The sequence below is a fragment of the Clostridium pacaense genome (genome assembly GCF_020709765.2).
Lineage (GTDB): Bacteria > Bacillota > Clostridia > Lachnospirales > Lachnospiraceae > Enterocloster > Enterocloster hominis.
On the sequence record NZ_JAJFEB020000010.1, the window covers coordinates 115,344 to 173,014 of the forward strand.

Here is a 57,671-nt window from a genome sequence, read left to right on the forward strand (position 1 = left end):
TCCGTGATCTGTCAATCCCGGCCTTTTCCACCAGGTCCTTTACCGCCTGTACCGTATTCCTGTATATCTCTTCCCCGTCATGCTCCACCCAGCCCTTCTCATTCACTATCTGGCGGTGGGAAATGTCCGTCCTGCAGATCAATTCCCCCTCATTGTCAAACAGCAATGCCTTGGTTCCCTGGGTGCTCTGGTCTATCCCCAATATGTAGTCCATCCTGATATCCCAAATCCTTTCCGTCCATACGTGCCGGGACGCCTTCAGCCATTCTGGCACATCTCCGGCCATTCCGGCCTCCTATCCTCGTCCCAGGGCTTTTTCAGCCATCCCTGCAATCCCTTCTGCATTCAGTCCATAATAAGCAAACACTTCCCCGGATGTCCCGGTAATGACCGGCGCGTCCGGAAGGGACATGTTAATCACTTTCCTTGGGCATTCCCTTGCAACCACCTGGCTTACCATGGAACCCAGGCCTCCGTATGGCGCGTGCTCCTCCACAGTGATGACTGCCTTGGCCCCGGACGCGGCCCGGATCACCGTTTCCTCATCCAAGGGCTTCACACAGTACATATCCACCACGGAGGCGCTGATTCCCTTTTCCTTCAGTATCCCTGCCGCATCCCTGGCAGGCTTTACCATCTCGCCGCAGGCAATGATTGCCACGTCACTTCCCTGGGTAATCATGGTTGCCTTATCCATGGCAAAGGGAACATTTCCCTCCTCATACACATCTTCTACCGGGTTACGTCCCACCCGGATGTAAGCCGGCTTTTCATCCTTTAACAGCGCCTCCATGAGGCATCTTGTCTGGAACCGGTCGCTGGGCAGATACACCCTCATATTGGGAACCGATGCAAATGCAGCGATGTCCTGTGCGGAATGGTGGCTCATGCCCAGGGCGCCGTAGCTGACCCCGCCGCTGATCCCGATTAATTTCACATTGGTATTGGAGTAGGCCACATCCACCTTGGCCTGTTCAAAGCTTCTGGTGGAAATGAAGCTGGCCGGTGAGGCCGCATACGGTTTCTTGCCGCATTTGGCCATGCCTGCGGAAATGCTTACCAGGTTCTGCTCCGCAATCCCGACCTCCACGAACTGTTCAGGAAAGGCGGATGCAAATGGAGCCAGGGACGCGGATCCCCTGGAGTCGCTGCATAACACAACCACATCCCTGTCCTCTTTTGCGTGTTCCATAAGTACCTCACAGATGACCTGACGGTTTGCGATCTTATTCATGAAGCGCTTCCTCCCTTCTCCTGTTAAGCTCCGCTGCGATGGCTTCATACTCTTCCCCGGTGGGGACCTTGTGATGCCACGGGGCCTTGTCCTCCATGGTGGCGCCTCCGCCAAAGCCTTTTACTGTATTGGCAATGACCGCGGTGGGACAGCCCTTTGTATTCCTGGCCTCCTCAAAGGCCCTGTCAAGTTCGTCCATATCGTTGCCGTTTACCTGTATCACATGCCAGCCAAAGCTTTTAATCCTGTCCTCAAGATTCTCATGGTGCATCACAGCCTCGGTGCTGCCCGATATCTGGAGCCGGTTCCTGTCAATGACCGCACACAGGTTATCCAGTTTATAATGACCTCCCGCCATGAAGCCTTCCCAGACCGAACCTTCCGCCAGCTCTCCGTCCCCCATGACCACATACATGCGGTTCTTCCTGCCGTCCATCCTGCAGGCCAGGGCCATGCCGATGCTCACCGGAAGCCCATGTCCAAGGGAGCCGGAATTCATTTCAATTCCAGGAAGCTTATTGTTGGGATGTCCGATGAATTTGGAACCGAAGGTGGAAAACTCATCAATCACCTTTTCTGTTGGGAAAAATCCCTTTGCGGCCAGCACCGCATAGTAGCTTTCCACTGAATGCCCCTTGCTCAGCACAAACATGTCCCGGTCCGGGTCATCCATATTGTCAGGCCCTATATCCATCTGTTTAAAATACAGGTTTACCAGTATATCCATCACACTGAAATCCCCGCCGATATGTCCTGTCCTGGCTTTCATGATCATGTCCAGCACATTGCGGCGCAGTTCAAATGTCTTGACTTTCAAATCGTTCATAATTTCCTCCTCATTACAGACACTTGGCACGGTCCTATCTATAAAAACGCTCCCGGCCGGATCATTCCCCTCTCAGGTATGCTTTCACGTCTTCCTCAATGGGGTCATACAGGTCAGGTTTGATACCGATATATTTGCATGCCTCATATAACACAGGGACCACGTCCTTATGGATTCCCACACAGTGGTGGATATAGGGTCCGGTCACTATCTTCTCTTCCAGGCGTTTGATATTCTCCACCTCAACCCACAGATAGGTTCCCATTCCCTTTGGTCCGTCCACTCCCTTTGCATTGCCAAGGAGCAGCGAGTACTCGCCATTATCCCCGTCAAAGCGGCACAGGGTCACGTTGCCGTGTTTTGCCTCCGCCGTAATGCTGCCCGGATGGTCAAATGCCAGCGGATAGGTGATGGACGGCCTCTCCTTTGCAACCGAGATGGGCCATGGGCCACAGTGCTGGAGCAGTTCGCCGTTTTCAATATCAGGATGGCGGATGGTCCAGTCCGCGAAGAACCCTCTTGTCTCACCCATGCCTGCTGCCTCCACCATAAGGGCGGTGATGGCGCCGTGGATATCCGTCTCACAGACAACCGGGATTCCCTCCTCGTTCATCAGCGCATTGGCAGCACACGGCATGATGCCAAGCTCACACTGCAGCTGGTTCCAGCACTGGATGGCAGCTGCCTGGCAGCCGTACTTTTCCACAAGCCCCTTCATGGCAACCTTGAGGGCCGCCACATTTTCCAGCTCATCGTCCTTTATCCTGATGTCCATGTGTTCCCGGCAGTACTGGATCACGTCCGCGACCTCCCTGCCTTCCTCCTTGGCGGCCTTCACCGCATCGGTCAGCTCCGGCATGGGAATGGGTGACAGCTGGATGTTGAACTTCTCAAGAAGCTCCCCTTCGTTGCACATGGTGGTCCAGAAGTCAAAGGGACGGGTGGAAATCTGAAGGATGCGCATGTTACGGAACTTCTTCACCACATTGCACACCGCCATGAAATCCCTTACCCCCCGTTCGAATACCGGGTCATCCAACCTGCAGTTGGTCATATATGTAAATGAGACCCGGAACCGCCTGAGCACCTTGCCTGTGGCGAACAGCCCGCACTGCGTATCCCTTAAACGGACCCCGTTTTCGTCCGGTCTTTCATCCAAAGGCCCCCATAAAAGCACCGGGACCCCCAGTTCCTTGGCAAGCCTTGCACATTCATACTCCGTGCCGAAGTTGCAGTGGGGCAGGAACAGCCCGTCGATTTTCTCCTGTTTGAACTTCTCCGCAATCTTCTTCATGTCCTCGTCATTGTAGAGAAGGCCCTCTTCATTTATATCCGTGATATCCACATAATCAATCCCCAGCTCCGTCAGCCGGTCAGCCGTAAGCCCTCTGTACTTAATTGCATCCGGCGCACTGAAAATGCTTCTTCTGGTTGGTGCAAATCCAAGTTTAATCTTATCCATCTTTTTCTCCTCCATTGGTTTTATATATCAGCTGCTGCGCATTGCAGCGCCAAACTGCATGTTGTCCGATTTATTTATATCTCCAGCCCATTTATATCTCCGGCCTATTTACATCCCCGGCCTATTTACATCCCCGGCCTATTTACATCCCTAACGCTGTCCCGCTCCACAAACCGGGTGCTGACCAGTGTCTGGGTTTTGGTATCCATCCCCTCTTCCACAATATCCAAAAGCCTCCTGACCGCCATCTGGCCCAATTCCTGCTTGGGAACCCTCAGGCTTGTGAGCCTGGGCGATACGATATCGCAGAAAGGCAGGTCGTCAAATCCGATTAACGATACGTCCTCCGGAATCCTTATACTGCATTCCTGAAGGGCTTTCATGCATCCAAGGGCAATCATGTCGTTATCCGCAAAGTAGGCGTCCGGAAGCCGCGGTCCCTTCTTCAGATATGCCAGCATGTCCCGGTATGCGCCGTCCATGGTGGTGCTTAATGTCACCGTATATCCGGGGTCATAGGGAATCCCCTGTTCCGCCAGGGCCGCCCTGTATCCCGCTTCCCTGAGCCTGAATGCCTTAATCTCAAAATCCCCTTTCAGATGTCCCAGGCGCCTGTGTCCCTTTTCAACCAGATAATTCACAGCAGTCCTGGCTGACTCCGTATTATTGGTGATGATCCCGCTGTACGGCAGGTCCTCGCTCCAGTAATCCAGCGTCACCATCCTGCATCTGGCCCTGGAAAAATAATGCAGGTCCTCATCCATAAGCTCGGCTCCCATCAGGGCCACCAGGGAGTCCCTGTCCTCCAGGAGGATATCAAGCTGGTCCTTAAAATCAGCCGCCCTCCTGTCCAGATAATTGATGACCATGTCATACCCCCTGCGGCGGCATTCGCTCTGGAACCCATCCATCATCATGGTAAAGAAGGGGGTGTCGTCCGTAATCAGGCCATTGGTACGGTACATGACAAAATGAATCTTCCTCTGCTGGACCACCGGCAGATATCCCATCTCGCTGGCTGTCTTAAAGATTTCCTCTGCCGTCCTGGGGTTTACCCCCTTTTTCCTGTTCAGGGCATTGGATATGGTTGCCGCTGAAAAACCTGTTGCCTCGCTGATCCGCCTGATTGTTGTTTTCATATATTCAAGTCCCTTTGTTTTTTGCCTGTCCAATCGTATAAACATTATTATAAACATTTTAAATGATTTTGCAATATTTTTTACAAGATTCCATGTTTCTTTGTATGTTTTAGATGATTTAATTGGTTGTTTTTTATGCAATATGACTATATTCTAATCGTATTTTTGCCACCTTGTCTGTATTTCATGTAAACGTTCATATAAACGTATATGTAAAATTTTATATGAATAATTTATTTCTTAACACTTTATCCGGTATGCGTTGCTTTTTCATTCCTCCTCTTTATGGGTACATGATAAAGGATTCCTGATACAATAAAAAACAGGCACAATAAAAAATGGTATTTTAATCTCTGCCATTGAAACATATTAACCTTCGAAATCCTTTATAAATGCTGACATCTTCTTCCATTAGCATACTTATAACAACAATGATTTTTGCCACTTTGGTGCCCAAATGGTGCCTGGATTTCTTATAGCAGCATAAAACGATATGGACAGATATAAGAAAAACCATAATATGCTAGAGCGTGTTTGAAAATTGCTTTCCGTCGGCTGTGCGTCCCACTTTGTGGGAGATTTGGTCCCGATGATGGAGGCGTAGCGGGCTACGCTGACTGAATCGGGGCCAAATATACCGCGAAGCGGGACGTGCAGACGGCAGGCGAAGCCCGTTCATCCCGACCGTCGGCAAGGGCAGCCGGCTCTGCTATTTCGTACAAATGTGGAGAAATGATAGAGAAATCCATATATGGGCGCTATAATATAAACATACGAAGCGACAAACAAGAAGTTCATGGGGGGTATTATGGTACAATGGATTATTCCTTGTAATATAAGTTTATATGATGTGATAGGCGCATTTAAAAAGTTAAGATGTATTGAATGGAAACAATCAAACCATTCCATATCAGTTGAGGACGAGGTGTTTATTTATGTCGGTAAACCAGTATCGTCTATTTTGTATAAATGTAAAGTTAATAGAGCAAATTTTAGTAATACTGAAATTGACGATTCTGAGTTTGTTTTAGACGGTGAAACATATCAAAACTACGGGAATTATATGGAACTTGAACTGATAGAAGAATATGAACCATCACGGTTTCATGTTGATGTTTTGACAGCGAATGGTATGAGAGGAAGAATTCAGGGACCAAGAAGGGTAAACGAGTTAGAAACATTTTTGAATCAAGAGCAAGAGGATTGGGTTGAATCGGTAGATAATATTATTTCAGAAAGTTTACTCGAAGGAAAAGAAAAAGAGACTATCATAAAGGCAAGAGTTAACCAAAGTGTCTATAGAGAAAGGCTATTACAGAAACATAAAAGGTGTTGTTTGTGTGGTGTATCAGAGAGCAGCGTGCTTATTGCAAGCCATATTAAACCATGGAGTCAATGCAATCCAAAAGAAAAAGTAGACGGATATAATGGACTTCTACTATGTCCAAATCATGATAAAGTTTTTGATATTGGATTGATAACTTTTAATGACAATGGAAATATAATGATTTCGCATAAATTAAGTTACAATGATAGAATTTCTTTAAACTTGAGAGACGATATGAAAATTACACTTCCTGAAAAAAGTGCAAAATACATAGAATTTCATAGAAAGCATATATTTCTTAAATAGCAAGAGAACATAAATTTCCTCTTTGGTGTGGGTTTGGGGTATTCCCAACAAGCAAAAATCCCTCTTTCTGCCGCAGTCGGAAACGAGTGGTTTTTACGGAAAGGGGTGCCCATTTCTTATGCTTGTTACGCAGTTAAAGAACATTTTTGAGTGAAAAGGTATAAATGCATAACATCACGGCGTATGACAAAGGCCTTCTAATTGTCTTTGTTGGTGTGATAACACCGCCCTGTGCTTATCATTTTTGCCTTGTTTATGGTGCTAAAATAATGCTCAACTTTGCAAGGATAGCAGGATACATCAAGTTATTTTTAGCCTTAACCCGAAAAGAACATGATAGGCATGAGAATAGCCCCGGTATGAGACGGGTCCAGTCTCACGCCGGGGCTGTCATACAAAACGGCGGACTCCGCAAAGTCCCATTCTGTCAGGGGATTTCAGGACCGGATGTTCCGGTTGAAAGCCCCTTCCTGCACCGTACCTGTAACCTGCCATTAACCGCTTTCGGGGATTGCTGCGGAAACCTTTACCGCCTTATGACGGCTAGGTTGGCTGCACGGGCAATCACATATCATTGAATCATATCACGGTCTGGGCCAGCCTCTTCACGGTCTGCCGCTCAATGAATTTCGTACATACCTCCGTCTTGGTCACAACCACCTCTCCCGGATTCTGAATCATATCTATCAGCCTTCTGACAGCCAGCCGCCCCATCTCCTTATTTGGCACCCTGAGCGTGGTCAGGGGCGGATAGGAAATCTCGCTGAAGGGCAGGTCATCAAACCCGATGATGGACACGTCATCCGGAATCTTATACCCCCGTTCTTGCATGGCTTTCATGGCCCCCAGGGCAATCATGTCATTGTCCGCAAAAAACGCGGTTGGAAGCCCTGGCTTCTTATCCAGATAGGCAAGCATGTCCTGATACGCCCCGTTTAGCGTGGTGGACAAGGTGATGATGTAATGATTCCTTACCTCCAGCTTATACTTGCGCATGGCGGACTGGTACCCCTGTCCCCTTACCTTGAATCCATTGATGCGGTAAGCCCCCCTGATATAGCCGATTTCCCGGTGTCCCTGTTCAATCAGATACTCCACCGCCTTTTTGGCCGAGTCAAAGTTATTAATCAGGACACCGCTGAAATCCATGCTGTCCTGCCAGTAATCCAGGATGACCACAGGGCTTCTGGCATAGCGGAACGGATTCAGTTCCCCTCCCATCATCTCAGTGCCCAGGATGACCGAGGCAGACTCGCTGTCCTGAACCAGGTTCTTTACCTGGTGTTCATAATCAGAATCCCTCTCGTCCAGGTTGCACAGCACCATCTCATAACCGCATTGGCGGCACTCCTGCTCAAAACCGCTGATCAGGGTAGGGAAAAAGGGGGTGTCGTCAATGATGGAACCATTTTTCTTAAAGGTCACCAATTTAATTTTGGAAATGGAATTCTCGTTAATATATCCCACTTCCTTTGCCACCCTGAATACCTCTGCCGCTGTCTTGGCATTGACGCCCTTTTTATGGTTCAGGGCATTGGACACCGTGGCTGGTGAGAACCCCGTCAATTCACTTATGTATCTGATACTGGCTTTCATACCTGTTTCCTCTCACACATTCATTCTATGCTGCCCGGAACCCCTACAGCCTGCCGCCGCACTTTGGACAGTACTCAAAATCCTCCTCTGTCTCATACCCGCAGCGCACGCATTTCTTCCATACCTTGTAGGCTCCGTTTTCATAGGTGCTTCTCCTGTTCCCTTCCTGAACCAGGGTCAGGTCCGACTGGGTGATGTCCACCTGCTGTCCCCGGGCCAGGGCCTTGCCCTTTTCCGGATTCAGTTCATAGACGGCTTCGCAGCAGGACATTTTCACATAAAACTTCTTATTCCACTTAAACAGCGGTATGAAGAAAAAGCTGAAATACATATAGGTCATCATGACCTGGTACCGGCCGTACGCCCCGCACCTGTCGCAGATGACCGTCTTTACATAATTAAGGATTTTCTGTCCCTGGCTGATTCCTCCTATGAATATCATTGCTGTCCATTCTCCCCTCAACGCAGTCTTCAGGCAAGTTTCCGGCGCATCCGGTCCCAATCTGCCCGTAAACGCCTGAAACAGGACAGAGCCTTGTTTTTACCCGGCCCTGTCCGCTGTGTCATTACCGGTCCTCCACTGCCCACAGGCGCCATGAGAGGCCGGCAATCCATCTATTAAATTATAAATACGCCTTCTTAAGGGCCTTTAACAGGATCTTAGGCTGCCTGTTGTACGGTGTGACCGGGCATATGGTCTTCTTCACATCCAGAAGCCCGTACACTGCCAGCCTTGCCGCACGCACGGAATACTCCTCCGTAAATACCATGTCATCCGGTATCTCCACAAACTGGCTGACCATGGCGAAGTTGGTGGAGCCGGCCGGGATTACCTGGGGCCTGTCGCTGTATTTGCGCGGCTCGAACTGGGCATCCACGTAAGGCATGTAGCATGGAATCACGTTAATAACGGTCTTCATCAGCTCTGCAATCCGGTCCTCCGGGATATGCAGGTGGTGCAGGTATTCATTCAGAAGCTCCTGACCCGTGCATTCCTTCATGGGCTTCTTCACATAGTCGCCCACTGCGTCCGTATACAGTCCATATCCCCAGAAAATGGTGGTATCCATGGGCTGGTTCACAAAGTGAGGCTGAGCAGCAACCACGCTGCTCATGAGCCAGCTGGAATCCTTGAACGTCATCAAGGCGCCGCTGCCCGGGACATTGCCGGTAAAATTCTCAATGGTCTTTAAGATATCGTCGCCCCTGCAGGTTACGGTAAAGCTGAGCCAGTTCGTCTCCTGGGGCTTTGTAAAGAAGGGTTCCGGATTACCCAGTCCCGGCTTCTTGGCCGCAACCTTGGCCCACAGCTCCCCGCTGATCGGCTTCTGCACGGGAACCGGCGCCGGTGTATGGAAATCACCCAGGGTAGCGCTGTCGGTCATACATGCATTGGTCATGATACAGATATCATTCTTCTCTAACTGGACGGTTTCAAATACATAGGAATCCTTCACAGCTTCCCCATTCTCGCCTGTGTCGTCCGTGTCCTCTACCCTGCGCTTCAGGTAAAGGGTCCTGGCCGTAATCCCATGTCCGTCCTCAAAATCAATGTCCGTAACCTCACAGTTCTCCATGAAGCTGACCCCGGCCTTCCTCAGATAGGACTCCAGGGGACGGATGACACTGTCATACTGGTTCAGCGGGGTCCTGGTCACGCCTTCCAGTGTCTCAATCCGGCTGAACTCAAATATCATGCGGTTCATATAACGGCGGAATTCATAAAGGCTGCTCCACTTCTGGAAGGCAAATGTGGTCTGCCACATATACCAGAAGTTTGTCTCAAACATATGGGGCGTTTCCTTGAACCAGTCCTGGATGGTCAGGTTGTCCAGCTTCTTCTCATCTGTCATGAGAAGCTTCAGCAGCGCCATGCGGTCTGCCTGGTTAAAGCCCATGGACTTCACATCCAGGATATTGCCATCCTTGTCCACCAGCCTGGCTTTTGCGCAGGTAGGATGGGCATGGTCAAAGTCCAGGATTTCCTCTGTCACGCTGCGTCCGGGCTGGCGCAGGGACGGGATGGAGCCAAACAGCTCCCAGAAGTTCTCATATGTCTCTTCGTTGAGCATACGGCCGCCGCGGCACACGAATCCCTTTTCCGGCGTACCGATGCCGTCATTGCTTCCGCCCAGGATATGCATTCCTTCATAGATGGTAATCTGCTTGCCGGGGAACTTGCAGTCCCTTACAAGATATGCGGCAGCTGCCATGGAGGCCAGTCCTCCGCCAACCAGGTACGCCTTCCTGTCACCGTATTCACGGTTATTCATCACCGCTTCCTCGATGGCGGATATCCTTGCGTCTTCCTGTTCCTTCCTGCTGTCGCGCATCTTCTTAACCGCCACACCCGCTGCCGCTCCCACAGCCGCTGCTGCAAGGGCTTTCTTCATGTTCTTGTTCATTGCTATCCCTTCCTTTCTGCTTATATATAGATTCTCAGATATCCAAGAATAATATTCCTGTTTTATGCATTTTCTGTAAAATAATTGGACAGCCTGGCAAACTGTTCCAGCGTCAGCGCCTCACCCCGGACGGACGGCGATACCTGAAGGCTCTCTATGGCTTCTACAATCTGCTCCTTGGTGTATGGTATGTCCGGCGAATTGTTAAGGCCGTTCTGCAGCGTCTTCCTCCGCTGGTTAAAGGAAGCCCTTACCAGCTTAAACATCAGCTTCGGGTCCTCCACCTTAACAGGCGGTTCCTTGTATCTTGTGAGGCGGATGACGGCCGAACCCACATTAGGACGGGGGATAAAACAGTTAGGCGGCACATTGGCAACAATGTATGGCTCGGCATAATACTGCACGGCCAGGGACAATGCCCCATAGTCCTTGGACCCCGGCCCCACCTGCATCCGGTCCGCCACCTCCTTCTGCACCATGACCGTTACGTTGTCAATGGGCACGTCACCCTCAAACAGCCCCATGATGATAGGGGTGGTGATATAATAAGGCAGGTTGGCCACCACCTTGATGGGCCTTCCTCCATTATACTCATCCACCAGTTTATTGATATCCAGCTTCAGTATGTCGTTGTTGATTACGGTTACGTTGTCGTATCCCTTCAAAGTCTCGTCCAGGATAGGCAGGAGGTTGGTGTCAATCTCCACCGCCACCACGCGGCCCGCGTGTTCCGCCAGGTACTGGGTCATGGTCCCAATCCCAGGCCCGATTTCCAGCACACAGTCCTCTTTTGTGATTCCCGCGGCGCTTATGATCTTGTCCAGTACGTGGGTGTCTATGAGAAAATTCTGACCGAATTTCTTCTGGAATGCAAATTGATATTTCTGTATGATTTCAATGGTATTTTTTGGGTTGCCCAATTTATTTTCCATATGGAATTTACCTACTTTTTATCTTTTAAAATTATGGTATCCTATTGAGGGTTAAAAGTCAATACAAAACGCGGGTACTGTGTCATCCTGGATATGCTCCTTATTCCTTAATTGCATGGCGGGGGAATTGTTTTCGTGATATACTGTGGTGATTTTTATGTCAACTTGTCCGCCTTGCCCTGAGCTTTGTCTGCACCTGCCATGGTTTGACTTTTCTTATCTTTAGCGGTAAAATATTTCCATAAGCAGAGCCGCCCCATGGGGAAGGGTGGTAAGGCCATGGATTTTGCCGGCTACTTTACGGAAATGATTTATGATTAGACAGCCTATGGCCTTTTAATACAATGGCATAGCCAAAATTAAGGAGGGTTTACTTATGAGAAAGACAAAATTATTCATCGCCACATTTGCAATGTCCATGCTGCTGAGCAGCACTGCCCTGGCCGGAACCTGGCAGGCCCAGGATAATGGGCAATGGAAGTATCAGAATGATGATGGCAGCTTTGCAACCGGGTGGATTGAAGATGGTGGTAAAAGCTACTATCTGGATGCCGGTGGCATAATGCTCGCCAACACCACAACGCCGGATGGTTATTATGTGGGAGCAGACGGCGCATGGATTGCCGGTCAGGAGGCCCCCAAATTCGACTTTTCAATCGCTACCTGTTCCATAAAGTACACCGGTCATAAAGTGTTTTCCTTTGATTACGATGGGTATCCCTGCGTTGCGCTTTACTATGATTACACCAATAAGGATGCAGAGCCTACTGGCGCATATTTAGCAGATTATTATATCACGGTATTCCAAAACGGCATTGAATGTGATTCCGCATTCTTGTCTTACGATGAAAGGGAAGACGCCTTTGACAACTACACAAAGAAGGTCACAAACGGTACAACAATCAATGTTGCTCAAGCTTACAGGATTTCAGATATGAGTGATATTACGATACAGATAAAGGAAATGTGGAATTGGAGTAATCCACGGGTCGATACCGTCACCTTAAGTTTAAGATAGGCTGCAGATTTGAATTAGTCTTTGATTAAAATAGTAAACAGTGCCCCTGCCCTCCCATTCAGGAATCGCAGGGGCACTTCTCCATGAACATGATATACCTAGCTCAGCCCATACAGCCTCAATGCATTCTCCCATGTCACCCGGATCACAGTCTCCCTGTCCACGCCCTTAAGCGCACTGACCGCATCCACCACATAGGGCAGGTTCAGGGATGAATTGCGCTTGCCCCGGTTGGGCACTGGCGCCAGGTACGGACAGTCAGTCTCAAGCACCAGGGACTCAAGGGGCGCATACTCCACCACTTCCTTAAGCTTTTTAGCATTGTTAAAGGTGGACACGCCTCCAATCCCCAGGAAGAACCCCATATCCAGGTACTCCCTTGCAATCTCCCTTCCATAGGAAAAGCAGTGGATCACACCGCCCATGTCACCGGCTTTCTCCGCTTTCATGATATCCAGTGTATCCTTGGCAGCGTCCCTGCTGTGGATGATTACAGGAAGCTTCACCCTTCTTGCCAGGTCCAGCTGGCGCACGAACCAATGTTTCTGTATGGAGTGTTCCGGCTCCTCCCAGTAATAATCCAGTCCAATCTCACCCACGGCCCTGACCTTTTCATGGGAACACTGGAACTCCATCCACTTAAGGCCTGCCTCGTCAAGTCCTGCCGTCTCGCTGGGATGGACTCCCAGGGCAGCGTACATCCAGTCATAATGTCCGGCCAGCAGCAAGGTGGTCCTGCAGCTTTCCAGGCTGGCAGCCACATTCATCACCGCTCCGATACCGCCGGCCTTAAGGCTCCCCAAAAGCGCCTCCCGGTCCTCTTCAAATGCCTCATCATCATAATGGGCATGTGTGTCAAAAATCATATATCCCAAGCTCCTTTAATCCTCTGTCCTGTACCTAGTACTGTATTGCGTAAATTCCTGTGAATATAGCACCCGCTATCTACGCCATGTGCACGCCTGCAAAGCTAGCCGTAGCGCCCACTACGCCGTCGCTTTGCAGACGCACACCTGACGCAGATATCAGATACTCTATCCACAGTTATTTACGCAATGCAGTACTAGCCTTATCCTAAGCCTTCAGCACATACCGTCCAATCCCATATAACACCAGCAGGTGTACCGGATAAAACACATAGAACAGGTACTTTAACTGAAACGCCCCACGTCTGCCATTATACAGCACAACCGGCACAAATGCCAGTGCGGAAACACAATAATAGCTGACGCTCTCCAGGGCGCACAGCACGACCCCCACTGCCAGCTGGGCAATATCATTATGGCGGAACCAGTACATGGCAGTAATCAAAAGCACCCCGATTACATTATAGTCCGCCTGGCACACCCAGGACAGCGCGCATCCGGCCGCAAGGGCCGCCAGCTGAATCCCCAGGTTCCTTGTATATTCCATGACCATGATGACCATGATTCCGATAAACAACGTAAACAGCATGTTCTGGTAATAAGGATAAAACACCTTGTGGTATACAGCCAGATCAAAGGGCACCTCTGAAATCACGGCACAAAGCAGCATGCGGAGCGCATATCTTCCCCGCTCCCTGGTGCGGACAAACTCCTCCGCCACCAGGAACGCAAAAATCGGAAATGCCAGCCGGCCCATATAACGGCAGGCCTGCCCTGCAATCATCCATATATGCCCGGACCGGGTTGCAATCACGGCCTGGTACAGGGTCCGGTCAGCGGCGTGGAGTATGCCTCCCTGTATAAGCACTGCCCCCACATTATCAATCAAAATAGCCACTATGCCCAGGACCTTCAGCTGGTTGCCCGTAAGTCCGCGGCGCCGGTTTCCATATGATCTGCTTGTGTACAGCCTGTAGCTGCCAGTTCCTGTGTCCATTCCTGTTCCTCATCAATCCTGTGTTTATCATGCCCCTGGTCTTTCGTGTCTTTCTATCATACTGCAAAATGGGAAAAAATGCAAGTTTCTCCCACTTTTGGTCTTTTTTTCCACCGAAAATGCAGCTATTCTCCCATTTATTACCTATTTTATCCCGATTCCGCTTCAAATCCGTTTCAAAAAGCAAAAAGAGCAGGACATTTAAAATGTCCCGCTCCCACAGTTGTCCATATTCTATTTAACAGATTTCAGCTCCGGCCGGCATATCCTTCTCCGGCTTCATCAGCGCCAGGTTGCCCTCTGCATCCTCGGCGCACAGGATCATTCCCTCTGACAGCATGCCTGCCAGCTTTGCAGGCTTTAGGTTGGTCACTACCATGACCTTCTTGCCCACCATCTCTTCCGGTGAATAGAAAGCTTTGATACCGCTCAGGATCTGGCGTGTCTGGCTTCCGATCCTTACCTGGGAGCAAAGCAGTTTCTTGGACTTTGGAACCGCCTCGCACTGAATGATTTCCCCTACCTGGAACTGAAGCTTTGCAAAATCATCATAGGTTATCTCCGGCTTGGCCTCAATGTCAATGACATCCTCCCCGGCTGCGCTGCTGCCGTCTGCCCCGGCGCCCGCGCCCTCTGTCCCGGCATCCGCGCCCTTTGCTCCGGCGCCGTCCGCTGCCTGGGCAGCATGCATGGCTTCCACCTTTTCCAGCACCTCCTTCATATCCATACGGGCAAAGAGGATCTCCGGCTTGTCCGTCACCTTGTTGCCGGACGGATACAGTCCGAAGGCATCCATCTGAGACAGTTCCCGCTTAACCGTGTTAAGCTGGGCCAGGATCTTCCCGGCTGTCTCAGGCATGAAGGAATACAGAAGGGATGCGCCGATGGTAATGGATTCCGTCAGGTTGTAAAGCACTGTGGACAGTCTGTCCTTCTGGGCCTCATCCTTGGCAAGGGTCCACGGCGTTGTCTCGTCAATATACTTGTTACATCTTCTGAAAATGTTGAAGATTTCTGTCATGGCATCTGCCACCCGCAGCTGTTCCATCTTGGCGTCCGCCTTCTTAACTTCCTCCAGGACCACCTTCTTAAGGTCTTCATCAACCTCTCCGGCAGCGCCCTTATCAGCGATTACACCGTCAAAATACTTGTTGCTCATGGAAATGGTGCGGTTCACAAGGTTACCCAGGATGTTGGCCAGGTCAGAGTTCATACGCTCCACCATCAGCTCCCAGGAAATCACCCCGTCATTGTCAAACGGCATCTCATGAAGCACAAAATAGCGAACCGCGTCAACGCCAAAGAAGTCCACCAGGGTATCTGCGTAAAGCACATTGCCCTTGGATTTGCTCATTTTGCCATCGCCCTGAAGCAGCCACGGATGTCCGAACACCTGCTTTGGAAGGGGCACATCCAGCGCCATCAGGAAGATAGGCCAGTAGATGGTATGGAAACGGATGATATCCTTACCGATCAGATGCAGGTCGGCAGGCCAGTACTTCTTAAACTGATCCGTGCTGCTGCCGTCGCAGTCATAACCGATACCCGTGATATAGTTGGTAAGCGCATCCAGCCATACATAGGTCACATGCTTTGGATCAAAGTCAACCGGGATTCCCCAGCTGAAGGTGGTCCTGGACACGCACAGGTCCTGAAGGCCCGGAAGCAGGAAGTTATTCATCATCTCGTTCTTCCTGGAAACCGGCTGGATGAACTCAGGATGCTGGTTAATATGTTCAATCAGTCTGGGGGCATACTTGCTCATACGGAAAAAATAAGCTTCCTCCTTGGCCGGCTTCACCTCACGCCCGCAGTCAGGGCACTTGCCGTCCACCAGCTGCGACTCCGTGAAAAAGGACTCGCACGGGGTACAGTAAAGGCCCTCGTAGTAGCCCTTATAGATGTCCCCCTGGTCATAAAGCTTCTTGAAAATCTTCTGCACCTGGGCCTCATGGTCCGCATCCGTGGTACGGATGAATTTATCATAAGAAGTGTTCATCAGGTCCCAAATCCTCCTGATTTCAGCAGCAGCCTTGTCCACGAATTCCTTCGGGGTCACTCCTGCGGCCTGAGCCTTCTCCTCAATCTTCTGACCATGCTCGTCTGTGCCGGTCTGGAAGAATACGTCATATCCCTGTTCCCTTTTATATCTGGCAATGCTGTCAGCCAGAACAATCTCATAGGTATTGCCGATGTGGGGCTTCCCGGAGGCATAGGCAATGGCTGTGGTAATATAATATGGTTTTTTACAATCCTGACACATAATCATTTCCCTCTTTTTCTGTAATAGTTTTAAGTATAAGCTTTTCCCACTTATCCGTCAAGACGTGAGCCCCGTTTTTCCCTTTAATACAGGCATTCTTTGACACATAAGTTGATATTTCCCCACATATACTATATAATGGTCCGAGTGCCACAGGCCAACTAAACGCATGCAGCTTGACGGAGGAATGATTGTAGAATGAAACAGTTAAAGAACATATATTTCCAATTTATCTTATCCCTGATCCTGGTCATCACACTGGTAACCGGGTGTGTGGCCCCGGCACCAGGGACCGGCAAGGACACCCCTGTCCAGGAAGGAACGGCGGCGGAAAGTACGGCTTCCTATGAAAAGTATGAGAAGACCGCGCTGGAAACCCAGGAACATTTTGACCAGATGATGAACGACCTGTTCCTGGACGAAGTGGATAATTCCCTGATTACCCTGCACTACACCCTGGCCAATCCGGCCGCCTTCGGCATCACTGATTATGATAAAACCCTGGGGACCGTTTCCCTGGAGGATACCAAACAGGCTCTGAATGATGCAAAATCCCTGAAAGTACAACTAAATGACATTGACAGCCGTTACCTGCGGGAGGACCAGCTGCTTACATATACCATCCTGTCCTCTTACCTGAACACCTCGCTGGACAGCGAAGGCATGGAGCTGTATGACCAGCCCCTGTCCTCTTCCCTTGGCATCCAGTCCCAGCTTCCCATCCTTCTGTCCGAATATGTTTTCTATACCAGACAGGATGTGGAGGATTACCTGTCCCTGCTGTCCTCCATCGATACTTATTACGGAAGTATCGTGGAATATGAAAAGCAGAAATCAGATGCCGGACTTGGACTGTGCGACACTGCCATTGACCGGATCATCCAGTCCTGCAACGCATATCTCCTGGACGCGGACCACAGCTTCATGGCAGAGACATTTTCCCAGAGGCTCAACCAGGTGGAGGGGCTTACCGACCAGGAAAAGGAAGATTATAATGCCAGGAACCACGCTGCCATCAATGAGCATTTTGTCCCTGCTTACCAGAAGCTCATAGAAGGCCTGACCCCGCTAAAGGGCACAGGAGCCAATGACAAAGGACTGTACTATTTCCCTGAGGGCCAGAAGTATTACCAGTACCTGGTGAACGCATACACAGGCACCTCCTACCAGGATATCCCATCACTGAAAAAAGCCATGAGCAGTCAGATGATGGATGACCTGACAGCCATGGATGAACTGCTTACCGAGAACCCCCTTCTGGCGAAAAAGCTGTACTCCTATTCATTTTCCCTGACAGACCCCAATGAAATCCTGGAAAACCTGCGCACGCAGTGCGCCAGGGACTTTCCTTCCATTGGAGACTATGTCTGCAACATCAAGGATGTACCTGCCGCCCTGGAGTCCACCCTAAGCCCTGCGTTCTATCTGGTCGTGCCCATTGACCGGCCCCAAGACAATTCCATCTACATCAACAACGGAAGCACCAATACTGCCAGGAACCTGTACACCACCCTGGCCCATGAGGGCTATCCCGGCCACATGTACCAGACCCTTTACTTTAACCGCAACAACGACTGCAACATAAGGAAGCTTCTCAGCTTCGGCAGTTATTCGGAAGGATGGGCCACCTATGTGGAATACTATGCCTACACCCTTGACAATGGGCTGGACCCGGAGCTTGGGGAACTGCTCCGCCACAACGCGGCATTTACCCTGGCCCTCTATGCCATCCTGGACGTGAACATCCACTATGAAGGCTGGGACTTAAAGCAGGTGGAGGATTACCTGAACCTATACTTCCGCATCAGCGATTCCTCTGTCATCAGCACCATCTACTATGACATTGCAGAGAATCCGGCCAACTACCTGGAGTATTATGTGGGCTACCTGGAAATCATCAACATGCAGGGCGAGGCTAAGAAGACCCTTGGCAGCCGTTACACGGACATGGAATTCAACCGTTTCCTGCTGGATATCGGCCCTGCGCCCTTCAGCGTGATCAAACCTTATTTTAATGAGTGGCTGGTCCGGCAGAACCAGCAGTGACCCACCCCTATTTCCGGTTCAGCTTTCCCATCACCGACGCCCCTCCCAGGACTCCGGTAACAAGTCCAAGGAACACCGACGCCCTTACAAGTCCCGGAAACACGGCTGCCTCACTGAGCAGTCCCACCTGTCCTGAATATATACCCAATCCAGGGATTGCCAGCCCCGTCCCCCACCGGTAGCATGCCAGCAGCAGGACCAGGGGGATGCAGACGCCTGCCACCGCCATCACGATTCCCTCTGCCAGGAAGGGGATCTTAACAAATCCTTCCCTGGCGCCCATGAGCCGCATCACCCTGGTTTTCTCTTTCTGGGCCTCAATCCCAACAGCCAGGGTGTTATGGATGAGCAGCACGGATATCACCACCAGCACCGCCGCGCTTCCGGCAATGAGCCGGGACGAGGTGGACTTAATCTGCTGCAGGGCCCTTATGGTATCCGCGGAATGTGTCACCTTCCTGATACCGGAAAGCCCGGACACATAATCCACGAAATCCTCCTGCCGGTCCGCCCCGTCTATATACACCTGGTAACTGCCACTGGCCGCCAGGGGATTATCATCCTCAAATATACCGTCCAGGACCTCCCCGTTCCCATAATAATCTTCCTTAAATCCGCTCCAGGCCGCCTCTGCCGACACATATACCGTCCGCAGCACCTCCGGCCTGTCCTGAATCAGCTTCCCCACCTCATCCACACGTTCAGGCAGCACGTCCTCGTCAAAAAACACGGATACGTACACGTCCCTCTCTGTCTTTTGGACCAGTGCGTCCACATTGGCCACCGCAAGATAAAAGATCCCGAACAGGAAAATGCAGGCCGACATGGTAATCACCGAAGCCCCCGAATACACCCTGTTATGCCAGAGGTTTTTCATCCCCAGCCTGCACAGGTACAGCAATGTCCTAACGCGCATATGCCAGTCCCTCCCTTGCAAGGTCCCGGGCCACCTTGCCGTAGCGCAGCACAATCTGGCGCTTGTGCATATATTTCACCAGTTCCTGGTTGTGGGTCACGGCCAGCACCGTGGTCCCCTGACGGTTCACCTTTTCCAGCAGCCGCATGATTTCCTCCGCGTTCTTCTGGTCCAGGTTGCCCGTGGGTTCATCCGCCAGCAGCAGTACGGGCTGGTTCACCACCGCCCTGGCAAGGGCTGTCCTCTGCCGCTCCCCGCCCGAGAGATGGGATGGGTAACAGCGGGCCTTCCCTTCCAGCCCTACCTGGCTTAACACCTCCATGACCCGGCGCTTCATCACCTTTTTATCAGCCTCAACCACCCTCTGGGCAAAGGCAACATTTTCATAAACCGTAAAGTCAGGGAACAGCCTGAAATCCTGGAACACCATCCCGATATAGCGGCGGTAGCGATATACCTGACGTTCCCGCAGACAGCTCAGGTCAATCCCATTGACCCTTATGTTTCCCTCCGACGGCTCCGTATCCTTTAAGATAAGCTCCAGCATCGTAGTCTTGCCTGCCCCGCTGTTGCCCGTCAGGAACACGAATTCCCCCTTATCCACCTGAAAGCTGACCTGGTCCAGGGCTTTTTCTCCCTTTCCGTATATCTTTGTCACCTTGTCAAAAACAATCATGCTGTTATCCACTGTATTCCCCTTTTTATCCCATGTTATCAACAATCAAAGCTTTTTATCATTCAGCTTATACACAAATGCAAGGATTTTGGCAACTGTCTGGTAGTACTCCTCCGGTATCTCCATATCCACCTCCACGCTTGCATACAGCCCCCTTGCAAGGGGTCTGTCCTCCAGGATATAGACGCCGTTTGCCTCCCCCACTTCCACAATCTTCAGCGCCAGATGGTCCGCGCCCTTGGCCAGCACCACCGGCGCCCGGTTCCTGTCCGCGTCATAGCCCAGGGCCACCGCGTAATGGGTGGGGTTACGGACAATCACATCCGCCTTGGGCACGTTCTGCATCATGCGCATGGAAGCCATCTGACGCTGCTTTTCCCTGATTTTTCCTTTAATCTGGGGGTCGCCTTCGGTCTGCTTGTACTCTTCCTTTATCTCCTGCTTGCTCATGCGCAGGTTCTTCTCATACTCCCACCACTGGTACAGGTAATCCATGGAAGCCAGGAAAATGAACGCCACCCCAACCGTGTCCACCAGGGATATGACGGTATTGCCGGTAAAGATAAGGGCGCCCTCCACCGTTCCCTCCATCAGTCTGGACAGTTCCTCCATCCTTCCCTTCAGGAATACATAGACCACCCAGCCAAGGATGGTAATCTTGATAAGCGCCTTAATCAGCTCCACCACGGAGCGGATGGAAAACATCCTCTTAAAGCCCTTAAGGGGGCTGATACGCTCCATCTTGAACTTCAGGACATCCATGGAAAATGCCATCCTGGTCTGGAAAAATGTGACCGCCACAGCCGTGAGGACCCCGATGAACAGAAGGGGAAGGGCTGACTCCAGGAACAGCAGCATGGCCTTCACCAGCATTTCCCTGCCCGCCTCCTGATGGAAGCTGTCAGAATCAGCGGCCATCCCCATGAACATGTACATGGCGTCCCGGAAATTCCGGTACATATGGGGAGCAAGGGCCTTCAGGGAGTGGAACAGGACCAGCATGGAACAGACAGCGGCCACGTCGTTGCTCTGGAACACATTGCCCTTCTTCCGCTCATCCTGACGCCGTTTTGGTGTTGCTTTCTCGGTCTTTTCATCTGCCGGCACGGTTCACCACCTCCCTTCCATGATTTTGTCTTTGGCAGGTTCAATCATACCTTACAAAAGGGATGCCGCGCAAAGCAGCACCCCCTTCCCGTATGAAAGCATTTCCTCAGGGCATGCTTTGCCCTAATGGGGTATCTCTGGCGGATTCCTCAGGACAGATGACGGATAGGAATTTCTAAACACTCCCTGGCATTGCTCCGGGACAGAATTGGATATTCAGGCACGCCCCAGCATCATGATTATATTCTGGGCCTCCCTCATCATGGCATCCGCATACCCGTCCATGAACGCGCCCATGGGATAGGCAAACAGGATTATAAGAAGGATTCCCAGAAGGATCTTACACTGTATGTTAATAACAAAGACATGGATCTGCGGAATCAGTTTCATCAGCACACCCATGGTCATCTCCAGCACAAACTCAGCCGCCACAAACGGCAATGCCAGCTTAATCACCATCAGGAACACGGTTGCGGACATGGTGATGATATACCACAGCACGTTCCTTCCAAAGAACACCCCCGCCCCCACCGGTATCACCTCATACGTGTAGGCGAACAGCCGGACCGTCAGCAAATGGCAGCCAGTGGCAAAAAAGTACAGGAAAAAGAATATATTCACAAACTGCCCCAGAATCGCCGTCTGTACCCCGTTCATGGGGTCCATGACCTTGCCCATGGCCAGGCCGAACGCCGTATCCAAAAGATCCCCGGCCACATACAGCATATAAAAAAATATCTGGAACACGCACCCAATCCCCAGGCCCAGGATTAATTCCCTGGCCAGTGCCTCGGCCATATCAAAGGTGGAGTATAAAACCACTGCCTGTCCCCCGGCCCTGGCCGCAGGCGCAATGAGGAGGCTCAGCGCCAGCGCCAGGCCGGTCCGTACCATAAGCGGCACGCCCTTCCTGGCAAACACGGGATTGATGAAAATCATTCCGCCCATCCTTGCAAACACAAGAAGGAAAATGTCAAAATATTCCAATACGCTGCTGTCCATCACGCACCCCCAGCATTAAAGGGCTGCCATGATTGCAAACAGTTCCACCACAAATTCATTCATGACCTTGCTCATCCATGACCCCAGAGCCAGAAGCACCAGCGCAATGACCAGAAGCTTGGGCACGAATGTAAGGGTCTGCTCATGAATCTGTGTGGCGGCCTGGAAGATGGCCACCAGAAGCCCTACCGCAATACTGACAATCAGGAGCGGGCCTGCCAGCTCAAATGCCACCAGCATGGCTTCCTTCATAATTTCCATAACCTGTTCCGCGTTCAACCTTATCCCTCCTTACCGAAAGCTCTGTACCAGCGTCTTGATGACCAGACTCCACCCGTCCACCAGCACGAACATCATAATCTTAAATGGCAGCGCAATCATCGTAGGCGGCAGCATGACCATTCCCATGGACATAAGGGTACTGGATACCACCAGGTCTATGATGAGGAACGGGATGAATATAAGGAACCCCATGGTAAATGCCTTGTTAAGCTCACTCAGGATAAAGGAAGGCACAATGGTGGTAAGCCCCAGTTCCATATAGCCCTCCGGCCCTTTGGACGTATCCGGCGGATCTGTCTTCGATATGGACAGGAACAGATCCAGGCTCTTCTTCTCGGTCTGTTTCAGCATGAATTCCTTCATAGGCTCCTGGGCCCGGTCAAATGCTTCTTCCCTGGTAATGGTCCCTGACTTATACGGCTGGTACGCCTGTACGTTAACAGAGGTAAATACCGGGGCCATGATGAACAGGGTCAGAAAAAGCGCAAGCCCTACCAGTATCTGGTTGGGCGGGGACTGCTGGGTGCCTAAGGCATTTCTCAGGAAGGACAGCACAATCACAATCCTGGTAAAGCTGGTCATCATGATGATCAGGGAGGGGACCACGGCCAGAAACAGGAAAAGGAACATGATATCCAGCATGTCCATGGGCTTTCCGGCGCCTGATGAACCCTGAAGGGTCACGGATACATCCGTTGCATAGGCCGTCATTGCACTGCCTGCCCATGTCAGGGCGAATACGGCCCCGGCCAGGATTTTGCCCATATTCCTTCCCAGTCTTATGCTGCTTCCACTCATTGCTTCCCTCTCCCGCCTCTTTTTCCTTCGTCATCCCTGTTCTTACGCGCCTTTAGCTGGGACGTGAGAACAGCAACAAAATCCGGCGGTGCCTCCGCCGGCTCCAGTGTTTCATATGTATCCAGTTTTTCCAGCCGGGTAATCCCGGCCGGGGAAACCCCTAACAGCAGGATTTCCTCCTGCACCTTAACCACAAGGAGGAAACTGTCCCGGCCAACAGCCATCTGGTCCAGCACCTGCATGCCCGCCGACCTTTGCTTTAAGCTCATGCCCCGCCCCAGGATCCTGGTGGTATGATAGGCCAGGAACAGGACCAATATAAGGACAATCAGGTAAAACAGTATTTTCAAAAATGCCATATCATTCCCTCTTGCCCACGATTTCTATGATACGGGCGCCAAAATGGTCCCCGCTCACCAGCACATCGCCCCTGCCGATCAGCTCTCCGTTGGCCACCACGTCGGCCGGGGAACCCGCCTGCTTATCCAGCACCAGGACCTGTCCTTCCTTAAAGGAAAGCACATCCTTCACGCTGCACACGGTGCTTCCGATCCGGACCGATACATCCAGGGTAATGTCCAGCAGCTTCTTCTTATCATCGCCAATCTGCTCCCTGTCATACTGAAGGGGCGTGTACTTAAATTCGGGAAATGCCACCTCCTGGACCGATACGGCTTCCTTCGGCTTCCCCATATGCTCCTGGATTGCGGGCATGGGCATTTCCTCCATGACCGGGATACCCAGCACCTGTCTCATTGTCTGGGACGCAAGGATATAGGCATCCGAATCCACCACCCCATCGATGGTATAGTGCAGGCGGACTATCACGAACGGACTTCCCATCCCCCACACCCTGGTCAGGTCCTGGACACGCTCCGTGTTGTCATAGGCGGATATCCTGGTAATGAATTCCCCCATGTCACGTCCCAGGAAATCATTGAGTTCAGCCACTGCAGCCGTCATACACTGGGATGCAACCTCCTTAAGGGTGCTGAGCGCAATCTCGTCCAAGGGACTGTCCGTATCAATGGGAACCCCCATGATATAGTTGGTCAGACGCACCATGTCTTCCTTGGAGAAAACCAGCAGCTGGTCCGCTGTCAGCCCATTGGCTGTCCTGCGCCCTTCAATGACCACATTAAAATGAGGCAGGCACTCAGCCAACCCATCCGTGTCTGTCTCCTCCACCCCCGACACTGTCATCTTAACGTTCCTGCCAAGAAGGGAACCTAATATATTGCACACAGGAACCGCTTCCATCTCCAGCAGTTCCTTTATGGCTTCCTTATCCATGTTTAACATACTCATTCCTCCCGGCTACAGCTCATTGCTGATTTCCACTGCCTTGCGCAACCTGGTATGCCCCGCCTTTGCCTCAAAGCAGGCCACATCTTCCACATATATGGAAATACCGCTGTCCACCTTCTTGTTTAAAGGTATCACATCCCCTGGCGTAAGCTGGAGTATATCCTGGGCATCCAGGGTAAACTCATGGAGTATGGCCCTCAGTTCCACCTCGGACTCCAAAAGATGCTGTTCAATATAGTGCCGTTTGGACTTCTGCTTCTCCTCGTCCTGCTTCTTCTGGCTGGCCGCAAAGGAATAGCCGAACTTCGATGTAAGCTCCTCCACATTAGGCGCAGGCATCACCATGTTAAGCCGGGCAGACAGTTTGTCGATGACCACCTCCAGCTCCACCTGTATGACCACGTCCTCCTGGGCGCTCATCTGCAGGAGATGGGGATTGGTCTGCAATCCTGTCAGGGACGCCTGCACATCCAGGTACTGCCCCCACGCCTCCCCAAGGAACTCGGTAATCTTGCCCAGGACGTACTGCAGGATTGCCTTTTCAATATCCGTGAAATCCCTGGTCAGTTCATACTCCGAACCAACGCCTCCCAGAAGGCGTTCAATCATAAAAAACGCCAGCCTGGTATCCACTTCCATGGTCAGAGGCGCTTCATTGTAATCCTTATTGGCCGGACTCAGCGTAATCATCCCAAACAGGGAATGGTCCGGCACCGAATTGCTGAATTCCTGGTAACGCTTCTCCACAATCCCGTTGATGCTGATTTCACAGTAGGACTGGAGAAGGCCTGTAAGATACGGCGCCAGGGCACGGGCAAAACTGTCATACAGATTCTCCACCGTGCTCATGCGCTCTTTTGTAAATTTCTTAGGTGATTTGAAATCGTAACTCTTAATCACTGCCTGTTCCTTCCTGTATCATGGCCTTATCTCCCGGCATGGTCACCGGGAACAGGGGGTCCATTGTCTCCATTGCGTCTATGGTATCCGGCGGTCTGTATCCATTTCCAAGGATAATCATGTCCACCCGGCGGTTCTGTTCACGTCCCTCCCTGGTGGCATTATCCGCAATGGGATAATACTTGCCGTAACCGCGGCATATGAGTTTCTTAGGGTCAAACCCCACCTGGTCTTCCAGGTAAATGGCCACATTGTCCGCCCGCTCCGAGGACAGCAGCCTGTCATTAATCAGGGAGTTGGCTGCCTGGGCCGTGTGTCCGTTAATGTAAACCGCAAGGATATTGTCCTGCTTTTCCTTTAACATGATCCCCACCGCATCCAGCATGGATTTGCTGTCCGCCCTTAAGCTTGCGCTGTCAGGGTCGAATAAAAGGTCATTCTTAAAGCGGATAAACACCGCGTTCTCGCTGTTGGACACAATGGCATCCAGGTTCTCGGAGTCAAAGTAGGTCTGTATGTCCCTGGCCATCAGGGCCATCTCCCTGGCTGACGCCTGGGTGTTCTGGGAACCGGTGGGTACCTGGGTGGATTCCTCGTTATTCTCCCCTATGACGGGATACTTTAAATCCTGGGGCACATCTTCAATATCCGTCTGCGCCTCAATGCCCAGCTGCCTCTGCATGGCCGAGGCAATCTCCTCCAGTTTGCTGATATTCACATTTGATATACTGTATAATAATACGAAAAAGGTCAGGACAAGGGTTATCATATCCGCGTAGGTATTTAACCACTCCTGGCCTCCTTCTTCATCCTTCTGCCTTTTCATTTATTTACCAATCTCCAGGGCCTTTAAAGCCATGCTTTTTGCAATATTGAGGGCCGTGACATTGGCCTCATAGGCGCGGCTGGCAGCCATCAGGTCCACCATCTCCTCCGCACTGTTCACATTCGGCATCATCACATAGCCGTCTTCATCTGCATCCGGATGGTCCGGGTCATAGACAGGAACCAGGGGATTCTGGCTCTCCACCACTTCCTCCACATACACGCCGCCATTCTCCGCCTTGGTCATGGCCTTGCCAAGTTCACTTTTAAAATTCAGTGAATTCTCGCGGAACACCACCTGCTTCCTTCTGTAAGGCCCGCCGTCAGCCGTCCTGGTGGTGTTCTGGTTAGCCAGGTTCTGCATGATGATGTCCGTGCGGAACCGCTCCGCCGTTAGGGCGGAACCTGTTATATTAAGTGAATCCAAATACCCCATAGCCTGCTCCTTTACTTACCTGTATTATTAATCACGTACCGCAGCGTGGTCAGCTTACCTGACATCCGCATGGTCAGCGCGGAATACTGGCTGTACGCCTTCCACAGTTCCAGTTCTTCCTTTTCCACCTGGACATTGTTGCCGTCCGGCCTGGCCTGGGTGGCTGCGTCTTCCTCCACCACCGGCTTAGCAATCCGCTCCACGCCCTGCTCCGTCTCTCGCAGCACATCCTTAAATTCCACCTTCTTGGCCTTGAATCCAGGCGTCTCCACATTGGCTATGTTATGGCTTGAAACCTGCTGCTTCAGCCACATGGCATCCATTCCCCGTTCCAGGGCGCCTAACGCCCTGTCGTCAAATAACGGCATATTCCGTCCCCCTTATCTCATCCCGTATGGCTCATGCGCACCTGTTTATCCGCCTGGGCAAATGCTTCCTTCAGTTCCATTATCATGGGAAGGACCTCCCTCACCGGGTCAGGATTCTTCTTGATATTGGCCTGAATGATCTGATAATTAAAATACTCATAAAGAGAGGACAGGTTCTGTGACACCGGATACTGGCCGTCCAGTGTGGACTCCAGATGGCTGATAATGGCCTGGGCCTTCTTAAAATGGGTATTGCTGGCTTCAAAGTCCCTTACCTCCAGTCCCAGAAGCCCCTTGTTCAGACGGTTGATGATTTCGTCATATAACAGGTTAATCATATCTCCCTGGGTCATGGTCATAACAGACTGCTGTTTATACTTTGCATATGGATTCTGCATATTGATTACTCCTTCATCATGATGAGAACTGCTGGGTAAGCCACGAACTCTGGCTGTTCATATTGGAAATCGCCTGTTCCATGGCGGTAAACTGCTTCCAGTACCTTGTCTTCTCCAACTGATACTTGGTGTTTAAGTTGGAAAGCGTCTCCGTAATGTGCTTCATCTCCTCATAGAGGGTATTGCTCGTGGTAAGCACATCCTTGGTACCCGCATACCGTACCATACTGCCCGGGCTTCCGCTGCTCACATTCGCCGCCGCCTTGATGGCATTCTGCATCTTGACGCCCAGTCCCTGGTCCCTGTCCGTGAACAGGGTCGCAATGGCGTCCGGATTGGTGGCCACCGCAGACCTGAGGGCATCCTCGTCAATGACCAGTTTCCCGTTATCCCGCCAGTTATCTGATGTCTCAATACCGATATCATAGAGCGACAGTCCCGCTCCCTCCACACTGCTGTAGAGGACCATCCTCATGTCCCCCAGGAAGCTGGAGATATTCGAATCATTGTGAAGGAGTCCCTGCTTGGATTTCTCCTCCCAAAGCTCAATCTCCTTGTCACTCATCTCTTTCTTCTGGGCATCCGTGAGAGGGGCGTACTTCTTGTAGTTTGCAGTCTCTGTCAGCTGCTTGTTCAGCTCTTCGATAAGGTTGTTGTAATCTTCTACAAAACTCTTCAAACTATCTACTATTTTATCAGTATCACGGGATGTAGTCAAGCTGATTGGACCGTTGGAAGCATCATAAGTGGAAGTAATTTCCATGGTAATTCCATCCAGTTCAAAGGTGTTGGTGTTGCGCTCGATGTCAGTGCCGTCGACGGTCAGGATGGCGTTTTGGCCGGAGGTGACGGAGGCGGTCATGGGAAAATCATATGCGACCCCAGATGTTCCATATAAGCTATTCATAAGGGTTTCCCCATTAGGGTCCTCCCCTTCTATAGTAAATCCCTGAGGTGCGCCTTGTATCTGTATCCTGCCGTCTTCTGTAAGGCTTACATCTCCTCCAGTTATTTGCTGTATCGTCATAGCCAATGTTTCCATTGTTCTGGGAGTCAAATCCCCTACTCGTATTATTTGACCGGATGTTTCTCCATTGATTGTTATCTTTAATTTTCCCTTTAAAAGATTTGTATCTGATAATTTGTTTGAGGTCAATGTTTTAGAATTAATATTAATGGTATTCTTTCCAAACAGATTTTCTATGAAGTTGTCTCCATTCCTGTCAGCAGTCCCACTAATCGCAATACCATTGGGATTGTCTGCTATATTAATCCTGCCCCCCTCATACACACCTCCGAATGCATTGGCTAAATCCTTTAATGTCATGGAAGAGCCATTTAAATTTATGGAAGCACCATTAATAATAATCTCACCAGTTATACCCAAGTCAGTAAGTTCTGTGTCCTTATCAAGTATATTTGTCCCAACATTAAAACCAAGTTTTTTCGCAATTCCCTCATTTAAGTTATCGACAGTAAAAGCAACCTCGTATTCAGTGGATTCAAGCGTCACTTTATTATTGGCCTCATCCAAATCAAATTTAATCTTTCCTGTTCCATACTCTTTATTTAATTTAGAATTTATTGCATTAACTACACCTAGTATACCATTATACTTTTCACTACCTGTTTTTCCTTCCAGTTTTACAGTGACATCTTTTCCATCCACTTGAAAAACCAACGACTGGTCTTTTCCACTGTTTAACTCATTTACAATGGAATTGAAATCCTGTTCCCCTCCATCTGCTACCTCTACCCCACTTCCCTCAATTTTTTTAGAAAAAAGAGAGGATTGCAATCCGGTTGCCTCCACGCCAAACATAGTAGTAAGCAGGTTTCCGTATTTCTGTGACATTTTAATATTGGATATCTCACCAGTAGACGACGATTCCATAATGAATTTGTCAGACGCTGATGAGTAGGAGACTTTAACCCCTGCATTGCTGCCATTGATGGCACTTATTACATCACTAAGGGTAGAGTCTCCAGTCAACCCCTTAATCGTCACGCCATTAATCTCAAATTCATATCTATCTCCTTGCAAAGGCGTTGCAAAATTCATATTTTTAAGAGATGTTCCATAATCCAGTTTATTGGAAAACCCTCCCTTAAATCCTAAATTAGCAATAACATCCTTATCCTCACTGCTACTTCCTGCTGTCTCTATAATAACTCTTCTAGAAGAGTTAACTGCATTATTGGAAGTTGTCCCATCAGGATTAAGCTGTACCAATTTCATAACCTGAGTACCACTCGCTGTGGGGTCCGGGTTTGCTTCCAGTTTCATACCTACTGATGTCCCAAAATTCCGATATAATGCCTGATTAATATTGGCAAGCGTTTTATCGGCATCTGCGGTCCCCGGTGTGGTCTCCGATTCCTCCACCTCAAATTCAATGGTTTTACTTACACCATCCAGTATCACAGAAAACGACTGTGTCTGCCCAATTTTACTATCAAACCCAGAGAAATCCACAACATTCCCCACCGGCGCCCCAGTCACCGTCCCCGCAGTCTTCACCGTACAGGCCGTAGCCAGCTGTTTAACAGCATCCACCTTCATGGAACTGACCGCATTCGAAGAAACCGAACTGATCTTAATGGCGCTGTTACTGCTAAGTCCTGTCATGGTCTTAAAGGTGGTTGGACTCATCAGGTTGGTCTGCCCTGAACCATAATAAGAAAAATACTTATCGCCAAAGGTATTAATCTTCCCAATCAAATCCCTGTAAGTTTCCTGCTTCCACTCCAGCTGCTGCTTTAATCCCGTCTGTTTATCGATCTTAGTCTGTGTACCCATCAGCAGGCTTTCTACGATGCTGTCTGTATCCATGCCGGAAGCAAGGCCCGATATATAGTTTTTATTGCCGGCTGCGCTGACTGTATTAATTGATGATGCTGATGCCATCGCCCATCCCCCTATCTTCTTTTATCGTAGAGCACGCCTTTGCTCCCCTGATTCATCTGCTTTAAGTACCCGGTAAATTTACCGTTTACATTGTTCTTCTTTATCTTTTCCTGAAGCTGTGCCTGAATCGCCGCCATCTTCCCCGGCACCCCGGCTTCCAGCTCCTGTATTCTTGTTATCATGGTAAAGACAGCCTGGCCGTCCCGGAACAGTCCCTGTTCCCCTTCATTCAGGCTGCTGTAATCACAACGGTTCTTACCTATGTTGTAACAGCGTTTCCCATAAGCCGAGCCGTCCCTCAGGCTTTCCATCTGTTCATCAAGCCCATCTATCTTATCTATGACGGCCTGCCTTGCCTCCACGGCGGCCACGATTTCATCCACTGCCTCCGGGTCATCCGTGTCCAGTCTCATGGTTTCCTGCTCATATTGTCCCAGCAGGATGGCCTTTTCCCTGAGCAGCATCCTCATCCGGTCAAGTATCTCCATCCCTGCCCTCCTTCTCCTCCTGGGCGCTGTCCTGCGCAAGAGCCTTTAAGTTCCTGGAAAGCTGGAATACCTTCAGAAGGTCCACCTTATCGGACGCCTCCTTGTTATTCTCCACAGTAAGGTACAGTTCCGTGCGGCATATCTTCATGTCGTCCGGGGCCGATATGCCAAGGCGCACCTTGTCGCCTTTGATTTCAGCCACGAATATCTCGATATCATCTCCGATTTTAATGGATTCACCCTTTTTTCTGGATAATATCAGCATAGGCCGTCCCTCTCTCCCTGGCCGAATATAGCCTGCCGTATGGGATAATCCTGATCCAGAATCACCTGGACGGCCAGATTTGTCTTATGGTTGATGATGACAGGGCTTTTAAGGTTCACGGTGGAATCACGGAAGGTTTCCCCGATGACCATGAGCACCCAGCAGTCCAGGTCATCCTCAGGCACTGCCTGCAGAAGGATCAGCACATCCTGCATCACCACCGGGGCGTAATCACGCTTTACCTCCAGAGGGTTCAGCATGATAAAGCAGACATTTTTCTGCTCAATGGACTGGAGCCAGCAGATTCCGCTGCCCATGTTAGAATCATTTACAAGGACGAACTGGGTATATTCCTCAAAGCCGAAAACGGGCTGCTTAAATGTTATGATGTTCTTCTCTTCAATATCAAGGATTCCGAAATCCCGTGTCTCAATCTTCAAAAGTATCCCTCCATCAAATCCCTATTCCGCAGCCGCCTCATGGGCCGGATTGGCACTGGGCGGCACATACATGGGTTCGCCCATATATTCAATATCCACTTTCGGATACTGCTCCACATCCACCCTCAGTTCTCCCGGCACATAGGTAGCCGGTGGTTCCTGTACCTGTGGTCTGAATTCCACCTGGGCCGGTGTATAGTCAATGGATAAATCCGGCGGCTGCCAGGAAATGTCAGGCCCAACTGACGGTATGAATGCAATCCCGGTGGTGATATTGGTCTGGGCCATCATCTGGTTCTTCATGATATCTGCAACCGTGACCCCGTCCTGTATCTGCATCATCTGGTTGCCAATCCTGGAATACTGGGCCGTGGCGTCCGATGCCGCCTTAATACCTGCCTGCGCCCCGTCCCTCATGATTCCCCTGGCTGTGCGGAACCCCATGCTGTCCCTGGAACGGGATGTATCAATGTCCACTTTGATATTCTCCGACTTCATATTCAGTTTGCCAGGATTCTGTATGATACCCACTTCCGGGTCAGGTATCCTGCTCTCAAGCCTGGCCCTCTGGGAGGTCATGGACAGCTTAATGGGAGTGGTTGTAATTTTTAACACATTCATCCTCAGACACCTCTTTTCAACTTATTTCATAAAGTCAAATATGGACGGCGGTATGATGCTGGATCCCAGCTGAAGGGTAATCATCCAGGCTGTTTCCGCGGATTTATTGTTCACGGCCTCTGTCTCCACCTTAACCGCTTCCAGGTCCTTCTGGCTTTTCTGCAGGTTCACAAGGCTTGTTTCCAACCGGTCCTGGGTGCGCTCCAGCATTTTCTCCCTGGTCCCTATCTCAGATGTGGCAATGGAAATATTGCTCTGCTTCTTCTTTAACTGGGACAGTGAATCCATGGCGCCTTCCTTGTCCCCGGCCTTTAGCTGGTCCCTTACCTGCCCTATGAGGCTGTACAGGTTATTGGGCATCCCATTCTCGTCCTTCCCGCATCCCAGCACATCCACGCCGGAGGTGGATATCTTGATTCCCGTCTTAGCCGTATTGGTGCCTGTTGCATACGTGCCAAAACCAATGTCCAGATAAACCGGCTTATTTTCACTGAAATAAGTATCCGGGTCATTCTTATCATATGCATCCACGGACTTCCCGTTAAACAGGAGGTTCCCATCGGCATCCAGGGTAAATGGCGCCGTGCCGTTGGCAGATCCGGAGAACAGGAATTTGTCCCCGTACCTGGCGTTCATGGTCTGTAAAAGCTCCTCCATCTGTCCGCTCAGTTCCTCCGCAATGGCATCCATGGAATCCTGGCTGCTGGCCCCTCCTGCTTTGGTGGCCTTCTCATAAATATTCTCAAGGATGGAATTAAGCGTCAGTATATTGGAATCCGCTGTCTCCAGTTCCCCCGTGGCATTCTTCACCACATTGATATGTTCTTCGGTCCTTGCAATCTGGTCACGGATTGCAAATGCCTTGGAAGCGGTTGCCGGGTCCTCAGATACATGGTTGTACTGCCGCTGGGATGCCAGCTTCAGATTGGAGGAAGCCAGATTGGAAATATTCCTCTGAAGATTTTTATTATATGAAGTTGTCATCATACTTTCCGTGATTCTCATATGCCCCTCCTTAACGTCCTACCATACCCATTTTATTGATAATCATATCCAGCTGCTCATCCATGGTTGTCATGAGACGCCCCAGGGCCTGATACGCTTTGTTATATGTCATCATATTGATTCCCTCTTCATTGAGGGAAACCCCGGAAACGCCCATGCGCTCCGACTCCACGCTTTCCGCAATGGACAGGGAAGCCTGCATCCTGGCGCTGTTGGTCTTAATTTCACTTCCCAGTGTATTGGTGGTCTTGGTGATAAACTCACTGAATGTACCTGAGAACCCGCCGCCAAAATTAAAATCCTGCTCCAGGGCCGCCTTCATATCCAGGATATCCGTGTTATCCAGATCTCCGTCCGGATTCTTATCCCTGATAATATAAGAGGAGTCCTCCGCCCACTTATCACTGATGGAAATGTTCCCGGCCGTGATATTCCCGTTCCCATCCCCGCTTAGAAGTTCCTTATACTTATCCGGAAAATCCGGGTCATCTGCATGAACCTTATTGTTGAACACATCCGCAAGCGTCTTTGCAAAATTATCCAGCTGGTTCTGGTAATACGGTATGCCCGACATGATGGAATCATTGCCCGTAAGCATGTCGGTAAAGCCCTTGATTGCCCCGCTGCCCAAATTAGCAGTCTTGCCGTTGCTGTTCCAAGTAAGGCTGGTGCCGTCGCTGCCTATCATAAGCTGGTCATTGGTATAGGAAGCCCCTGACACATCCACCACGACCTTGCCGTTAAACTTAACCTGTACCCCGCCTCCATCCAGGTTCGTAACCTGGACAGAACCATATCTGGATAAGTCGTCCAATATGGTATTGCGCTGGTCCAGCAGGTCATTCGGCCCATAATTCACCCCGTCATAATCGCTGTTTGCAAATATCTCATGGGCAATGGACTTATTCAGTTCCGACAGCTGGTTCAGCTTGGTATTGATGTCCTGCACCGCAATGGAAAAATCGTTCTTGGTCTGCTCCATCAGTGTCTGCAAATTGGCATCATATTCATTCAGGACCTGGGTCACGGCCTTAAACGCATGCATGACAATATTGGCGTTGGTCTCCTGATACGGATTCTGGCTGAAATCCGCCAGGGACTGGGACAATGCGGTAAGGGCCGACTTAATGCCGGTGCCTTCCACCTCCGGGTCACTGATGATCCCCTCAATCTGGTCCAGGATGGCTGCCTTCTGGTCAAAATACCCAACATCGCTGTACTGTTCCCTGAACTTGGCGTCCAGGTATGGATTGCGTATCTGGGCTACTCCCTTTGCATCCACGCCCTGTCCTGCCAGAGGGATGGAACTGTAATTGAACTGGCTGCTCCCATAGACATTGACGCTTACTGAATCCAGACGCTGTCTGGTATATCCCTTTGTATTAACATTACTTATATTATTTCCCACGATATCAATGGCTTTCTGGTTTACCATGATACCCCTCTTAGCTGTCTCCAGCCCCATGAATGTCGGTCTCAATCTGCCACTCTCCCTGTATCAGCCTGATATCAGGCCTTTTTCTCCAGCTTGCTCCCCTTTTGTACGGTTGGGCGTCCATAGATTCCTGTGGGATTGCCCACCATCCTGGAATCAATGCCCATGCGTTCCAGTTCAGACTTCGCAAGCACCTCTGCCTTCTTGTTATAATACTGGATATTGCCGATGGATCCGTCAATCCTCCGGTACAGTTCCAGCAGTTCCTTCCGCTCACTGTCCTTTGCCTCATCAGCTATCTGTTTTAACGTCCTGCCATCCAGTCCGTGGGCAGTAAACAGTTCCTGGCGTCTGTGTTCCAGGTTCTCAAGCTTCTTATCCATGGCCTGCTGCATCATGATGGTCTGCTCCACCTTATCCAGCTCCCTGGTCATCAGAAGCCCCAGCTTTTCTACCTGCTTCTGCTCCATGGCCTCCAGGGCCTCTGTATATTCCAATAAAAAATCAATGATGTCTTCCAATTGCTTCCCCTTCCTACAGACCGCTCATCAGACGCCTTGCAATCTGTTCAGCCGAAACCTGGTATGTGCCGTCCTGTACCTGCTGCTTAAGGGCAGCTATCCGCTCTGCCGGGGCCTCTTCTTCCATGGACCTGGTCAATGCCGCTGCAAATGCGGAAGCATCGCTTTTCTTCGCCCCTTCACTGCTGATGCAGATGGCATCCCCTCTGGCCTTCCCAGCTGCCTGGGGAGACACGGGAGCACTTTTCTCCGTATGTTTTGCACTGCTCACAGCGTTCTGGTACGCTGCGTAATTTCTCGTAATCTTCATATCCATAGCCCGGCTTCCTTTCCTTAGGTGCTCTTTGTATGGCAATACTTATGTCCTGATTCTATTAACCTTATAATAGTTATCGAACGCCAAGTTGAAAACTTTACAGGTTAAATGTTATTTTTTATATTTTTCAAATAAAAAGCCGCCGGGGCGCAGCCTGAAATGATACCATTCCCGGCACTGCCCTGACGGCTTATGACCTTCCAATCCCATTGTGCATGCTGGCGCTTAATGCCACGGTTCCTTCTTCACCACCAGAATGGCCTGCACAAGGGCCCCTGTGACCTCCGAACCGTTCTCCAGTTCTGCCTTACTGCGTTTTTCCTGGTCCCCTTCCTTCATTACCACATAGCGCGGTTTCAAACGGTTCAGGGCCAGGGCCGCAATATCCTTTTTACACTTGTCGCATTTACAGCAGTTAAACCTGTCCAGGGTGGAATCCAGCCGCGATATGACCAGTTCCTCCATCAGGTTCACCAGCACCATGTTGTTCTCTTCCTTAAATGGCAGGGTAACCGGATTGCGCTTTAAGGCTTTTGCCATGGATGCCGCTGTGGGCGGTGTCAGGGCCCCAAAACCCGGTGCACCGGACATACCCGACGCAGCGCCTTCTGCTTCCCGTGCCATTCCGGCGGATGCCGCCTGAACAGCACCATCAGCATGCATATCCCCTGCATTACCCAGCGTATCCTTTTTTGCGGCAGACGGCATGATTTTGCGGTACATCATTTCTTTATCAATCTCTGTCCTGGTCTTAGCCATTTGCCTTAAGCCCCCTTTGCATCAATTCCTGAATCAGGCTCCCGTAATCCCGCACCGCATTGCAGTCAGGCGCATACTCCAGCACGGAACACTGCAGGGACTGGGCCTCCCTGAGCGCTACGCTCTCACGGATGAATGTTTCCAGAACAGGCATCTGCAAATCCTCTGCCACCATCCTGAGCGTTCCCTCCACCTCTTTGCTGAACCTGGTCCTGGGATTGTGCTTGGTAAGGAACACCCCCAGGATCTGAATATCAGGATTACAGTAATTCCTGACACGGCGTATGGTTTCCTCCAGCTGGGTAATCCCCTGCAGGCTGAAAATATCCGAGAGCATGGGCACCAGCACATAGTCAGCTGCCGTAAATGCATTCACGGTCAGGATGCCAAGGGCAGGCGGCGAATCAATGAGTATGTAATCATAAAGCCCCTTCAGTGAATCCAGGGCCTCCTTAAGAAGGAACTCCCTCCTGACCCCTGTAAACTCCAGTTCAATACTGCTGAGAAGGATGTTGGATGGAATAACATCTACCAATGTGGACTTCTGAACCGCATATCTGGGCTTTAACTCCCCCTTCAGAACATCATAGATAGTGGCGCTCTCCGTATCCGCCCCCAATGAAAAACTCAGGTTTCCCTGCGGATCCATATCCACCGCAAGGACCCTGTAGCCCATTTCCTTTAACGCTGTTGCAATCACATAGGCTGACGTGGTCTTTCCCACACCGCCCTTCTGGTTAGACAACGCAATGGTTACCGCCATAATGTACTCCCCCAGGAACTCCTTTGTTCCTCATTTGTTATATTCTGGTTTTTATTATATCAGGAAATGCGGGTTGAGACAATTGGGTTTTTCTTCCTTTAATGGCCTATTTATACCGGATTTGCGGTTCATGCTGTTTTCTATGCAGCCGTATGGATACAAAGCCGGAGCGCTGCCGCGGGCTGATGACAGCCAGGCAGCAACGCCCTATATCAGGGATTACAATATTTTTACATCATGGTTTTCAAATTCGTAATATATAGCAGCCTCATATACATCTATATCAATATTGCCAGCTGCATTAGCCGTTCAAATTGATAGTTTCTTTCTGTCTTCACTAACACATCATTCCCTTTTTAATATTCATCGCTTAGCAGGAAATCAGCAACGTGCATGGTTTTGATTCCCTCATAATTGCCGCCCACAAATGCATCTGTACGCAGCACATACTTAGGATAGTTATCCCGAATATCAAGCAGCCTGCCGTATTCGCGTTTTTCGGTTTCAGGGGAACCAATCTCCTGAGTCACTTGAATGTATAGCTTGTTTTCCTGCTTAATGGCAATGAAATCTATTTCAGCGTTTTCTAATTTTCCAACGTATACATCATATCCTCGGCGCAGCAATTCAAGATAAATGATATTTTCCAGCATGGCCGCTACACTGTTCGCTGAATATCCCAGTACGCTGTAACGCAGCGCCGGGTCAGCCAGATAGAATTTTTCCTGTGTTTTCAAAATTTCCTTGCCCTGTACATCGAAGCGGGAACAGCGGTGTAGGATATAGGCGCCTTCCAGCTTGCTGAGGTAGTTATAAACCGTTTCGTTATCAATGGCCCGATTTTCGCTTTTCAGATATTTTGAAATGGAAGCAGCGGAGAAGGTCCGTCCAACATTGTCAAATGCGAACTTCACAATACGCTCCAGCTGATCCACCTTGCGGATTTGATTACGCCTTACAATATCAGTAAATATTGTAGAATTGTAAATATCCCTGACGATGGTATAGACCTCGTCCGGCGTGTATTTTTGCAGATGAACTGCCGGGAATCCCCCAAGCCGCAGATAATTTGCAAGTTCTGTGTAAGAGTCAAGAATCTCCGTATATTCCTTTCGGAAGGTCATATACTCGGAAAAGGATAAAGGGTAAATGCGAAATGCGATATAACGGCCAGTCAAGTAAGTAGATATTTCAGAGGACATCATCCTGGAGTTTGAGCCGGTTACATAAATGTCTACATCATAGTCAGCCATAAGGGAGTTTACAACTTTCTCCCATGATTCTACTTCCTGAATCTCATCCAGAAAAAGGTAGGTCTTGCCCTTTAAAAATAAATGCTGCTTGAAGTGTGCAAACAACGCTTTCGCGGTCTTTATATCCTCATATTCCAAAGAATCAAAGCTATAATGCAATATTTGCTCCTCATGGATACCCCGTTCTTTCATTTTATCTATCAGCATTTTCAAAATGGTTGATTTCCCACAGCGGCGGATTCCAGTAAGGATTTTTACAAATGGTGTATCCGCATATGCCATTATCTTATCTACGTAAATTGGTCTATTAATCATAAAAGACACCTCCCATCTATAATAGCATACCGCATTCTTATCAAAATTTCAATAGTTTTTAAGGTTATAACCGCAAAACTTTAAACCAATATAACCGTTGTCAGTGGACGGTCGGATTAGACTTTGATTTTGTGTCTAATGTAACATCTTCTTGCATCCCCTCCTTTTACAAATTTTAATATTGGTAAAAATAGTGGAAAAAGGATAAAGATAACCCCCTCAAACCCTTACATGAGGTTTGAGGGGGGCGTGGTGGGGCGATTGGGGTGTCTTTGCTATACAGTATGGGCATATCTATGTCATGGATACAATTATATTAAGGAATTCTCCTTTTCCCATTCCTTCATAGACAGCCGTATACATCCGTGTAATCCAGATTCCATTTCATATATCTGTATGGACGGTTTGCATCTGGTTGATTGGCATCTTTATTCTAAAAATATCCATTTATGTTTCCCCTGGTGAAATTCCAGCTGTCTGTTCCAAAAACCTGACCAACCAGCCCTCATAGCAGCACGCCATATTATCTTCATAGTTCTTTGTTTCCAATGGCTGCAGAAGTGACCGGAGAAAAATGACACCAACTGCCCCTTTTGCCATTTATCTCGATAGTTCTTTCCCCTTCCCAATTGCAGACATCCGATTATGTGGCACTATCCGGTTATATGGCAGTATTTAATAATATAATTATAATAAAAATCAAATAGGAAATCTATATTTTGTAAGAAAGAAGAAAGAAACAAAACAAATCCTCTGCAATCAAAAAGGCACTGCCTCCAGACCAATGATAAATAATCCGAAGACAGCACCTTATTATTCAAAAGAATAATATTACATAAATTTTAAATTGCCTTACTGTAATAACTGTAATACGGACTGTGGCTGCTGATTAGCCTGTGCCAGCATAGCCTGTGCAGACTGCATCAGAACGCTGTTCTTTGTGAACTCCATCATCTCTTTTGCCATATCAACGTCACGGATACGGGACTCAGCAGCTGTAATATTCTCTGTAGTAACACCCAAGTTGTTGATAGTATGCTCAAGACGGTTCTGGATAGCACCGAGTTTACCACGGCTAGTGGATACCTGGTTGATAGCATCAGTGATTTTGCTGATGGCTGCGGATGCGCCTTCTCTAGTACCAATATCAAGGCTTCCTATGCCAAGAGAATTCACATGCATATCGGAAATCGATAAATCTAATTGATTCCAAGAATCATTTGTATCACCAATCTGTAGTTTTAATCCACCACCGCTAGCAAGACCAGTACCTCCAGCTAAAGCAGCAGGAGTTATGGTAGCCAAATCCACACCACTTACACTACCATCAAATGCTACTGTCATATTAGCACCAGCTTTTGCAAGAATAGTATTCAGTTCATTGGCTGTATAAGATTTTGTCTGATCCAATCCTACCAGCACGTTACCATTTGCAGCAGCTATTTCCACTCCCGCATTAGTGCCATTAAAACCTATCGTTCTAACATCATTACCCGCCGTACCTGAAGTTATTTTTACATTGACACCACCAGTTGTAGTTACATTTCTAAATGCATTTTCAGCTTTTGCAACTGCAGTGGCTGCAACTTGTTCAACTGTACCTGTACCCGCAGTCTGTATTGATATATCATTATCAATATTAATTTTCAGATTAGTCGCAGATGCCGGGAGTGTGGCATCGCTAATTAGTTTATCAATATCCGCCTGAGTATATGTTTTTCCTGCCTTTGCCTCTAATGATAATGTAATATTGCCATTTGCATCCGCTGATACGCTGGATGCTGTTCCATCTGCCACTGTGTTTATAGTAATTGTCTTTCCTGCTTCTAAACCAGATACCGTAAAATTAACTGCTGCTGTAAAATTGCCTGCTGTGCCTGCTGTATTTTTTGTACTCGTTACAACGGCACCAGTTGTACCATTTCCCATGGAACCATCCAGCAATTTAATACCGTTAAAATTAGTACTATCAGCAATACGGTTAATTTCATCCTTTAACGCACTAACCTCATCCTGCAAAGCCTTCCTATCAACATCATCCGTATAAGTACCATTTGCAGACTTAGTAGCCAGTTCCTGCATACGGTTCAGCATGGAATGAACTTCCTGGAGTCCGCCTTCAGCTGTCTGTACTAAAGAGATAGCATCCTGGGAGTTATCGCTTGCTGCTGTCAGACCTTTAATCTGTGCCCTCATCTTCTCAGAAATAGCCAGACCGGCTGCGTCATCACCTGCGCGGTTGATTCTGTAACCGGATGACAGTTTCTCAAGAGACTTAGATACTGAACTGTTGTTTACGCCCAGCTGTCTGCTGGAGTTTAATGCCATAATGTTGTGTTGAATCCTCATACTAATTACCTCCATGTAATTATAATATTCCGGGAAATCCTTTTCCCTGTTTCATGACATATCCCAATGCCGGACGGGCCCTGTCTGACACTGGACCAAGCTTCCGGAACATCCATTCCTTCCGCTCTGTAATATTTATCGTACGCACCCCCTCTTTTATTTACCAAAAAAGTGCACAAAAATCGAATTTATTTTTTGTGCACTCTATCTATAAAGACTCTATCCATAAAGACTCTGTTCAATATAAAATTCTTCCAGGGACAGGCCCTGCTCCTTCATATACCTTGCCGCTTCCACCCCCACATAACGATAATGCCACGGCTCATACTCAATCCCTGTGATATCCACCTTATCTTCCCCATACCTCATGATAAAACCATAATCCTGGGCATTCTCCATGAGCCATTGGCCTTCCGGTGTCTTCTCAAATTCCTTCTCAAGCTTATGATACTTATTAGTATAAAAATCAACCGCCAGGCCCAGGCAATGTTCCCCTGACCCCGGGATGGATATGGTCTGCCTTGCAAGAATGTATGATTCTTCTTTCGTATGACCGCTTCTCACATAAGACTGCACCTTCCGGTTAAACAGTTTTTCCTGTTTGTCCAATGTTCTGTAGCCTGAGCACACGACAGGTGATAACCCCAGCGCTTTCATATCTTCCAGCATCTGCATCAATGGTTCATAAATCCGCTCGTCCACTGACTGCTCGGTTCCCGGAATGGCTTTTAACTCCGCCGCATAATCTTCAGGCACCGGGTACTCCGCGTTAGTAAGTATCAGGCACCACATATCATCCTGGCTGATGAACAGCTCTTTAGCCCCCTCCATTCCACCGCTATGCTTCGTACCCTCATCTGTCTGCCCGCCTAAATGCATCCGGTCATCTGCACTTCCTCCATCCAAACCAAAATCACCATCTGCCCTATACCCTTTTCCAACACCCAGATCATCCCCAGCCGCACCGTCACCATCCACTGCCGAAACCGTCCCTGCTCCCACAGTCTCCGTCACCTTCGCCGCCTCCACCGCCCGCTCCCGTTCCAGCTTCCGGTGTGCCGATATATAAAACAGGGTCAGGATTATCAGGAAGGTATAAATCATCACCCGCCTGTTCCTGACCATCCGCCGGTCCTGTGATTTTCCCTGGGCCATGTCCCCGTATCCTCCTAAACATAACTTCCCTGCTGTCCATTTCCTGCATTATCCGGCAGTATCCCGCTACCGTATCCGCCTTAACTGGTCCCCCTGCCTCCGCAGGATATACCGGTACAGCAAATCCTCCTGCCTGGTAGCCATTTCCATAAACTCGCATCCATAGCCATAATCCCCTTCGGGCCTCTGCACCTGACGGCGCACCTCGCAGGTATACAGCATGGAATCGCCCATGGCCGGTATCACCATATTAAAACGGTCATTGGTCCTGAATTCTTCCCTGCTCCTGAACATCAGGCCGCCCAGGCTGATATCCACCAGCTGTACCTTAAGCCCGTTGACGTCCTTGGAACCGCCTTCCATCTCCATCACATCGTCCCCGCGCATGCAGTTATAGATGATGCCTGTGTCCCTTGTACTGATACGGAAATACTCCCGCCGCTCATCATTGGTGGCCTCGTTTAAATCAATTATCCTGGCCAGCTTGGGCGATGACAGGTACACCCGGCCAATCAGCACCTTAAAACCAAGCTGGGTATTGTAAATCTCCAGCTTTACCAAAAGATTATATGGAATCCCCGGCAGTTCATTGCGGGAACTGCCCACATCGATGAAATTCTTCCCGATGCGGTGCAGGACCCCCATACTGATCAAATCGTTATTCTTTGCTTTTATGACGCACGACGAGCCCACATACCCATCCAGCAAATCAACCAATTCCGCCACCCCCTGTATTCATCCTGTTGTCGTCCATCAAGTGACATCCGGCGTAAACACGCCGTCAGCTGTCATTCCTCTCGCGCCCGGACACCAGATTCCGGCGCAGACGGCCGGCCTGGCTTCCCGCCCCTGAAGTTTTTCCTTCTAAAGCTTTTGCAGCCGCCGCCTTCTCCACACCCCGTATCTGGGCCGAGGTCTCCATGAGCTTGCAGTAAATCCCCGCAACCACCTCATACAGCTCCACCGGTATATTACACCCCACATCCAGCATACAGAGCAGGGATGCCGCACTGTCGTCCTTGAATACAGGAATCCCCTTTTTTTCCGCAATATCTATGATGTGCTCTGCAACCGTCCCATAGCCTGATGCAATCACCACGGGGGACGTGTCTTCATCTGCATTGTATTTTAAAGCTACCGCTTTATTTTTCTCAAATTTTGACATCTACGCCCGTCCTTTTAAATGGCAGGTTTTTAAATACCTCCATCAGGGAACGCACATGGTCCATGCGCTCCACCTCTATGTCAGCCGCCCGGTAACCGTGTTCCTCCATGATTTTCCTGAACTCGGGTACCAGTCCCCCGAATATCCCTGTATAAGATTCAGGACAGTACAGGTGGAACCCCAGTTCCTTTCCCGCCATCATGAACTCTGCCTCCATCTGCCCAATCCCAGGTATATCAAAGGTAATGAGCACATGGACATGGTCTGTCCCGCCGGAATCCCGGCTTCCCCGTTCCCCGCCCCGTCCCTCGTCCTTAGGGTCTATCCAAAGTTCGGAAAATGCCTTCATCCCCTGGTAATCCACCGGGATTACAAAATGCAGCAGCGGCGTATAATTACAGGGCGAGGACAGCAGGCTGGTGATGATTTTCTCTATCTTATCCCCGTTCAGGCTATTCATGGGGGTTTCCCTGTCCTGCTTTGTAATGATTTCCGCCAGGGTGTCCATGATCCTGGAACGGTTTTCCTGCCGCTCCGGCCCACGGAAGCTTTCTATGTAATCCCGGACCATTTCCCGTAACCGTCCCTTGTCTTCCCGGCTGTTCACATGGATGAGAAGGTTCAGAAGCGCCTCCTGGAGATATGCCTCGTTGTCCTGGTACCTGGACATATTGTAAAGGATGTTGGGCAGGACCCTGGCTGTCTGGGGAGAGTAGAGCACGCTCTGTTCCAGTTCCTTTAAGGCCTGCTGCACCTCGGTCTTAAGCTCCTCAAACTCCTGGCCGCTGCGGACATCCCGGACCCGCGCGGCCAACTGTACGAACTTCCCATAGAGCGTCCTGCTGCCAGACAGCTGTTCCGACAGGTATTCCAGGCTGTTGGCCACGGAATCCAGCACGTCCTGCCGGGAAATGCTTCCATTTATTGCCTTTAAAAGCTCCGCTGTCTCCAACCGCAGTTCCGGCTTATCCCCCAGCTGGTTCCTCAGGAAGTCAAACAGTTCCCCCTTAAACAGGGTGGAGGCATATTCCTGGTCCACCAGTTCATCCACAATATGCTCCGGCTCAATTAAAAGCGCGTCAAAAAGCTGCCTTATTTCCTGGGTCACCGTGTTATTGTTCACCGGCAGGAGACTGATGATTTCCTCCAGCATATATATATTCTTCAGGTAGTTGACCGTTACCGCCGGGTCCTTTAACAGGTTCATCAGGGTAGCGGCCCCGGCCTCCCGCTCCAGCACATTGTGGTTTCCCAGAAGGCCGCTGCCCTCGGGATTCTTGGTGATATGCCGGATTTCCTGCATGTCAAAGGGGACCGATGGGTCTTTCATCGCCTTATCCGGCTGTATGATATTCTTGTTGATGACCGGAGAAGTCACCCGTAAGATGTCTGCCATTAGCGAATTCCTTTCCTGATTTCCCCGTCAAGATAGTAGAAGGTACAGTTATCCTCCTTTTTAGTGATGCTCATCTTACAATCCCCAATGTTGATGACGCTTCCGGGATAAACCTCCCTTGCCGTAAGCCTTGATTTGCCAACCTCCCGCAGTTTCCTGGACAGTTCGGCGCCCTGCTGCTTCAGTTTCTTTTCCTTCAGCGAATTGATGGGGGCTTCCAGCTTAAGCTTTGCCAGACGGTCACGCTGGATTGGCGTGATGCTGCCCTCCTTGAGCTTTCCGTTAAGATATGATATATCCTTGTTAAGCTCGGTGAGTTTCCTGGACAGCAGCAGCATTTCCTTCCCCACTGCCTCCATCTCCTCCATTAGCTGGGGAGTCAGGCCGAGGGTAACCGAGGTCGTGATATGGCTGGGCGCGCCTACGGCCTTTACATTCATACAGTTATAGACCGAGCAGTTCCCGCCGATGAACGCGCCGCGCTTTCCCATCAGGGTCAGGTCATGGCCGCAGGACACCTCTGAGTTGATGATGTACTCTGCCTGTATGTTATTTTTTGCGTAAATGTTGCAGTCTTCCAGGAACTTGGCCGTGATATCCCCGTCCGCCTCCAGGACGCCGCTTTTCATTCCCCGCATTCCTTTGTGCAGCAGGATGTCCCCGCCTGCCTTCAGATAAGCGCCTTCCACGATTCCCATCACCGTGATGTCGCCCTTGGCAATCACCCTGTATCCCTCCAGCACATCCCCGTGAACCACAACGCTGCCTGTAAAATCAATATTTCCCACGCTGTTGTCCACATTGCCGGACACGGAAAATATATTCTCCACATGGAACCGGCCGGAACGGAAGGTCAGGTTGCCCTCACATGCCGTAACCAGCTTATCCCGCTCCGGGGTATATACGATATTCCTTCCCTGGGGGATGGGAGGCATGGTGCCGTTCTTTCCCCGTACAGGTTCGCCGAACACATCCACGCCGTCCTCCGGCTCCGTGGGCATGGTGATATCGCACACCACATCCCCTTTCTGGACATTATGTATCAGGTTCATGCTTTTAAAATCAATGCCGCCATTGCCCTTGGAAGCATACTTTAACTGGGCCTTCCTGGGAAAATAGTCCTTAATCCGTCCATCTTCCCCATTGATTGCAGGCATTCCGTTTGCAATGACAGCCATCTGCAGATACTGCCTTTCATTGACAATGGTTCCTATCTTCTCCTCGTCAACGCCAAAGCATATCCCCTTCTGCTCCAGTGCATCATGTATCATTGCCCTGGACACGTCCTGTCCTTCCCCCTGGGGGCCGTGCACCATCATGGAGACACTCATCCTGTCGTCAGCCACAATCAGCTCCACCCAGGCATCCTGGTCCGTTTCCCCGGCCGGCACATCTTCACCCTGGACTGAACCATATCCACCCTGGCCTGAACCATATCCACCCGGTCTTCCATCCCCATATCCGGTCCCGCCATATGAATCCTGGTCATATGCATCCCGGCCGGACATATCCCAGTCGGACGCATCCTGTCCATCTGCCCCGGTCTGCTCCTTTCCCAGAAGCTCCCGTTCCACCTGCTCCCTCCGCCTTACTTCAGCCTCATTCCAGTCCTCAACGGTTTCCACCCGGTGGTCACTATCCTGGTCCCTGCCGTTCTGGTCCCTGCCATTTCTGCTCCCGCTGTCTTGGCTCCTGCCGTTTCGGCTTCTGCCATCCTGGCCCCTGCCGTCCCGGGCACCGTCCGCATTTTGGCCTCCTGTCCCTTCATCTTCCCTGTCTGTATCGTCATAGGACTGCCCCTGTGTCCGTGATTCTCCTTCCCGTTCATCCTCTCCCGCATGTTCCGGGATCCCATCCTCCTGATTGTCATCAAGAAATTTAGATAACAAGCTGTAAATCAGACTTTTTTCGTTCATGGGCACCCCCTTTTAGCACAATCTGCTGATGTCGTTACCTTAAGTTATTAATCATCTCTTCCATCTGGTCCGCAGTGCTTACAATCCTGCTGTTAAGCTGGAATGCGCGCTGGGTCTGCATCAGGTTGACCATCTCCGTGGACATATCGGCATTGGACATTTCAAGGGTCCTGGTCATGACCGAGCTTTTCTCCTGGTCCTCATCCAGATCCTCTATGGACATCCACTCCCCGGAAGCCTCACCGGTACGGAACAGGTTGGACCCTGCATGGATAAGGCCCTCCGGGTTCTCGCACACAAACAGGCCAATCCGGTCCGCAATGGAATCCAGGTCCAGTTCCCCTGTGTCATCTCCCCTGCCGTCTTCCGCCGCCTTGTACTCCAGCTCGATTGGCTCGCCGTCCCAGTCCAGCACATAACTGCCGTCGCTGGTGGTCAGGTAATTGCCGTCCTCGGTGGAACTTATCTGGAAGGCGCCGTCCCTTGTGTAAGCCGGCTCCTCCTCGTCCTCGCTGGTCTGGATCGCAAAAAACGCCTTGCCTGACACGGCAAAATCCAGGGCACGTCCGGTCTTGCGGAAAATCCCCTGCTGGAACGTGGTTCCCGGCCCATTGTTCTTCACGCCGTGTCCCACCTGGGCCTCCGGCCTCATATCCATCTGGGTGTACAGCAGGTCGTTAAAATCACTGCGCATGGACTTATATCCGTTGGTCCCCACATTTGCCATGTTATTGGCAGTCACATCCAGGTCCTGCTGGAATGCGTTCATGGCTGAGACTGCCGTATAATATGAAATATTCATCTCTTATCCCCCTACAGCTTCCCTATCTCATTGGCTGTCTTCTGGTTCATCTGGTCTATGATGGTAAGGGCCTTGCCGCATGACTGGAACGCCCTCTGGACCTCCATGGCCCTGGTCATCTCATTGTTCAGGTTCACGCCTGACTGCTCCAGCTTTCCCTGGTAGACCGTGGGATAGACCTGGGTAAGTGTCACGCCGCCGCCCGCCCCGTAGGTGCCGTTGTCATAAAATGTCAGGTTGTCATAATCATCCGGCTCCACTATCTGTATCTGGTCCAGCTCCCCGTCCTCATTGTCGTAGATAATCCCGTCCGCGCCAACACGGAACCCGCTCTCATCCACGTACACAGGGCCGCCGTCCCCCATTACCTGGCCAACGCCGGGAAGTATCAGGTTCCCCTCCTCATCCCGTTTAAAATGTCCGTTGCGTGTGAGATACTGGCCGTCCGTGCCCTGGATGACGAAGAATCCGTCCCCGTTAATGGCCAGGTCATAGGTCTGCCCTGTATCCACCACCGGAGCCTGGCCATGGGTGGTCATCTCCCTTGTGCCGATGGATATGGTGGAACCCTGGCCCAGCCCCTGGGTCTGCCCGTTCATCTGGCGCACCAGCTGTTCATTAAACGTGGTTTTTACCAGGCGTTTGGGCTTATAGCCGCTGGTCTTCACATTGGCGATGTTGTTGGCCGCCATGTCTAATGACCGCTGGTTCATCAGCATGCCCGAGGCAGCTGTATAAAATCCTGAAAACATATCCTTATCCCCTCATATAATCTTCCAAACTGCTTTTCAGTTTCCTGATTGCCTTGGTGTGGATCTGGCATACGCGCGACTGGCCGATGCCCATGACCTCTGCAATCTCTGAATATTTTAATTCTTCATAATAATACAATGTTATGACAAGCCGCTCCTTTTCCCCCAGGCCGTCGATGGCAGCCGTGAGCATTTCCATCATTTCCCTGTAAAAAAGGCTTTCCTCGGGCTTGCCGTCCATGTCCCCTGCCTCCAGCTCCCCTTTTGCAAATATGGCTGTCATGTCCTGCAGCGCTGCTTCAAATGAAAGCACGGATGCGTGGTTCATGTATTTTATATGGTTTTCTACTTTTTCAACGGGCATGTCAAGGTATCCGGCCACATCCTTCACATCCGGCTCCCCCATCTTTTCATGGGACAGGATGGAAAATGCCTCATCCACCTTTTTCTGGAAATTCCTTGCCCTGTGGGGTACCCAGTCCTGGCTGCGTATATAGTCAATCATGGCCCCGCGCACGCGCACGAATGCATATGTCTCAAACCTGGCCCCTTTGCCGGGGTCATAGCGGTCCAGACATTCCATCAGCGCCAGCACCCCCTGGTCCGTCAGATCCTCCTGCTCCAGAAGGCTCCCAGCCATGGTCCGCAGCTGTACGGCGGCGGACCTTACAATGGGGAGATAATGTAGGACCAGTTTATTCCTCAGTTCCTGGCTGCCGTTTTTCCTGTACGCCTCCAGGTCCCTGGTCATTTCCTCATGGTCTGTCTGTTCCATCTGCATAACCTGTTACCTCTGCTGCCATTCCTAACTCAGGGAAATGCTTCCCAATGCCTGTATCTGTATATTGTTGTCTATCTCACTGAAGGATACCACCGCCACATTGGGGTAGAACTGGTCAATCAGCTTTTTAAAGTAAATCCGTACCACCGGGGAGGTGAGTATGATTGGGATATTTACCAGATCCTTAATCTTGTTAATCTCCGCCGTGGCCGATGACACGATGCTCTGGATTGCAGCAGGCTCCAGGGCCAGATAGGAACCGGTGTCCATCTTCTTAACCGAGGACATAATCATGTTCTCTATCTTGTCGTCCAGGCTGATGACCTTCATCTGCCCGGCCTCTGAGAACCTGCGGGAGATGGTGCGCTTTAATGCCTGGCGCACATACTCGGTCAGCATATCCGTGTCCCTGACCTGGCTTCCGTAATCGCTGAGGGTTTCCACGATGGTCTCCATGTCGCGGATGGGGATCCCCTCCCGCAAAAGGTTTGCCAATACCTTCTGCAGCCCGCCCACCGTGATGATGGACGGTATGGTGTCCTCCACAATACTGCTGTTGGTCTTTTTCAGTGTCTCTAAAAGATTGTTTACCTCCTGACGGTTAAGAAGCTCATGGAGATGCTCCTTCACCACCTCGGAAAGGTGGGTTATGACCACGGAGGTGGGGTCAATCAGGGTATATCCTGCCAGCTCGGCCTGTATCTTCCTGTCCTCGCTGATCCATTTGGCGGGAATGTGGAAGGCAGGGTCGATGGTGTCGATTCCCGGCACGTCATCCGCGTCCGTTCCAGGCGGCAGCGCCAGGTAGTGGTCCATCAGGATATCCCCTCTGGCCACCTCCTCCCCCTTTAACAGGATGCTGTACTGGTTGGGGTTAAGCTGCCCGCTGTCCTTAATCCTTACAGAGGGAATGACAAATCCCATGTCCAGGGCCATCTGCTTGCGGAACATGACCACACGGTCAATGAAATTGCCGCCGTTGCTCTCGTCCGCCAGGGGAATCAGGCTGTAGCCGAATTCCATTTCTATCTGTTCTACATTTAATAGTCCATAAACGTTTTCAATGTTTTTGTAATAGGACGCCTCGCTGGTGACTTCTGTTTCCACAAATTCTTCCACGGTCTCCGCCACCAAGCCCTGCTGGCGTTTATACAGATAATATCCCCCGCCTGTCAGGCCCGCGGATATCATCAGTATCTGGGGCACCGGAAATCCGGGAATCAGGCACAGGCAGGCAGCAGCGCCGCCCGCTGTCATCAGCACCCTTGGCTGGGCCAGGAACTGCTTTGTCAGATCCTCGCTCAGGCTGTTCTCCGACGCGGACCGGGTCACGATCATACCCGTTGCCACCGATATGAGCAGGGCCGGGATCTGGGATACCAGTCCGTCCCCAATGGTGGAGGTGGTATAAATCTGCATGATATCCTGTATGCTTCCCTGGCTGTTCATGATACCAACGATGACGCCGCCCACAAAGTTGATGAAGGTAATGATGATGGAGATAATGGCGTCTCCCTTAACAAATTTGGTGGCACCGTCCATGGAACCGAAGAAATCCGCTTCCCTCTGGATTTTGGAACGCCGCTCCTTGGCCTGCTGCTCGTCAATGAGGCCGCTGTTCAGGTCGGCGTCAATGGCCATCTGCTTGCCGGGCATGGCGTCCAGGGTAAACCTTGCAGCAACCTCGGCCACACGCTCCGAACCTTTTGTGATTACAATGAACTGAACCAGCACGATGATTAAGAAAATAATAAAACCAATGACCACATTGCCCCGGATGACAAACTGTCCGAAGGTCTTGACCACCTGCCCCGCATAACCGTTGTCAAAGAGGATTTTCCTGGTGGATGATATGTTAAGCCCCAGCCGGAACAGGGTCGTGACCAGCAGGAGGGAGGGAAATACGGAAAACTCCAGGGTTTCCCTGATATACATGGTCATCACAAGGATCAGCAAAGACAATGTTATGTTCAGTATAAATAAAAAGTCCAGTATGGGTGTGGGCAGGGGAATCAGTATCAGGAAAATGATTCCGATGATTCCCGCTGTTACAAGGATATTAAACCGTTTCAACTTTATTCACCATTTCCAATAATGCTTCTTGTATTTACTATTTCAGTGATACGTACACCGAAGTTATCGTCAATCACAACCACTTCCCCCCTGGCAATGAGCTGTCCGTTGACAATGATGTCCACAGGCGCATCTGCCTGTTTATCCAGCTCCACCACGGTTCCGTTGTTGAAATTCAGCACATCCTTAAGCCTGCGCCTGGTCTTTCCAATCTCCACCGACACGTTAAGGGGCACATCCATGATAAGCCCCAGGTTGCCGCTGATGGCAGGGCTCCTGTACATGGTATCCTGCCCGGGCTGTGTCCGGGCAGCGGCGGCATTCCCGCCCCACGAAAGTCCCGGGACTGCCGGGGCTGCGCCGTCCATCATCCGTCCTGCCGCGGGCGTTGCCTGACCGCGTCCGGCTCCCTGGCCCACAATCACGCTTTTCTCCATCTCACGCGCCTGCCTGGCAGCCTCTTCCTCCTCCTGCCTGGCCCTGGCCTGCGCTTCCTGCCTGGCCTGAATCTCCTGCGCCAGGCTGTCTATGGCTGCGGCCGATATGCACTCAATGAATTCCGACTCAACCATATCCTTTATCCGCATGGTATAATTAACAACCATGATCCTGGAATCAGGCTGGTCGCCGATGACAGGGGACAGGTTCTGGCGTCCGTCCGACAGGACCAGCTGGCAGTCCGCAAAATCCATGGTATCGCCCAGATACTGCGCCATGGCCGAAGCCGAGGCGTGGGCCATCTGGTTCATCAGCTCCCCCGCAGCGCTCATGGCCACGTCGTCAAACACAAAATCCGGGTCAGGAAGGTCATCCACACCCATGAGTTCATTTAAAAATACCTGCATATCCCTTTGCCGGAGGATCATCACAACATTTCCGGCCACCTGGGAGGTAAGACAGCTTTTCACAAAGATAGCCGGTTCCAGGAGGCTGTATTCCACTTCCTTCACCGTCATCTCATGTATCTGGGGTTCCCCTATGGCTATGTCCGCCTTTAAAATGGATGAAACCGCTTCCCCTGCTGCCTGTGCATGTATCCTTATCAGTTCTTCAAACATCTGTCCGTCCGTCATTGCCTGGATATCCTGGCCTTCCTGTGCCTTCGCCATGGTTTAAGCTCCTTCTATTCCACAATCTCTTTGTTATTTCTTCTGCGGCGTTTCTTCTTAGCTGCCTTTTTCTGGCCGTCCTTTTCTTTTTCCTCTTCCGTCTTCTTATAGCTGGCCGGAAGAAGCTTGAACAGCTTTTCCTCTATGAATTTGGGGTTCTCGCCTTCCTGGATGGCCAATACGCCCTCCATCACCAGCTGCTTGCACAGGAATTCCTCTTCATGCCTGGCCTTCAGCTTGCTGGCCATGGGCAGGAATATGATATTGGCAAGCAGGGAACCGTACAGGGTAGTGATAAGCGCCACGGCCATGCCCTTTGCAAGGGCGTCCACATCCGACATGTTGCCCAGCATGAGGATCAGGCCCACCAGGGTTCCTATCATGCCGAAGGCAGGCGCGTAGCTGGCCGCCTTTTCATAGAAACGGCGGTCCAGGGCGTGCCGCTCATCCAGCTGCTCAAGCTCTGTCTCCATGGCCTTGCGCACCTTCTCCGAATCCACGGAATCCACCACCAGCATCAGGCTGTTGTGCAGGAATGGCTCGTCGATTTCATTGAGCTTATCCTCCAGGGATAACAGCCCCTTCATCCGGGCCTCCGTGGCCAAGCTTACAATCTGGCTTATGGACTGCACCGGATTAAAGGCATAGGGCCTCACAATGATTTTCAGGTGGCTGCCAATCTTCTTGAAGGCCCCTGCGGGAAATGATATCATCATGACCCCAATGGTCCCTCCAATGGTAATCGCCATACTCGGCACATCCACAAACGCCCGGATATTGGTAAAGACCAGTTTCATGGCCTCCTGGTCAAAGGTCATACCAAAACCCACAAGCCCCACCGCTAATATAAAACCTAGAATTGACAAGAAATCCATAACCCTACTTCCTTTTCTCCACTTTTCTCACTCTGCCCGTATGCTCAGCCCTTAATCTGGTCAATCATCCCGCGGAATGCCTCCCGGCGGAACTCCACTACCTTCTTTACCACTTCTTCCTTGGATTCCCTTACAATCAGGTGCTTTCCGTTGGTCAGGAGTATGGTGGTATCAGGATTCTCCATAATTGTTTCAATTAAATCACAGTTCAGCACAAAGGCTTCCCCGTTTAGTTTTTTAAGTATGATCATGATACCGCCCTCCTGTCCTGTCATCAGGCCCTGTCTGATGCCTTATCCGGTTTCTTATCGCCAGGGCCTGATTGAAAATCCATTCCCTCCATCTGGACGGCCTAAGGCCATCCATGCAGTTACCTCTTAAGGTTTACCAGCTCTTCCAGGATGGAATCCGATACCGTGATGATTCTTGAGTTGGCCTGGAACCCTCTCTGCGTGACAATCATGTCCGCAAACTCTGTGGAAATATCCACATTGGACATCTCCAGGGACGAGGTCTTCAGGGCGCCTGTGCCGTCCTCACCTGCCTTGCAGGCCTTGGCGTCGCCGGAGTTGCCCGTGGCCTTAAAATAGGAATTGCCCACGCCCTCAAGTCCATACGGGTTATCAAAGGTTACCAGGTCAATCCGCCCTATCTGGATTTTTCCAAGATTCGGGTGGTTGGCTTCTATGATACCGTTTGCCAGGATGGTCACGCCCGCGTCGGAAAGGGATACGGTACCGCCTGCGCTTCCGTCCGTCAGGGTGAATGCCTTGCTGCCAAGGCCCAAATCCCTGGAATTGGTGGCTGCGGTAATGCTTCCGGCTGCAACCGTTTTATCAGCCGTGGGATTTATTTTAAAATAATCTTCAATGGCAGTGTAGCCGGGGTGTTTCACTTCAATGTACTGTCCGGCTTCCTCACCGCTTGGCGGGGTCCCGGTTTCCTTCAGCCACACACTGTTGGCCGAGGTACTGTTCTCTGAAATCTGGCCCTCAAATGTCCTCTGTACACCATCCTTTTCCACGGTAGCTGTTAACTTCCACGCGGCCGGGCTGGTGCCTACTTTGACAATTGTATACTCCACATCCCCCGATGCCGTAAACACGGGTTCCGTGCTGGTGCTGGAAGGCTTGATGCCTCCGAAAATCCCGCTGTCCTTATAAGTATCATTAAATATCTGCTCACCAGGCTTAATCCCGAAATTCTCTCCCATCAGTTCCTTGCCAGTAAACCCGCCAGTCTGGGCCGGCTGGGCCGTTATGGTAAAATTGCCTGCCGGATGGGGCGTGCCGTTATTGGCGCGGGAAATGGCGCTGTTCATTTTCTCATTAAAATCAGATAAACTTGCAAAGGACGCCTTGTCACTGATTCTCACCACAATGCTGGAGGTATTGAACTCGCTTGGCTGAACCACCACATCCGCGCCGTCCGGAAGGGTTTCATCCAGCTTGAATGAAATGGATACATTGGCGTCCCCTGTGGCGTTCTGGGATGTTATGGTGTATTTAACCCCGTTGATTTCCTGGGTACTGCTGGACTGGGCATTGTTCTTGGACGGGATGCTTAAATGTATCTTATCAGAAGAGGCAGCCTTACCCAACGGGTCCCCCGTCACGCCCAGCACCGTATATCCGTTGGCATCCACCAGGTTGCCGCTCTTGTAATCCAGCTGGAGGTTTCCTGCCCTGGTGTAGAATATATTGCCGTCAGAGTCCATTACCTGGAAAAATCCCTCGCCGGTAATGGCCACATCCATGGGCCTTCCCGTGGACTGCAGGGCTGAACGTTCCATGTTCAGGTCGATTCCTGCCAGCTGCGCGCCGTAACCTACCTGGCTGGCATTGGTACCGCCCCTGTTGTTATCGCCGCTGGTCGCACTCTGGAGCGTCTGGTAATAAACATCCTGGAAACGCGCGCGGCTTGACTTAAAACCATACGTATTAACGTTGGCAATGTTGTTGCCGATGACATCCAGTTTGGTCTGATGGGCCTGCATGCCCGACACTGCTGAAAATAGTGATCTTAACATATTCAATTCTCCTTTTTAAACCGCCTTACCCGTCCGTCGTTCGGGGTAAGGATAGCCTCCTAAAGGACCGGCTATATCATAACGGTTCCGTCAATATTCGTGAAGACCGTGCCTTTCAGGCTGTCCTCATTCACAACTGTAACTACTTTATTATTCCTGACATTGACAACGAAGGCCGTGGAACCAAGAAGGATTAGCGGCTCTTTTAGGCCCTTCTCTTCCGCCATGCGGATGCCTTCATTGAGACGGCCGATGTTCTCTGAGGATACATCCACGCCGCGCTCCACCACACGCTCTATGGCATGCTTGGAAAATGACACCTGGCTTTCTTCCTTAATCCTCTGCTCCAGCAGTTCTTTGAATGCGCTGTCATTGCCTTTTGCTTCCTGGGGCCTTTTTTCCGGCGGCCCGCTTGGAGTCCCCGTATAGATGGGGGTATGAAGCATTTTATTATATATCATTGAATCCATTGTTCATCCTCCTGTCCCGGACTGTGTTTGTGCGTTTCTGAGTTTCCTTATCTTCTGTCAAACTGTACGGACTACACCTTGCCGCTTTTGTCCCCCTGATTGCCGGAATCCCCATCATCCCCGGGCTCCTTGTCATCCTTATCGTCCTCATTGGGAGGGGTGGTGGCTGGCGGTGTCTTGATTTCCATGATTTCGTCCATGTCGTATGCTTCGCCGTCCACATATATCACAAACTTTTCATCCAGAAGGGATACCTTATCCACAAGCCCCTCCGACTTCTTCAGTTCTCCTGATACCGTGAACTTGGCGGCCGACACATACTTCCCCACAAGGGATGTGACATATGTGCTCTTGGCATTGTAGGCCATCTGCTCCATCTGCTGCATGGTGGATATCTGGGCCAGCTGTGTCACATACTGGGTATCGTCCACAGGGTTCATGAAATCCTGGTTCTTAAGCTGGGCAACCATCAGCGTGAGGAAATCCTCCATGCTGACCATCTTGTCATCTGCATCCCCAAACACGGCGTCAATCACATTGCCTGCGCCGGAACTTTCGTCCGTGTCAGGGGTATCGGTCTTACTTTTGCTGTCCGTGCCGCCCGGTCCCGCCGTGCTGCCGGACGATGCGGCCCTGGACGTGGTCCCCGGCCCTGTTGTCCCTGATGCACCCAAGGCATAAGTCGAGGTATAATTTGGAACCTGTACTGACATTTCTATCTCCTTTTCCTGTTTTGGACCTTATACATATGCGTACAGCCTGCTCATGCGGCTTTCCGCCATCATACGCTGGGCCTCCATGAGGATATCCTCATCTGAACCTGCATCGTCATCCCCGCCGTAATAGCGGTAATGAGGTTGGGCCTGCTGTCCGCGGTGGTCCTGCATCTGCTGGTCATAGCCTGCAAAATCCATGGTTCCCTGGCTGTCACGGTACACTTCCGCCACTTCCGTGTTCAGCGGCCTCAGCATATCCTTCAGGCTTTCCATCTGGCTGGTAACAAGCTTTTCTGTCTCCGGGCTGGTCACGCCTATGCGCACCGACATCTTCCCATCGGTACCCGCAATGTGTATGACAATATCCCCCAGGCCTTCCGGCTTCAGGTGCACGGTCAGTTCCTTCATCCCGGTCTTGATTCCCTGCTCCAGGCCTGTCTTAAGCTGCTCCAGCACCGGAACCTGCTGTTCCTGTCCCTCTTTCACACTGTTGATGCCAAATCCCGGATTCATACGGTTATGGCTCATACGGTCTGACAGGTCCAGTCCCCTGGCCTCTGCATTCCGTTTCAGTTCCTCAAGGACCTGGTTGGCTGTCCCGGACTCCTCATCCACTGCAGCGGACACTTCCTGCTCCCGGCCCATGGCCTTTAACAGTTCCTGTCTGCCCTGCATGTTGGAAAGGCTGTCCTCACCGGATTCCTGCGGCTGTGCATTGCCCTTAACGGATACTTCCCCGCGGGCTGCCATCCCGGCTGCATCCGCCGCCTTCATGGTATCGGAAAACATTCCGGTCCTGTCCGGTCCCGTCTGTTCCTGCCCTGCTGTCTGCTGCAACGCATTTTCTTTAGCATCGTATGCCGCTGGCCGGATCATATCCTGGCCGGATACCATACCCTGTCCTTCCAGTCCTGTCATGGCTGTCAGCACGGAGCTTATATCCTGTTCCTGATGGACGGTCTGTACAACCAGTCCTGCCTGTACCGAAACCTGCCCGTCCTGCTGTCCTGCTGTCTGTATCCCCATATCCTGTGTATCGGGATCCCCGTATTGCAGGAAGGCCATCATGGCCTGCATGCTCATGGCCGCTTCCAGGTTCAGGCCGTCATCCGGACGGATCTGTGCATCCCCTTCTATTCCGGAATCAGCTGCCGCCGTCTTATCCGCGGGATCTGCTGCCGTGCTGTTTCCATCCTCCAGGTTCCTGTTGGCACCGGCCGCGGGCTTCCCATCCTGGCCTGCCGTCATCCGGCTGCCATCGGGCCTGCCTGTATCCTGTTTTTCCGTATGCCGTGCCTTTACGCCTGATCCGTGATCCTGTTTCCCGGCAGATGCCCTGGCATCCGCGGTCCTGCTGCCATCCTGCAGGCTCCTGGCAAATACATCCGCAAAATCAGCCGTTGCCGCCTGTCTTCCTGTCCCTGGCAAAGAACCGTATGCCTGGGCTGTTTTATAGCTGCTGTCTGCCCCTATCTGTGTAAATGTTCCTGTATTCATCTTCTCACCTCCTTTCACATATGCCGTCCTGTATAAGTACTGCCCTGCAGTACCGGGCCATGTC

At 50.7% G+C, this 57,671-nt stretch carries 57 protein-coding genes and 2 pseudogenes (1 of these 59 only partly in view); 4 read left to right on the forward strand and 55 right to left on the reverse strand.

Translation table 11 applies throughout. From position 1 onward, the window contains the following. The 5 genes from LK536_RS46710 to LK536_RS46730 all read right to left on the reverse strand — a co-directional run. On the reverse strand, positions 1–286 hold the beginning of the coding sequence (locus tag LK536_RS46710; protein ID WP_331472131.1) for an FGGY-family carbohydrate kinase. It extends 1,259 nt beyond the left edge of the window; the window shows 286 of its 1,545 coding nt (coding positions 1–286); its start codon is at positions 284–286; its stop codon lies off the left edge, out of view. Positions 287–295: 9 nt separating this feature from the next. Continuing rightward, positions 296–1,234: a transketolase family protein gene (locus LK536_RS46715; RefSeq protein WP_120058406.1), complete on the reverse strand. Its 939-nt coding sequence runs from the start codon at positions 1,232–1,234 to the stop codon at positions 296–298. Beyond that, positions 1,227–2,060 carry a transketolase gene (locus LK536_RS46720; protein WP_227795678.1) on the reverse strand — a complete coding sequence of 278 codons (834 nt, stop codon included), beginning with the start codon at positions 2,058–2,060 and terminating at the stop codon, positions 1,227–1,229. The genes LK536_RS46715 and LK536_RS46720 overlap by 8 nt, the downstream gene beginning before the upstream one ends. 61 nt (positions 2,061–2,121) lie before the next feature. Beyond that, positions 2,122–3,522: an L-fucose/L-arabinose isomerase family protein gene (locus LK536_RS46725; RefSeq protein WP_227795677.1), complete on the reverse strand. Its 1,401-nt coding sequence runs from the start codon at positions 3,520–3,522 to the stop codon at positions 2,122–2,124. A 125-nt stretch (positions 3,523–3,647) separates the two neighbouring features. Continuing rightward, on the reverse strand, positions 3,648–4,661 hold the full coding sequence (locus LK536_RS46730) for a LacI family DNA-binding transcriptional regulator (RefSeq protein ID WP_227795676.1): 1,014 nt from the start codon (positions 4,659–4,661) through the stop codon (positions 3,648–3,650). A 534-nt stretch (positions 4,662–5,195) separates the two neighbouring features. Here LK536_RS46730 and LK536_RS46735 point away from each other — a divergent pair. Beyond that, positions 5,196–5,240: pseudogene (locus tag LK536_RS46735) on the forward strand (DUF6783 domain-containing protein); the annotation flags it as partial. On the opposite strand, the pseudogene LK536_RS46740 reads toward LK536_RS46735, so the two are convergent. Beyond that, positions 5,238–5,318: pseudogene (locus LK536_RS46740) on the reverse strand (DUF6783 domain-containing protein); the annotation flags it as partial. The pseudogenes LK536_RS46735 and LK536_RS46740 overlap by 3 nt on opposite strands. Positions 5,319–5,511: 193 nt before the next feature. Here LK536_RS46740 and LK536_RS46745 point away from each other — a divergent pair. After that, positions 5,512–6,294: an HNH endonuclease gene (locus LK536_RS46745; protein ID WP_506092176.1), complete on the forward strand. Its 783-nt coding sequence runs from the start codon at positions 5,512–5,514 to the stop codon at positions 6,292–6,294. Positions 6,295–6,873: 579 nt separating this feature from the next. Here LK536_RS46745 and LK536_RS46750 read toward each other — a convergent pair. The 4 genes from LK536_RS46750 to rsmA all read right to left on the reverse strand — a co-directional run bounded on the left by LK536_RS46750 (position 6,874) and on the right by rsmA (position 11,227). Then, the gene (locus LK536_RS46750) at positions 6,874–7,890 is read right to left on the reverse strand and encodes a LacI family DNA-binding transcriptional regulator (protein ID WP_227795674.1); all 1,017 of its coding nucleotides are present in this window, start codon (positions 7,888–7,890) and stop codon (positions 6,874–6,876) included. A 43-nt stretch (positions 7,891–7,933) separates the two neighbouring features. Next, complete coding sequence (locus tag LK536_RS46755) at positions 7,934–8,332, reverse strand: zinc ribbon domain-containing protein (RefSeq protein ID WP_008720445.1); 399 nt, start codon at positions 8,330–8,332, stop codon at positions 7,934–7,936. A gap of 181 nt (positions 8,333–8,513) precedes the next feature. Continuing rightward, positions 8,514–10,295, reverse strand: coding sequence for an oleate hydratase (locus tag LK536_RS46760; protein WP_040380425.1), 1,782 nt, complete (start codon positions 10,293–10,295; stop codon positions 8,514–8,516). A 62-nt stretch (positions 10,296–10,357) separates the two neighbouring features. Then, positions 10,358–11,227, reverse strand: coding sequence for a 16S rRNA (adenine(1518)-N(6)/adenine(1519)-N(6))-dimethyltransferase RsmA (rsmA, locus tag LK536_RS46765; RefSeq protein ID WP_227795673.1), 870 nt, complete (start codon positions 11,225–11,227; stop codon positions 10,358–10,360). A gap of 376 nt (positions 11,228–11,603) precedes the next feature. Here rsmA and LK536_RS46770 point away from each other — a divergent pair, with 376 nt between their 5' ends. After that, positions 11,604–12,245, forward strand: a complete 642-nt coding sequence (locus tag LK536_RS46770; RefSeq protein WP_025485155.1) for a DUF5067 domain-containing protein — start codon at positions 11,604–11,606, stop codon at positions 12,243–12,245. A 98-nt stretch (positions 12,246–12,343) separates the two neighbouring features. Here LK536_RS46770 and LK536_RS46775 read toward each other — a convergent pair whose 3' ends face one another. From LK536_RS46775 to metG, 3 genes are all read right to left on the reverse strand, one after another. Beyond that, positions 12,344–13,111, reverse strand: a complete 768-nt coding sequence (locus tag LK536_RS46775) for a TatD family hydrolase (protein ID WP_227795672.1) — start codon at positions 13,109–13,111, stop codon at positions 12,344–12,346. Between the two features lie 208 nt (positions 13,112–13,319). Further along, positions 13,320–14,108 carry a TraX family protein gene (locus LK536_RS46780; RefSeq protein ID WP_025485152.1) on the reverse strand — a complete coding sequence of 263 codons (789 nt, stop codon included), beginning with the start codon at positions 14,106–14,108 and terminating at the stop codon, positions 13,320–13,322. Positions 14,109–14,346: 238 nt separating this feature from the next. Beyond that, the gene (metG, locus tag LK536_RS46785; protein ID WP_025485149.1) at positions 14,347–16,371 is read right to left on the reverse strand and encodes a methionine--tRNA ligase; all 2,025 of its coding nucleotides are present in this window, start codon (positions 16,369–16,371) and stop codon (positions 14,347–14,349) included. Positions 16,372–16,569: 198 nt separating this feature from the next. Between metG and LK536_RS46790 the strand changes: the two genes are divergently transcribed. Then, a complete protein-coding gene (locus tag LK536_RS46790) occupies positions 16,570–18,417 on the forward strand; it encodes a DUF885 domain-containing protein (protein WP_040380427.1) in 1,848 nt (615 codons plus the stop codon). A 7-nt stretch (positions 18,418–18,424) separates the two neighbouring features. Here LK536_RS46790 and LK536_RS46795 read toward each other — a convergent pair whose 3' ends face one another. The 42 genes from LK536_RS46795 to LK536_RS47000 form a co-directional block, all read right to left on the reverse strand. After that, the gene (locus LK536_RS46795) at positions 18,425–19,333 is read right to left on the reverse strand and encodes a cell division protein FtsX (protein WP_227795671.1); all 909 of its coding nucleotides are present in this window, start codon (positions 19,331–19,333) and stop codon (positions 18,425–18,427) included. After that, entirely contained in the window at positions 19,323–20,009 is a 687-nt protein-coding gene (ftsE, locus tag LK536_RS46800; protein ID WP_227795731.1) for a cell division ATP-binding protein FtsE, read from the reverse strand. Before ftsE ends, LK536_RS46795 begins: the two co-directional genes overlap by 11 nt. 45 nt (positions 20,010–20,054) lie before the next feature. After that, complete coding sequence (gene flhB / locus LK536_RS46805; RefSeq protein ID WP_008720487.1) at positions 20,055–21,116, reverse strand: flagellar biosynthesis protein FlhB; 1,062 nt, start codon at positions 21,114–21,116, stop codon at positions 20,055–20,057. A gap of 216 nt (positions 21,117–21,332) precedes the next feature. Continuing rightward, positions 21,333–22,118, reverse strand: a complete 786-nt coding sequence (locus tag LK536_RS46810) for a flagellar biosynthetic protein FliR (RefSeq protein WP_227795670.1) — start codon at positions 22,116–22,118, stop codon at positions 21,333–21,335. 15 nt (positions 22,119–22,133) lie between these two features. Then, entirely contained in the window at positions 22,134–22,397 is a 264-nt protein-coding gene (fliQ, locus tag LK536_RS46815; RefSeq protein ID WP_008720490.1) for a flagellar biosynthesis protein FliQ, read from the reverse strand. Positions 22,398–22,409: 12 nt separating this feature from the next. Next, positions 22,410–23,198 carry a flagellar type III secretion system pore protein FliP gene (gene fliP, locus LK536_RS46820; protein ID WP_025485139.1) on the reverse strand — a complete coding sequence of 263 codons (789 nt, stop codon included), beginning with the start codon at positions 23,196–23,198 and terminating at the stop codon, positions 22,410–22,412. After that, positions 23,195–23,557, reverse strand: coding sequence for a flagellar biosynthetic protein FliO (locus tag LK536_RS46825; protein ID WP_120058420.1), 363 nt, complete (start codon positions 23,555–23,557; stop codon positions 23,195–23,197). Before LK536_RS46825 ends, fliP begins: the two co-directional genes overlap by 4 nt. Position 23,558: 1 nt before the next feature. After that, positions 23,559–24,500: a FliM/FliN family flagellar motor switch protein gene (locus LK536_RS46830; RefSeq protein WP_040380430.1), complete on the reverse strand. Its 942-nt coding sequence runs from the start codon at positions 24,498–24,500 to the stop codon at positions 23,559–23,561. Between the two features lie 15 nt (positions 24,501–24,515). Continuing rightward, on the reverse strand, positions 24,516–25,406 hold the full coding sequence (locus LK536_RS46835) for a flagellar motor switch protein FliM (protein WP_008720494.1): 891 nt from the start codon (positions 25,404–25,406) through the stop codon (positions 24,516–24,518). Then, complete coding sequence (locus LK536_RS46840; RefSeq protein ID WP_008720495.1) at positions 25,399–26,232, reverse strand: OmpA/MotB family protein; 834 nt, start codon at positions 26,230–26,232, stop codon at positions 25,399–25,401. Before LK536_RS46840 ends, LK536_RS46835 begins: the two co-directional genes overlap by 8 nt. Beyond that, positions 26,233–26,667, reverse strand: coding sequence for a flagellar basal body rod protein FlgC (flgC, locus tag LK536_RS46845; protein ID WP_008720497.1), 435 nt, complete (start codon positions 26,665–26,667; stop codon positions 26,233–26,235). A gap of 11 nt (positions 26,668–26,678) precedes the next feature. Next, on the reverse strand, positions 26,679–27,035 hold the full coding sequence (locus tag LK536_RS46850; RefSeq protein WP_008720499.1) for a flagellar basal body rod protein FlgB: 357 nt from the start codon (positions 27,033–27,035) through the stop codon (positions 26,679–26,681). Between the two features lie 17 nt (positions 27,036–27,052). Further along, a complete protein-coding gene (gene fliS, locus LK536_RS46855; RefSeq protein ID WP_008720501.1) occupies positions 27,053–27,433 on the reverse strand; it encodes a flagellar export chaperone FliS in 381 nt (126 codons plus the stop codon). Between the two features lie 16 nt (positions 27,434–27,449). Continuing rightward, a complete protein-coding gene (gene fliD / locus LK536_RS46860) occupies positions 27,450–30,341 on the reverse strand; it encodes a flagellar filament capping protein FliD (protein ID WP_227795669.1) in 2,892 nt (963 codons plus the stop codon). A gap of 11 nt (positions 30,342–30,352) precedes the next feature. Beyond that, positions 30,353–30,829, reverse strand: a complete 477-nt coding sequence (locus LK536_RS46865) for a hypothetical protein (RefSeq protein ID WP_227795668.1) — start codon at positions 30,827–30,829, stop codon at positions 30,353–30,355. Then, positions 30,816–31,094 (reverse strand): carbon storage regulator CsrA, encoded by a 279-nt coding sequence (gene csrA / locus LK536_RS46870; RefSeq protein WP_227795667.1) that lies wholly within the window; start codon positions 31,092–31,094, stop codon positions 30,816–30,818. The genes LK536_RS46865 and csrA overlap by 14 nt, the downstream gene beginning before the upstream one ends. Further along, complete coding sequence (gene fliW, locus LK536_RS46875) at positions 31,088–31,534, reverse strand: flagellar assembly protein FliW (RefSeq protein ID WP_008720509.1); 447 nt, start codon at positions 31,532–31,534, stop codon at positions 31,088–31,090. The genes csrA and fliW overlap by 7 nt, the downstream gene beginning before the upstream one ends. A 21-nt stretch (positions 31,535–31,555) precedes the next feature. Then, positions 31,556–32,155 carry a DUF6470 family protein gene (locus LK536_RS46880; RefSeq protein WP_008720510.1) on the reverse strand — a complete coding sequence of 200 codons (600 nt, stop codon included), beginning with the start codon at positions 32,153–32,155 and terminating at the stop codon, positions 31,556–31,558. 21 nt (positions 32,156–32,176) lie between these two features. After that, positions 32,177–33,160, reverse strand: coding sequence for a flagellin N-terminal helical domain-containing protein (locus LK536_RS46885; RefSeq protein ID WP_008720511.1), 984 nt, complete (start codon positions 33,158–33,160; stop codon positions 32,177–32,179). A gap of 10 nt (positions 33,161–33,170) precedes the next feature. Then, entirely contained in the window at positions 33,171–34,640 is a 1,470-nt protein-coding gene (gene flgK / locus LK536_RS46890) for a flagellar hook-associated protein FlgK (protein WP_025485131.1), read from the reverse strand. Between the two features lie 29 nt (positions 34,641–34,669). Then, the gene (gene flgN, locus LK536_RS46895) at positions 34,670–35,116 is read right to left on the reverse strand and encodes a flagellar export chaperone FlgN (protein WP_120058424.1); all 447 of its coding nucleotides are present in this window, start codon (positions 35,114–35,116) and stop codon (positions 34,670–34,672) included. Between the two features lie 13 nt (positions 35,117–35,129). Further along, positions 35,130–35,426, reverse strand: coding sequence for a flagellar biosynthesis anti-sigma factor FlgM (gene flgM, locus LK536_RS46900; RefSeq protein ID WP_506092177.1), 297 nt, complete (start codon positions 35,424–35,426; stop codon positions 35,130–35,132). A 231-nt stretch (positions 35,427–35,657) separates the two neighbouring features. Beyond that, the gene (locus LK536_RS46905; protein ID WP_120058426.1) at positions 35,658–36,191 is read right to left on the reverse strand and encodes a late competence development ComFB family protein; all 534 of its coding nucleotides are present in this window, start codon (positions 36,189–36,191) and stop codon (positions 35,658–35,660) included. Then, positions 36,184–36,954, reverse strand: coding sequence for a ParA family protein (locus LK536_RS46910; protein WP_008720521.1), 771 nt, complete (start codon positions 36,952–36,954; stop codon positions 36,184–36,186). Before LK536_RS46910 ends, LK536_RS46905 begins: the two co-directional genes overlap by 8 nt. A 356-nt stretch (positions 36,955–37,310) precedes the next feature. Beyond that, positions 37,311–38,522 (reverse strand): ATP-binding protein, encoded by a 1,212-nt coding sequence (locus LK536_RS46915; protein ID WP_227795666.1) that lies wholly within the window; start codon positions 38,520–38,522, stop codon positions 37,311–37,313. Positions 38,523–39,374: 852 nt separating this feature from the next. Next, on the reverse strand, positions 39,375–40,871 hold the full coding sequence (locus tag LK536_RS46920; RefSeq protein ID WP_227795665.1) for a flagellin N-terminal helical domain-containing protein: 1,497 nt from the start codon (positions 40,869–40,871) through the stop codon (positions 39,375–39,377). 219 nt (positions 40,872–41,090) lie between these two features. Continuing rightward, entirely contained in the window at positions 41,091–42,026 is a 936-nt protein-coding gene (locus tag LK536_RS46925; protein WP_227795664.1) for a M15 family metallopeptidase, read from the reverse strand. A gap of 66 nt (positions 42,027–42,092) precedes the next feature. Then, complete coding sequence (locus LK536_RS46930; protein WP_235712120.1) at positions 42,093–42,743, reverse strand: PilZ domain-containing protein; 651 nt, start codon at positions 42,741–42,743, stop codon at positions 42,093–42,095. 64 nt (positions 42,744–42,807) lie between these two features. Then, positions 42,808–43,191 (reverse strand): EscU/YscU/HrcU family type III secretion system export apparatus switch protein, encoded by a 384-nt coding sequence (locus tag LK536_RS46935; protein ID WP_227795662.1) that lies wholly within the window; start codon positions 43,189–43,191, stop codon positions 42,808–42,810. Further along, positions 43,178–44,587, reverse strand: coding sequence for a hypothetical protein (locus tag LK536_RS46940; protein WP_008720545.1), 1,410 nt, complete (start codon positions 44,585–44,587; stop codon positions 43,178–43,180). The genes LK536_RS46935 and LK536_RS46940 overlap by 14 nt, the downstream gene beginning before the upstream one ends. Further along, entirely contained in the window at positions 44,587–46,503 is a 1,917-nt protein-coding gene (locus tag LK536_RS46945; RefSeq protein ID WP_227795661.1) for a flagellar assembly protein A, read from the reverse strand. The genes LK536_RS46940 and LK536_RS46945 overlap by 1 nt, the downstream gene beginning before the upstream one ends. A gap of 34 nt (positions 46,504–46,537) precedes the next feature. Then, complete coding sequence (locus LK536_RS46950; RefSeq protein WP_008720548.1) at positions 46,538–47,305, reverse strand: flagellar hook-basal body protein; 768 nt, start codon at positions 47,303–47,305, stop codon at positions 46,538–46,540. A gap of 11 nt (positions 47,306–47,316) precedes the next feature. Beyond that, complete coding sequence (locus tag LK536_RS46955; RefSeq protein WP_008720550.1) at positions 47,317–48,057, reverse strand: flagellar hook-basal body protein; 741 nt, start codon at positions 48,055–48,057, stop codon at positions 47,317–47,319. Between the two features lie 4 nt (positions 48,058–48,061). Continuing rightward, a complete protein-coding gene (locus LK536_RS46960; RefSeq protein ID WP_040380438.1) occupies positions 48,062–48,838 on the reverse strand; it encodes a sigma-70 family RNA polymerase sigma factor in 777 nt (258 codons plus the stop codon). Between the two features lie 24 nt (positions 48,839–48,862). After that, positions 48,863–50,911, reverse strand: a complete 2,049-nt coding sequence (gene flhA / locus LK536_RS46965) for a flagellar biosynthesis protein FlhA (RefSeq protein ID WP_008720554.1) — start codon at positions 50,909–50,911, stop codon at positions 48,863–48,865. 2 nt (positions 50,912–50,913) lie between these two features. Continuing rightward, positions 50,914–52,020 carry a flagellar motor switch protein FliN gene (fliN, locus tag LK536_RS46970; protein ID WP_227795660.1) on the reverse strand — a complete coding sequence of 369 codons (1,107 nt, stop codon included), beginning with the start codon at positions 52,018–52,020 and terminating at the stop codon, positions 50,914–50,916. Positions 52,021–52,034: 14 nt separating this feature from the next. Beyond that, complete coding sequence (locus tag LK536_RS46975; protein ID WP_008720559.1) at positions 52,035–52,895, reverse strand: motility protein A; 861 nt, start codon at positions 52,893–52,895, stop codon at positions 52,035–52,037. A gap of 44 nt (positions 52,896–52,939) precedes the next feature. Beyond that, a complete protein-coding gene (locus LK536_RS46980; RefSeq protein ID WP_008720561.1) occupies positions 52,940–53,146 on the reverse strand; it encodes a flagellar FlbD family protein in 207 nt (68 codons plus the stop codon). 119 nt (positions 53,147–53,265) lie between these two features. Beyond that, the gene (locus LK536_RS46985) at positions 53,266–54,924 is read right to left on the reverse strand and encodes a flagellar hook protein FlgE (protein WP_227795659.1); all 1,659 of its coding nucleotides are present in this window, start codon (positions 54,922–54,924) and stop codon (positions 53,266–53,268) included. 71 nt (positions 54,925–54,995) lie between these two features. Further along, positions 54,996–55,394, reverse strand: coding sequence for a TIGR02530 family flagellar biosynthesis protein (locus tag LK536_RS46990; protein ID WP_025485116.1), 399 nt, complete (start codon positions 55,392–55,394; stop codon positions 54,996–54,998). Positions 55,395–55,465: 71 nt separating this feature from the next. Then, entirely contained in the window at positions 55,466–56,107 is a 642-nt protein-coding gene (locus LK536_RS46995; RefSeq protein WP_227795658.1) for a flagellar hook capping FlgD N-terminal domain-containing protein, read from the reverse strand. 27 nt (positions 56,108–56,134) lie between these two features. Continuing rightward, positions 56,135–57,607 (reverse strand): flagellar hook-length control protein FliK, encoded by a 1,473-nt coding sequence (locus tag LK536_RS47000; RefSeq protein ID WP_227795657.1) that lies wholly within the window; start codon positions 57,605–57,607, stop codon positions 56,135–56,137. Positions 57,608–57,671: the final 64 nt, after the last annotated feature.

What these genes read in the sequence shown, in the direction of transcription:
- LK536_RS46715 (WP_120058406.1), bottom strand. Translation starts at nt 1,234, where the DNA reads ATGAATAAGATCGCAAACCGTCAGGTCATCTGTGAGGTACTTATGGAA.
- LK536_RS46720 (WP_227795678.1), bottom strand. Translation starts at nt 2,060, where the DNA reads ATGAACGATTTGAAAGTCAAGACATTTGAACTGCGCCGCAATGTGCTG.
- LK536_RS46725 (WP_227795677.1), bottom strand. Translation starts at nt 3,522, where the DNA reads ATGGATAAGATTAAACTTGGATTTGCACCAACCAGAAGAAGCATTTTC.
- LK536_RS46730 (WP_227795676.1), bottom strand. Translation starts at nt 4,661, where the DNA reads ATGAAAACAACAATCAGGCGGATCAGCGAGGCAACAGGTTTTTCAGCG.
- LK536_RS46750 (WP_227795674.1), bottom strand. Translation starts at nt 7,890, where the DNA reads ATGAAAGCCAGTATCAGATACATAAGTGAATTGACGGGGTTCTCACCA.
- LK536_RS46755 (WP_008720445.1), bottom strand. Translation starts at nt 8,332, where the DNA reads ATGATATTCATAGGAGGAATCAGCCAGGGACAGAAAATCCTTAATTAT.
- LK536_RS46760 (WP_040380425.1), bottom strand. Translation starts at nt 10,295, where the DNA reads ATGAACAAGAACATGAAGAAAGCCCTTGCAGCAGCGGCTGTGGGAGCG.
- rsmA (WP_227795673.1), bottom strand. Translation starts at nt 11,227, where the DNA reads ATGGAAAATAAATTGGGCAACCCAAAAAATACCATTGAAATCATACAG.
- LK536_RS46770 (WP_025485155.1), top strand. Translation starts at nt 11,604, where the DNA reads ATGAGAAAGACAAAATTATTCATCGCCACATTTGCAATGTCCATGCTG.
- LK536_RS46775 (WP_227795672.1), bottom strand. Translation starts at nt 13,111, where the DNA reads ATGATTTTTGACACACATGCCCATTATGATGATGAGGCATTTGAAGAG.
- LK536_RS46780 (WP_025485152.1), bottom strand. Translation starts at nt 14,108, where the DNA reads ATGGACACAGGAACTGGCAGCTACAGGCTGTACACAAGCAGATCATAT.
- metG (WP_025485149.1), bottom strand. Translation starts at nt 16,371, where the DNA reads ATGTGTCAGGATTGTAAAAAACCATATTATATTACCACAGCCATTGCC.
- LK536_RS46790 (WP_040380427.1), top strand. Translation starts at nt 16,570, where the DNA reads ATGAAACAGTTAAAGAACATATATTTCCAATTTATCTTATCCCTGATC.
- LK536_RS46795 (WP_227795671.1), bottom strand. Translation starts at nt 19,333, where the DNA reads ATGCGCGTTAGGACATTGCTGTACCTGTGCAGGCTGGGGATGAAAAAC.
- ftsE (WP_227795731.1), bottom strand. Translation starts at nt 20,009, where the DNA reads ATGATTGTTTTTGACAAGGTGACAAAGATATACGGAAAGGGAGAAAAA.
- LK536_RS46810 (WP_227795670.1), bottom strand. Translation starts at nt 22,118, where the DNA reads ATGGACAGCAGCGTATTGGAATATTTTGACATTTTCCTTCTTGTGTTT.
- fliP (WP_025485139.1), bottom strand. Translation starts at nt 23,198, where the DNA reads ATGAGTGGAAGCAGCATAAGACTGGGAAGGAATATGGGCAAAATCCTG.
- LK536_RS46825 (WP_120058420.1), bottom strand. Translation starts at nt 23,557, where the DNA reads ATGGCATTTTTGAAAATACTGTTTTACCTGATTGTCCTTATATTGGTC.
- LK536_RS46830 (WP_040380430.1), bottom strand. Translation starts at nt 24,500, where the DNA reads ATGTTAAACATGGATAAGGAAGCCATAAAGGAACTGCTGGAGATGGAA.
- LK536_RS46840 (WP_008720495.1), bottom strand. Translation starts at nt 26,232, where the DNA reads ATGAAAAGGCAGAAGGATGAAGAAGGAGGCCAGGAGTGGTTAAATACC.
- flgC (WP_008720497.1), bottom strand. Translation starts at nt 26,667, where the DNA reads ATGGGGTATTTGGATTCACTTAATATAACAGGTTCCGCCCTAACGGCG.
- LK536_RS46850 (WP_008720499.1), bottom strand. Translation starts at nt 27,035, where the DNA reads ATGCCGTTATTTGACGACAGGGCGTTAGGCGCCCTGGAACGGGGAATG.
- fliS (WP_008720501.1), bottom strand. Translation starts at nt 27,433, where the DNA reads ATGCAGAATCCATATGCAAAGTATAAACAGCAGTCTGTTATGACCATG.
- fliD (WP_227795669.1), bottom strand. Translation starts at nt 30,341, where the DNA reads ATGGCATCAGCATCATCAATTAATACAGTCAGCGCAGCCGGCAATAAA.
- LK536_RS46865 (WP_227795668.1), bottom strand. Translation starts at nt 30,829, where the DNA reads ATGGAGATACTTGACCGGATGAGGATGCTGCTCAGGGAAAAGGCCATC.
- csrA (WP_227795667.1), bottom strand. Translation starts at nt 31,094, where the DNA reads ATGCTGATATTATCCAGAAAAAAGGGTGAATCCATTAAAATCGGAGAT.
- LK536_RS46880 (WP_008720510.1), bottom strand. Translation starts at nt 32,155, where the DNA reads ATGAATGTGTTAAAAATTACAACCACTCCCATTAAGCTGTCCATGACC.
- LK536_RS46885 (WP_008720511.1), bottom strand. Translation starts at nt 33,160, where the DNA reads ATGAGAATCACGGAAAGTATGATGACAACTTCATATAATAAAAATCTT.
- flgM (WP_506092177.1), bottom strand. Translation starts at nt 35,426, where the DNA reads ATGAAGATTACGAGAAATTACGCAGCGTACCAGAACGCTGTGAGCAGT.
- LK536_RS46905 (WP_120058426.1), bottom strand. Translation starts at nt 36,191, where the DNA reads ATGGCTAAGACCAGGACAGAGATTGATAAAGAAATGATGTACCGCAAA.
- LK536_RS46910 (WP_008720521.1), bottom strand. Translation starts at nt 36,954, where the DNA reads ATGGCGGTAACCATTGCGTTGTCTAACCAGAAGGGCGGTGTGGGAAAG.
- LK536_RS46915 (WP_227795666.1), bottom strand. Translation starts at nt 38,522, where the DNA reads ATGATTAATAGACCAATTTACGTAGATAAGATAATGGCATATGCGGAT.
- LK536_RS46920 (WP_227795665.1), bottom strand. Translation starts at nt 40,871, where the DNA reads ATGAGGATTCAACACAACATTATGGCATTAAACTCCAGCAGACAGCTG.
- LK536_RS46925 (WP_227795664.1), bottom strand. Translation starts at nt 42,026, where the DNA reads ATGGCCCAGGGAAAATCACAGGACCGGCGGATGGTCAGGAACAGGCGG.
- LK536_RS46935 (WP_227795662.1), bottom strand. Translation starts at nt 43,191, where the DNA reads ATGTCAAAATTTGAGAAAAATAAAGCGGTAGCTTTAAAATACAATGCA.
- LK536_RS46940 (WP_008720545.1), bottom strand. Translation starts at nt 44,587, where the DNA reads ATGGCAGACATCTTACGGGTGACTTCTCCGGTCATCAACAAGAATATC.
- LK536_RS46945 (WP_227795661.1), bottom strand. Translation starts at nt 46,503, where the DNA reads ATGAACGAAAAAAGTCTGATTTACAGCTTGTTATCTAAATTTCTTGAT.
- LK536_RS46950 (WP_008720548.1), bottom strand. Translation starts at nt 47,305, where the DNA reads ATGAATATTTCATATTATACGGCAGTCTCAGCCATGAACGCATTCCAG.
- LK536_RS46955 (WP_008720550.1), bottom strand. Translation starts at nt 48,057, where the DNA reads ATGTTTTCAGGATTTTATACAGCTGCCTCGGGCATGCTGATGAACCAG.
- LK536_RS46960 (WP_040380438.1), bottom strand. Translation starts at nt 48,838, where the DNA reads ATGCAGATGGAACAGACAGACCATGAGGAAATGACCAGGGACCTGGAG.
- fliN (WP_227795660.1), bottom strand. Translation starts at nt 52,020, where the DNA reads ATGGCGAAGGCACAGGAAGGCCAGGATATCCAGGCAATGACGGACGGA.
- LK536_RS46975 (WP_008720559.1), bottom strand. Translation starts at nt 52,895, where the DNA reads ATGGATTTCTTGTCAATTCTAGGTTTTATATTAGCGGTGGGGCTTGTG.
- LK536_RS46980 (WP_008720561.1), bottom strand. Translation starts at nt 53,146, where the DNA reads ATGATCATACTTAAAAAACTAAACGGGGAAGCCTTTGTGCTGAACTGT.
- LK536_RS46985 (WP_227795659.1), bottom strand. Translation starts at nt 54,924, where the DNA reads ATGTTAAGATCACTATTTTCAGCAGTGTCGGGCATGCAGGCCCATCAG.
- LK536_RS46990 (WP_025485116.1), bottom strand. Translation starts at nt 55,394, where the DNA reads ATGGATTCAATGATATATAATAAAATGCTTCATACCCCCATCTATACG.
- LK536_RS46995 (WP_227795658.1), bottom strand. Translation starts at nt 56,107, where the DNA reads ATGTCAGTACAGGTTCCAAATTATACCTCGACTTATGCCTTGGGTGCA.
- LK536_RS47000 (WP_227795657.1), bottom strand. Translation starts at nt 57,607, where the DNA reads ATGAATACAGGAACATTTACACAGATAGGGGCAGACAGCAGCTATAAA.